Genomic DNA, 57,671 nt, shown 5'->3' with positions numbered 1-57,671 from the left:
AATTCTGCCTTCGGCAATCATGTTATCCATAATCAGGTTAGTCTTGCCCTGAATAGCCCATGAAGTTTCATTTTCGCCCCAACCATGTTGCAGGTATAATACCGGGTATTTGGTATTGCCTTTTTCGTACCCCGGCGGCGTATATACATTAGCCACCCTTGATGTGTTGGTGCTTTTGGAAGGGAAAAGCACTTGTTGCACATGACCATGCGGCACATTCTTTAACGCATAAAAATCCTGGTCCTTGGCCGGTATTTCAATTCCGCTTTCCCAACGTTGTGAGCCATAGAAATTGCCGGTTCCTGGGTCATTAAAAACGCCGCCGTCTACTATCAGGTGGTAGTAGTGAAAACCTTCATCTAATGGTCCGGCGGTGGTACCGGTAAAAGCTCCATCCGCTCCTTTTGTCAATCTGGTTCCGCCTCGGCCACCTAAGCCCAAGGTTACGCGCACGCTGTCGGCCTGCGGCGCTACTATCCTGAAGCGGGCATAACCCTGGGAGTTTACCTGCGGATAATCCTGAAAGGGTTGGTTAAAACTAGACGGCTTAAAATCTTCCTTTACAGCGGGTTGATTCGTTTGGGCTAACGCCATACTACTGGTTAAGGCAGCGGCAAATAGAAGAGCTAAAGATTTAACTTGCATAGGTTAGGGTTTATAGGTGGATAATTACGCGTATGATTGAAGGGTATTTATTATTTAAAAAGCATTCCGGCGAATAAGCTTAAAAACCTTCGCCGGAATTGCTATTTGCAGGCAGTTCACCAGGAAGCTACCGCTACCTTTTTATGGTTGAATATCATTAGCAGAAGTAGCATAAAGCCCGATTAAAGCACCGGTAAAACCACCTGCCACATTCGTAGACAAGATATCGCCGGAAACCGTACCACCAATATTTTTGAAGTTTTGCTTATCCGTAGCATAGTTAAATTTATATTCATCGCCCTGCGCCACCACCTGTAACTGAACCGGTTTACGAACATCTATTTTTTCACTGGCTACAATGGTTGTTTTCCCTTTTTCGGTGCGGGCTAATACCAGGTAATTGTCCGCTCCTTTTTTAGTGATGCCCAAAACATAATTAAATTTTTCGCTCTGGTAACATGCCAAACCGGCTAAGTCTTTTTCTGATTTTGGCGAATATTTTAAGGTTACCGTTGTTTCAAAACTGTTATGTTGCTGCCGGTGCCACAGCGCCGATATAGGCGCTACCTCTTTAATGTTTTTGGCAAAAGGTGTGATTTGCAAGCCAGCTTTGCCGGTAGTAATAAATTCTTCGCGCGGACCGCGCATGCCAATCCATCGGAAATCTAAATTTTTTGCGCTAAAGTTATCGGTAAAGGTAAAGTTGCCATTTGGGAAGAAGCCATTTTGCCCGGTTTGGTTTTTTATGCCGGCCGGCATTTTTAACTTTGGTTTTAAAGGCACCAAACCATTTTCAAATACCGGAAACTCGCCACTCCAGTCTACCGGCAATATAAAGGTTTCGCGTCCGGCATTTACCCGGTCTTTTTCGTTCGGGCGAATACCTAAAAATACGCCATAATATTTACCATCCGGTCCTTCGGTTAAGTCAGCGTGGCCCGCCCAATCCATTTTATTAGGCCGGTTTTTCGGGAAATACCGTTGGGTAAGAATTGGGTTGTTTTTAGCCGGTACATAAGGTCCCATTACATTGTCACTGGAAAATATTACTTCCGTGTGGTTGTCGCCGGTACCGCCTTCGGCGCACATTAAATAATACCGGTTGTTCTTTTTGTAAATATGCGGTGCTTCAATCCAGATTGGTTTTTGTGCAATATCGGTACCCCCATTCACAATAATTTTGTCGGTGCCCGGTACCACCTGGTCTTTTTGCACATCGTACTCCCAAATTTTAATTACCCGGTGCCCATTGTACTGTTCCGTACCTTTGGGCGGCGCATCGTTGTGTACCACGTAGGCTTTACCGTTATCATCAAAGTAAAGCGAAGGGTCAATGCCATTAAACTGCAGTTTTACCGGGTCGCTCCAACCTTTTGCGGGGTCTTTGGTTTTTACTACAATATTGCCCATGCCCCCAGAAAACTGGGTGGTTATCATGTAAAAGGTATCGTTACTTTTGTTGTACTTAATATCCGGGGCATATACGCCGGCCGAAATACCCGAAGTCTCAACTTTTAACTGGGAAGTCCGGTCCAGCACGTGCCCGAGCTGTTTCCAGTTTACCAGGTCATTGGAGTGAAAAATAGGTACGCCCGGAAACATGGCAAAGGAAGAATTCACGAGGTAGTAATCATTTCCTTTGCGCGTGATGCTGGGGTCCGGATAACAGCCTTGCAGAATGGGGGTATAAAACTCGCCGGGCTGGAGCGGGTTTTTCTTGTAAATATCATCATCGCCCTTGTAGGTAAACTGCGTGAAAACCGGGGCATCTTTTAACGACGGTTTCTTAGTTTCTTGGGCCGATGCGTTAGCTGATAATAACAGAGCAGCCAAGGATGCGAATACGTGCCCCTTTTGGAGCAAAGAAAAATTAAACTTGTACTTTTTCATTAATAGAATTTAGTTTTTACCCGAGGGCAATTTTTGTAATTGAACCACTATTTTAATATCGAATAGTCTTTATCAGGCGGCTAAACCAGCCCGCGTATAGTTGATTGTTTTTAATCAGCTCCTACAAATCTGTATCAGATAATTTTAAGTGCTACATGGCAGTAAGCGTATAGGTTTTTCCGGCTTGCGTAGGCACATCGTACAGCAAAGTTTCCTTTAAATTTACCGGCGTAATGGTTGCCTGCCCAGCTACCAAGGCAGCCGGGGTTTCCTCTACCTGGTAAAAAGGATTGGTATTATTGCCGCTTGCCTTCTTCAAGGAGCCACCCGCTAACCTTAAGGCATTAGGAGCGCGCAACCGCAGATTACCACCCAGCTTTGATTTAACAACTACCTTTACCAGCTTGCCATTTTTCCATTGCAGGCTTTCTATTTCAAAGCCGCCAATGGCCCGCAAACCACTGATACTGCCACTGGCCTGCCAAACATCGGGCAGCGCCGGTAATAAATGCACGGCTCCGTCGGCGCTTTGCATCAACATTTCCGTAATGCCCGAGGTACAGCCAAAATTGCCGTCAATCTGAAACGGCGGGTGGGCATCAAACAGATTATTATAAGAACCGCCGCCTTCTCCGCGCCCTAGTTTTACCGGTGAAAGCTGGGCTTGAATTAATTTATAAGCGTGATTGCCATCGAGCATGCGGGCCCACCAGTTTACTTTCCAGCCCATGCTCCAGCCCGTAGAAATATCGCCGCGGTGCGTTAAAGTAGTTTTAGCCGCGCTGTATAATTGCGGGGTACGGTACGGCGAAATTTGATTAGAGGGGAATAATCCGTATAAATGCGAAATATGCCGGTGGTTATCTTTCGGGTTGTCAATGTCATCGAGCCACTCCTGTAACTGCCCGTGTTGCCCCACTTGCATCGGGGGCAAACGTTTGCGCATTTGTTTTAGGGTATCAGCAAAAGCAAAATCTTTTTTCAGAATTTCCGCTGCTTTTATGGTCGTGCTGAATATATCAAAAACAATTTGGTTGGTCATGGTGGTACCGGCATCCAGCGAAGAATTCTGGTGGGCGGCAGGAGCATTTTCCGGCGACATATCCGGGTTGATTACCAGCCATTTTTTAGTGGGATGTTCAATTAAAAAATCAACGTAAAAAGTAGCCGCTTCCTTTAAAACCGGGTAAACCGAAGACAGGAAAGCTTTGTCGCCGTTATATAAATAATGTTCCCACAAATGCTGACTGGTCCAGCCGCCGGCCCCATTCCAGATGCCCCAGGTAGCGCCGTCAACCGCGCCGGTAGCTCGCCAAATATCGGTATTATGGTGGGCCGCCCAGCCCCGGGCACCGTACATCTCTTTAGCCGTTTGCCGACCGGTAACGGCCATATCTTTTACCAGTTGCAGGAAAGGTTCGTGCAGTTCCGATAAGTTGGTTTTTTCGGCCGGCCAATAATTCATCTGGGCATTAATGTTAATGGTATATTTACTATCCCAGGGCGGCCGCACTTTATTATTCCAGATGCCTTGCAGGTTAGCGGCCTGCCCACCTGGCTGCGACGAAGAAATTAGTAAATACCGCCCGTATTGGTAGTAAAGCGTTACCAGGTGCGGGTCGTTTCCGGAGGCAAATTGTTTAAGCCGATCGTCGGTGGGCAGGTTTGCCGCTGCGGTGCTACCCAAATCCAGTTTAACCCGGTTAAAATATTTTTGATAGGCGGCAATATGGGCTGGTAAAATGATAGCGTAAGATTTCGGATAGGCTTTATTTAAATATTCAGCCGCTCTTTTATCTGCATCGCCAGTTACATCGTGGTAATTATTAAAGTTGGTGGCAATGGAAATATAAATGGTAGCACTATTGGCATTTTTAATAATAAGCGAAGTATCATTAGTGGTAAGCGCCCCCCCATCTAACTTAACTTTGGCAATGCCTTTAAAGTTTACCATGCCTTTAACAGATTCGTGGTCCATGGTAGTGCCGGCAATGGTTAGCTCCTTGGCCGCCGTGGTTTGTACTGTAGTTTTAGGCAGAGGCTTGGTGAAAGAAGCCTGAAACGAAATATTACCCGGTTTGCTGGCTGTTAAACGCATCACTATTACCTGGTCCGGGAAAGAGGCTAAGGCTTCGCGGGTATAAGTTACGCCATTTACGGTATAAGAAGTTTTGGTAATTGCCTTTTCAATATCCAGCTCCCGGTAATAATTAGAGTAAGAGTCGTGGCCATCGAAAAACAAATGGAGATTTCCAACCGGCTGAAACATTTGCCCGTGCGACTTTTTGGTGATAATGGCCTGGTTAGCAATTTTTTCGGCTTCCTTCTGCTTGCCTGCAAAAATAAGTTGACGTATTCTGGCTAAAGAATCCAGCGCCATCGGATTATCGTTCCGGTTTGGGCTGCCGCTCCAAACGGTATGTTCATTTAGCTGAATAATTTCTTTTTCTACATTCCCGTAAACCATTGCTCCCAACCGGCCATTGCCAATGGGTAAGGCATTTTCCCAGGTGGTACCCGATGGGTTTTTATACCATAACTTTAATCCGGGTTTATTTTGGGAAAAGCCCGGAATGGTTATTAATAGCAAAAAGACAAAAAGTATTTTTTTCATTTTGTTACACGTAAAATATTCAAGCGTTAGCCTGGTTAAAATTCAACTGCCTTAGCGTATTTCCATTATGGCCTTTCTGTTACCGGCGGCAGGATTAAACCAGCTTTCCTTTTTTTAATATTTGGTAAGGATTATTCCTTATTTTATACTAGAAATCTGATCCGTAATATGGAAATAATCAAAATCGGCATAGCCCCCCGGCGTTTTAGTGGCATAGTTAAATAAGCCAAAGCGGTAACCCATAAAATGCGGCAGGGTATAAGCCATTTTCAATTGTGTTCCTACAGGCATCCAGGTTTTACCATCGAGGCTGTAAAAGAAATTGGCTACGTCTTTCCTATCCGTGAAATTGCATTCGGCTTTAAAGTAAACTGTTTTTTGAGTAAGCGGAATACTTAGTGCTTCTATTGGTTTGCCGGTACTGGCATTAATCATGACGATGTTCTTGCTGGTGCCATTAACTTTAACGCCTACCAAACCATAATTTTTTTGCAAAAGCGCCAAACCGGCAAAATCACCATCTTTTAGGTTCGAAACATCAAGGGCCGTACTACCCGAAGAAACCGGACCTATTGTGCGTTGAGTTAAGGTATTTCGGGCTTGTAGGAAAGTGGTATCAATTCTGCCGGTTTTCAGGCGCAAATACCCTTTCCGTTCGGTAACCGACCAAAGTTTGTTATCCGGGTTATGGTTCCACTGCCAAACCAAAGGCAAAGCAGCCGCCCCTTTTTTACGGGTAAAATCATCGGAAGCCACAATGTTTGGCATTAAGCCTTTGCTCGCCGGCAGATTAAGTGTTTCGGGTACTTTGCCGTTAACGCCCAGTACCGGCCAACCATCTTCCCATTTTACCGGAACGAGGTACGGGATACGACCTACGGCGCCATAATCGCGGAATAAATAAGCATACCATTCTCCTCCTGGTGTATCAATCAAACCACCTTGCGCTACCCCTTTATCTTGTAAGGCCACTCTCCCTTCGTAAGGTCCGGTTATTTTATCAGCCCGGTGAATAATAACGGTGCGCATGCCGCCTCGGGGCCAGGCAATATTAAACAGGTAATATTTGCCATTCACTTTAAAAAGCTGCGAGCCTTCGGCCGGCAAGCCTACATTGGACCCGGTTGGGGCGGTGGCATTTTCTATCAGCACCCGTTCCGTACCGGGCTTTACGCCGGACAAATCGCTCTTAAGTTCTACTAGCTGGAGTTTACCTGCTCCCCAGATTAAATAAATACGGCCATCGTCATCGAAAAATAAGGTATGGTCGTGGTAAGACGGCGAGAAAGAGGTGGCTTTCCAGGGGCCTTTTTCAATATCTTTGGTGGTATATATGTGCGTCTTGCCCGTTGTTTGGGCAAAGGTGGTAACATAGTAAGTTCCGTTATGAAACCGAATGCTGCTCGCCCACGAACCTTTTCCGTAAGTGCTTTTACCGTTATTAAGATTTAGTTCATCAATATCAGCCAAGGTATCGTAGGCATAACTTACCATTTGCCAATTCACCAGGTCTTTTGACTTCATAATCGGTACCCCCGGACTCATGTGCATGGTGGTACTGCTCATGTAGTAAGTATCGCCCACCCGTATAATGGCAATATCGGGCACATCCGCGTGAATAATAGGATTCTGAGCGCCCTGACCATAGGAAGGAAAAAGGATGCAGAGATAAACAAGGGTAAAAAAGACTAGTTGTAAAGGGCTGTTTTTCATTAAGAATATTTATAATATAAAGCTACCGCGGAAAGCTAATTATCCTTTAAATTTCTGAATCAGGGCATATATTTACCTCAAAATTATTCCTTATTCCATTGGTCCAATTAGCTCTATAAAAGTACCATCAGGGTCTTGCACCAACACAAAGTGCGATTTCTGGTTTAAAGGAATAGGCGAACTGCCCAGGAAAGTAACATTCTTTGCCTTCAGCCTTTCAATAACCGGTTTCAGGGCTTTTACATTAATGGTAATATATTGCACCCCGGTATCATCCTGAATAAATTTTGATTTAGATTTCGTGGCTTTTTTGCCAAAGCTCATCAGTTTCCATTCATTTGCTTCCGGGCTGTTCTCTAGTTTTAAAACGGTTACATCCGTAGCAACTCCATTCGAAAGGCCGGAACGTTTCCCAAAATCTTCATTAATTTTAAAGCTGTAGGCTTTAGTCATGCCGATGCCGTTTACATAAAAATCTAAGGAGCGTTCCAAATCCGATACCACCACCCCCATGCCAATTAACTTACTACTAAAGTTAGATTGTGCATAAGAAACACAACTCAGCAAACAGGCCGCAACCAGAAAAGAAAATTTTACAACTGCTTTTTTCATGTTTATAATTATCAATTTTAATTTGTTCTATAATTTTTTAGAAATTGATTACTGGTAATTGTTTTAAATTAGATACTTTTCTTACTGAATATATTAGAGCTACTTAGAGGAAGATTTTTGGATTTTTAATAAGGCCAACATCTTCTCTCCGTAGCGTTTACCTAATTTCCGGTAACCTTCGGCCGTAAAATGCAAGTGGTCCGGTACAGCCGTACAACCTTCCGAAGGAATAACGTGGGCAGTCGGAATTGTTTTGGGCAGTTTGGCGATGATGGCATTCATGCTGGCGCAGGCTCCACCTTCTTCTTTACTTACTAGTTCGCCGGCTAATAACGGAACAGCTTTGGCGTTTAGCCCTAAATCCTGGAGCAGATTATCGTATACCCCTTTTACTTTTACTGGCCACTGAGCATCACCGGTGTTCGATTCGCCTTGGTGCATCAAAATCCCCTTAATTACCCCGTCTTTTTGAGCCAGTTTTGCCATTTCTACCAAACGCGCATAGGGGTTTCCATCGTAAGATTTTATAAAATTAATCATCCAGTTAGGAGCGGTTGACACATACGATTGATAATTATTTTTATCAAATAACTCTATTTTGCAACCACCCACGGATACATTAATTACGCCTACCGTAATATTTTCCGGTAAGTCAGCCACTAAAGTCCGGCCAAAATAATCAGCCGGGGTCAGGCCGGTATTACATCTGGCTAATGGCGGCACCGCCGGGTACCATTCTCCTTTTTTTCGGCCCAAGTCAGGACAATCAACGGCTTCTAATACTTTAAACCGGCTAACCGCAGTAGTGTCTTGGGGTTCAAATTTGGCGTTGCCCTCCATGTTCGATTGCCCAAAACACAGAAAAATATAGAAGTTGGGATTCTGCGCAAAAGCGTTTATTTGGAGAGTAAGCAAAAAGACTAATAGTCCAAATATTCTTTTATACCTCATGTTCTAAAATTTACTTAGGGTGTAATTTATAGCCGACACTTCACAAATTGATTATTGCACTAGCACTACGCCGCCTTTCGGCTGCATCGTAATATTAAGGCTGCCATTTTTATTCACCTTTACACTTTTTGTGTAGCTGGTGCCATCGGTATTATCGCCGTAAAATTTAACCTCTTTTCCCGCTAACATGGGCAAATTAAGTTTTAACGTAAGCGGCTCCGCAAGGGCATTTACACCGGTAACATACCATTTATCGGCGTGCTGGCGCGCTAATACACAATATTTTCCGGGGTATCCATCAATGAACTTTGTTTCCTGCCAAGTGGTTGGCACTTGTTTCATAAAATCGATAGCGAAGGCCGGGGCGTCCTCTAAATTATTAGGGGCCAAGGCAAAAAACTGTACCGGATTCTGGAACAGAACGGCCGTTGCTAATTGAAATACATCCGTTGTTCTTCTGTAATTGCCGCCATTGTTATTCCGGTTATAGCGTTTATTTAAAACCACGCCGCCAAACTCCATGGCGCCCACGGCATTTCTGATAAAGGGATGCAAAGTAGCATTAAAGGCTTCCTGGTCATTGAACCCTTGGCTGAACATCAGGTTTTCCGAGGCCAGAATAGCTTCGCTGCCTACATAATTTGGGAACATCCGCTCCCACCCTCTTGGTAATGTTGTTCCGTGAAAAACGGCCATTAAACCATAGTCGTTGGCATCGGATAACAGGTCTTCGTAGAGACGCATGACTTCCTGTTTATCACCGCCGAAGAAATCTACTTTAATGCCTTTTACGCCGTTCTGCTTCATCCACTGCATTTCCTTTTTCCGGACAATAGACGACTGCATTTTGTTTTTTGGTCCTTGGGGTGCATCATTCGCCACCCCGTTGGAGTTGTACCACAGAAATACCCCAACTCCTTTAGAACCGGCATATTTAATTAATTCTTCCATGCGCGGATAGCCAACTTGTTTATCCCACCAGGCATCCATCAGAATAAATTTATAACCTAATTGGGCGGCCAAATCAATATATTTTACCTGGTCCTCGTAGTTCATGCTCCGGTCCTGCCACATAATCCAGCTCCAGGTTCCTTTACCAAATTCGTAGGTTTTAGATGGCTCATACAACGGCTCGACCACATCGTACGGAATAGTGGTTTCCACAATAGATTTCAATCCTTTTCCGACCGTAATGGTTCGCCAAGGAGTAGTGGCGGGCAATCCGATGGCCGCGCCGGAGCTGCCAAAACCGTTATTTTCGGTTTTATCCGGAAAAGCAATCGAATATATTCCATCGTTGGTTGGGTCGCTTAAATGAGAAGCACAATACGAGCCACTTACTCCAGTTTCCGAAATAAGCACCCAGTGGTCATCTAATTTAAATAAACCCGGAAAAGTATAGCCTAAACCACTGGCCGAACGACTAGAAATATCTTGGTCTATCTTAAAGCCTTCTTCATAACTGGGCTTAGTTCGGGCAAAACCCACCATAGACTTAGACTGAGAAGTTAGAAAGCTTTTTGCCTCCTGCGGGAAATTAAAACCGGTATTCTCTTTTTCTACTACTAACGCTAAAGGCACCCCGGCTTCCGGTATTTCGTACCGAAAAGCGATATTATCATTGCTCACCCGGAACACCACATTCAACAGCTTTTTGTTTTTATTGATATAAGAGCAAACCAACTCATTGGCTACGTAGTGAATATCAGTCCGCTTAATTTTACTTTGCTGGTAACGCTGGTCAATGGTGTTCCGCTTGGTACCAACCAAAGATAAATCGGCGGAAAGGTTAACCAGGTTGGTTTCTAATCCTAAAGGAGAATTTTCTAAAACCAGCTTTTTCCCGTGCGTAACCCGGTAAAAAGGCTGACCATTTTGTAGCAATACTTCTACCTGCAGTTGCCCATCGGGGCTTTTAACCGTGTTATCCTGGGCCTGCGCCATACCGGGTAAAAAAATAAATAAAATAATAAAACGCTGAAAGACAATTGTTAACTTATTAAAACTCATCTAATATTTATGGTTTAGCAATTTGAATAATTGATTTGACTACCGGCTTGGGCTGATTATTCCGGTCGAAAAGTAAGGGATAATTGGTTCGGCCCCGAACTGGCCAGCCATTAAGCCAGGATTGCTTGTTCTTTTCATGTTAAATAAAAATAATAAGCAATTCTCCTTAGTCAACTCATATTTATGGCATTTATCAAGTGACTGCTGATCACTTACCGGTCTTGGCCGTGAGAAATTTGTTCACATTTAACCAATGGATGAAGGCATCGAACCAGCGATTACTGGTTCGGTCAGGATTGCCGAGACCGAAACCGTGGCCGCTATTTTGGTAAAGGTGGAACTCGACCGGTATACCTGCTTTATACCAGGATTCAACCACCCCGAATTGGCCGCGGAAAAGAAAATCATCGGAGGCGATAGCATTAAACATGGGCGGAGCGTTCTTCGGCACCTCCACCGGGCCCATACCACCATAGATGGGACCAATGAAGGCCAATTTCATGGTTTTGGAGTTGAGGGTTGAATGCATCGTAAGGCCGGCACCGGCCGAGAAGCCGATCATGCCTATTCTGTCCGTATCGACACCCCACTCCTTGGCCCTTTTGAGTATTAAGGCATAAGCAGCCTCAGCGTCCTCAAGTTGGTCAGACAGGTCCAGCTGCGGCTGACTTGGTGGCGTTGCACCTGGCGAAGTGTTGGCAGATGCGGCTGGTGCAGGCCGAGGTCGATTCATCCCTGCCTTAAATTCGTCGAGCGATTCCGGGGTTGGGTGGAGCCGGTACTTTAGTACAAAAGCGGCGATTCCTTGATCCGCCAGGGCCTGGGCGACTTCCCAGCCCTCGTTTCCCATAGAAAGCCATCTGTAACCACCACCGGGTGCCACGATCACAGCCGTGCCATTCGCCTTACCTGGTTTTGGCAGGAAGGGCGTTAGAGTTGCAGTGGAGATGTTGCGCGCCATAGGGTCGCCCCACTGACGGAACCAGGTCTCGGGGGCTTTCTGGCCATCCACACCGCCCGTGCCGAGCGGAATGGCTTTCGGTTCGGCAGGAGCTTTAAGTGGATAGATGGTACCGTCCTGCGCCATTGCTGAACCAGCAAAAACTAGTAAGACGACCAAAATGAACGTTTTAGCCAATTTCATACAATTGTAAGTCATGATTAGGTAATTATTGGGTGAACTCCTAGGAATTATTATTGTTGTCGGGCAATTTGAATGATAGATTTGACTACCGGCTTAGGTTGATTATTTCGGTCGAAAAGCAAAGGGTAGTTGGTCCGGCCCCGAACTGGCCAGCCATTAAGCCAGGATTGCTTGTCGTTTACCCCCCAAACGGTTACCCGCTCAATTTTATCCTGGTGCTTTGTAAAGAGCTTGAATAAACTTAAATAACGCTCATTAAAGGCCGTAGCTACTGAATCGGGTAAGCCGTTGGTATATGGGTTAATTTTTTGCTGATATTCGAAACTGGCAGATACTTCGGCGCCAACATTCCCCCAGGTAGTGGGCAGTACGTTAACATCCATCTCGGTTATAGAAACTTTTACCTTTAGGTCGGAATAAGCCAGAATGCTTTTTTCAAACTCTTCTATGGTAGGATGTTTTAAACTAACGTGGCCCTGCATGCCAATTCCATCTACTTGTACACCCTGTTTCTGCAGATTTTTCACCATAGCTACCACACCTTCTCTTTTCTTAGGCGTTTCCATGTTGTAATCGTTGTAATACAATACGGCTTTGGGGTCGGCTTCACGGGCAAACTGAAAAGCCAGTTTTACAAAATCTTCTCCCAAAATTTCGTAGAACTTACTTTTTCGCCACGAACCATCGTCCTGAATAGCTTCGTTTACTACATCCCAGGAATGTACGCGTCCTTTATACCGGCCAACTACTGTAGAAATATGATCTTTCATGCGTTGTGTTAATACCTCGGGCGATACATTTTTTCCTTGCTCGTCGGTAAAAAACCATCGAGGGGCTTGGGAGTGCCAGATTAATGTGTGGCCATGAATATGCATCTTATTTTGCTCGCCAAAAGCAACAAACTGGTCGGCCAAGTCGAAACGGAAATTGCCTTGCTGCGGCTGAATTAAACCGCTTTTCATAATATTTTCGGCCACAATGGAGTTAAAGTGAGCTTTAATTACCCTAATGGTAGCCGTGTCGCTCCCGGTAATCTGCCCTGTGTTAAGCGCGGTACCTATAAAAAATTTATCTTTAAAAGCCTCTTTAAGCGTTAATTCACGACTATCATTTTTTGCTACTTTACAGCCCAAACTGAAAACAACCAGACAAAAAATGAATGATTTATAAATTAATCCTTTCTCTTTATTCATATATAATTTTAGTAGCAGTGGGTTTGCGGCAAATTCTATTTCTGTTTATTCCAATATTCTTATACCAGGCAATTAATATTCCGGCTTGCTGATGTAAGAGAGCTTTTCACTTAAAAATCAACTATACACTTCTTTTGCGGCGTAAAGGCAAAGTTAATTATCTGTAGAATTAAGGAAATAGGCTTACCGTTATAGGTAGGTAGTTTTATGTTACAAACATTTGGGCTGATGTAACATAATAGCAAAAAATTACCACAAGGCAGCTTTATACCAGAAAAGTTGCGTTAAATATTAATATTCCTGAAGCGGAAAAACAGGCTGCAAGAAATTTGGCTTTTTAATTATTTAAGAGGATGTTGCGTGAATCTCAATTCCGGAACCAACCCATTGCCGCCTGGCACAAAAGGTTAATGTAAAAATAAACCAACAGGTACTGGCCCTAAATGAATATTTTATTGTTTACACTTATTGGGGTACATCAATATTTATGTGGTGTACGTCAATATTTCAAATTACCTGTAACCAATTTTTCTACCCTATTCAGCAAAAAGTGTTAGTCCAACACGGTTCGTTTTTGTAAGGCAACCACATGAGACTCCATATACGCAGTTGGAGATACGCCATAAAGCTCCTTAAAGGCCGTTGAAAAGGCTGCCAGGTTGGTGAATCCAACAGCAAAAGCTACCTCCGAAATATTTATATGCTTGCTGGCCAGCAGGTCTGCCGCTTGCTTCAGGCGTATGTTGCGAATAAAATCGCGGGGAGATTGGTTTGTTAGTTCTTTTAATTTACGATGTAAGTGTACCCGGCTAATACCAATTTCACTGGCAATCATGTCCACGTTTAAGGCAGGATTATTAATATTTTGGTTAATCAGGTCCAGGAGTTTATGCAACAACTTTTCATCCGCCGACTTTAGCGCAATTTTCTGCACTTTAGCATCCTGGTGTTGGTGGCCACTAAAATTGTTCCGGAGCATCTCCCGGTTTCTAATAAGGTTCTGTACCGTTCTTTTCAGAATTTCCAGGTTAAATGGTTTTACCAAATAAGCATCGGCTCCAATACCCAAACCTTCAATATTATCTTCTTCCTGCGATTTGGCCGTTAATAAAATAATTGGAATGTGGTTAATATTTACATTCTGTTTTATTTTACGGCAAAGCGTAATTCCGTCCATTTCGGGCATCATTACATCACTAATAATTAAATCTGGTGTTTTATCCAGCAAAATAGATAAGGCTTCTTTCCCGTTGGCACTCTCCATCAGGTGGTACTCGGTCGCAAATTCCTGGCAGATGTATTTGCGAATTTCATCATCATCATCTACTACCAGCAAACGTTTTTTGGTTTTTGATTTTATTTTAATTGCCTCCGTTGTAGCTGCTGGAGTGGTTAAAGCCGGAATGACTGGCTCCAATTTCGGCGCGAGAGGAAGTACTTCCAACAGCTCGCCTGGTTGCAGGTGTTCCTTCCCTAAGGGCAAACGCATGATAAATCGGCAACCCTGGCCTTCCGGATTGTTTTCTGCCCGTATGTGGCCATGATGCAGTTCTACGATGGACCGGGTAAGGTTTAGGCCAATGCCCGTACCTTGCACAAAATAGTTCTGAGCCGATTTGGCCTGGTAAAAACACTCAAATATTTTTTCGTGCTCACTCTCCTCAATGCCAATGCCGCTATCCGAAACTATAATTTCAAAATATTGCCGTAGTTCCTTTACTGCTTTTTCATCCTTACCGGTTTGGAGATAAACGTCGATTGTACCGTTTTCGGGGGTAAATTTAAAAGCATTGGCCAAAACATTCAGGATAGCTTTATCGAAATGATTGGGATCTATCCACACGGGTAGTTGCTCGGGCTGGTGGTGAAAGCGTAAAGAAATATTTTTAGCCTGAGCTTGTTCGTTGAATATAGCACAAAGCTCTTGTATAAAACTTACAACTTCAGTTTGCTGAAATCTTAATTGCAATTGCCCCTGGTCAATCTTACGCAAGTCCATTAACTGATTTATGAGGCGCAGAATACGTTCAGAATTTCGCTGCATAAGGGCGTAAGATTTCTGACGATCCAGGTCTTTATCAATTGCTATCAGCTTTTTTAACGGACTGATAATTAAAGACATGGGTGTGCGAATTTCATGCGAAATATTAATAAAGAACTGCAACTTGGCATCGTTAACTTGTTTGGCTTGCAAGTGTTCCTGCATCTTCCGGCGCGTGCGCTGCCGCAGGCGAATTTGCTGTACTATTAAAAAGAACACGGCAATTAAGAGGAACGCGTATACAATCTTAGCGTAGGTCGAAAAATACCAAGCGGGCGAAATAACGATTAAAATTTCTTTTTCATCAGAATAATGGCTGTAATCTTTTGCCCTGTACCGGAAGCGGTACGTTCCGGGTGTTAAGTCGGTAAAATTTACGGTGTTTGTTCCTGCCCGGAGGTTAACCCAATTACCAGATTCCCAAGCGTATTGGTAGGTAATCCGCTCCGGATTGGCAAAGTCCATGGCCGATAATTCTATGCTAAAGGCGTTATCCTGGTGCGAGAATTGAAATTTATCGGCATCCATTACAGCGGCATCTACAATATTATAGTTGCCGGATTTCATGCCCTGCTTCACCGCCTGATTATGCAGATAAAAACCGGTTATACGCACTGCCAGCTTTTTGCCGGGGTTGGCCGTTACCGCCGGAATTTGCTCCGGATGAAAATAGGTGATGCCATTAATTCCGCCAAAAATAATTTGTTTGCTTTGGTTTACGAAGGCGGCTCCTTTGCTAAATTCATTGCCCTGCAAGCCGTCGTTCGCAAAATAATTAATAAAGCTACGGTTGTTAGGATTCAGCCGGGAAATACCAAAATTAGTACTAATCCAAATATTGCCTGCTTCGTCTCCCTTAACGGCACAAACCACATTACTGGGCAGCCCATCGTCCATGGTATAAGCCTTTAGCTGCTTCGTTTCGGCCTCTAAAAACATCAGGCCCTGGGAGGTGCCAATCCAAATATTGCCTTTTGGGTCTTCGTGCAAAGAGTATACAATATGCCCGGGTAGCAAACGATTAGTGCCGTGTGTAGAAGCAAAATTTTTGGTTTTTAAATCCAGGCAACCAATTCCATCATAAGTACCAATATACAGTTTATTTAGGCTGGTTAAGAGCAGGCAATTAATCCAACTGTTATGCAGCGCATTATTGCTTCCCGTCTTATTTGCCCCGGCAGCAACATTGTAGTGGGTAATATTTTGCGAGCCTAAATCCATGGCGTACAGCCCGGTTCCCATACTGCCAATCCACAGTGTCTTTTGCCTATCTTCTACCAGGCTAAAAATACCCTTTACTGGTTCAGAATTTTCATCCCGAAGAATCGTTACGTATTCACACTTACCGGTTTTGGGGTTTAATTTTGCCAGGCCGTGCAGGTCAGAGCCCAACCAAAAATTATGGTTTGAGTCTTCGAAAATACTCCGGATGGAAGAAGAAACCGAAGCGGGATCATTCGTCCGGTTAAAGTGAGCCTGCTGTTTGCCATCCGGGCGTATTCCGTAAAGCCCATCGCTGTCGGTACCTACCCAGAGCGTACCCTGGTGGTCTTCCAGAACCGAGAGAACAGCGTTGGAACCAATAATATTGTTTTGTATAGATTTATACCCAATATATTTAAAATTGCTGGCGCTGGCCGGCAGCAGCATTACGCCTTTCTGGTAAATACCTAGCCAGAGATTGCCCGCCTGATCTTCCAGAATAGAGCTCACTTTCGACTTTTTAAAATCAAAGGTTGCAACGTTGAAGTTTCCATCCGTAATAATTTTTTTCTTCAGGTCATAGACTTTTATGCCTTCGCCGTCGGTTCCGAGGTAAAGCTTGTCTTTTTGCCCCAGGTGTAAAGTGCTGATAGATAAATTTGGCGAAGAAGCGTAGGGAATCTGTTCAAATTCATCGGTTGCTTTATTATGAATAAAAAGCCCCTGGGTTACACTGCTCACATACACATTACCTTCTTTATCCTGACAAATACTGGAAATGGTGCTTTGGGGCGATTTTTTTGAACCCAGGAATTGCTTTCTTTTATTTTTCTGACTAATCCGGAAAAGCCCTTGGTCGGGGGTAGCTACCCAAATATTCTGGTCTTTGTCTTCGAAAAGGTAGCTGGCCACTTCTGCCGGAACTAGTTGTTTAAGCTGATGGGCTTGCGGTTCCTTTCCTTCCAATTTTAATGAAAATACGCCAAAACCACCGGTTCCAATCAGAATCTCACCATTTTGCCGTTCCGTTATGCTTAGCACATGGGCATTAAATTGCCTGCCGTTTTCCAGTATAAGGGGAATTTGCCGGAATGAATCGGTAGCATGATCGTATAACTGCAAGCCGTTGAAATAGCCCACCAGCAAACGACCTTTCCGGTCCTCGAACAAAAGGCGTACATAATTATTTAATACAGACTGTGGGTTCTGCGGATCATGCTTATAGATAGTGAACTTAGAACCATCGTACCGGTTCAACCCATCTTCGGTAGCCACCCAAATTATACCCTTGCTATCCTGAAAAACCTGGTAGATAAGACTATTGGAGAGCTCTAAGTCCACGGTAAACATCTTACCAGACTGGGAGTATCCAATATTTATTAGCCAAAAGAACAGAAAGAAAAGCCTGTATTGTAACTTCACTAAAAAATTTTTATTAAATATAGCAGAATTAAGCATCTGCAAAATTTATTAATGCTTAAAAATAACAGCCCATTTCGGTCTAAACTAACTGTAGGTAAATTAAAACTTTATCAGTTTCAGTTTTTATGATTTTTAATTTTTTACAAGGCACTTATTAATATTCCACTATGCCCTTACTGTATGTAATACAAGCTGGGTACAAGTTAAAGCTTATAAAGAAATTTAATACTGTAACTAATTAATATTCAGATTAAAATACACGTAACAAACTATTGAACGCTAAACCGATTTATTAAGCAGTAATTTCAACTTCATAAAATATTAAGTATTTGGGCCAAAAATATTCTTTATAAAATAGAAGAAAAACGCGACGCAGAAATTATGTTCTTCTTTTAGTTTTCTGGTTAGTTTAAACTGAAAAACTTAGTTCGGCTTACCTTTTTACTATTGTCAATAATCCGCACATCAATGGCAGAAATTCCTCTGGATTTAAAAGTGCCTACATAATATTTGAGTTGCCGGTCTTGCTCTTTAAAACTGAAATCAACCTTGTTTAACAACCTTTTACTGTTAGCGTCATAAATATATAAGCTAATGGGAGTTCCAATCTTATAATCAAGGTTCAAGGTAATGTAATCAGTAGGGTTTGTCTTGAGGTGGTTCAGGGTAGAATAATTGACCGAAGTTTCAGATAATAATAGATTAACACCATCCGGTTCAGCCGCAATAATTTTGTAGAAATAAATACCACTAGCCTGTACGGTGTCGGTTAAGGAATAAGATAATTTACTACCCCCAAAAGTATTTTTTTCGTGTGGCATCGTTTTAATTTCTGAAAACCTGCTTTCGGTATCTTTGCGCCGGAATATTTGGAAACCTTGAATCTGCTCACTAAGGTCCTCAGTTATCGTCCAGGCTAATTGCACCACATCTTCTACTATTTTACTGGTAGTTAATGCCTTATCTTTCATGGGTTGTACCGGAAGGCCACGCGGCTGGGTGCTTACCTGAATCTGAAAGGAACAAAAGTCTTTTAAATAGCCGTCAATATTAATTAAGTAGGAATGGTTCGCCGGTAAAGCTTCTAACTCCACAAAAATATCGTCTTGGGTAGCTAAGGAAGTGCAGGATAATATTTTATAAGTTTTGGGCTGGCAGGGTACCCCATCAATTACTACCAATTGCACGCCACGGGTATCCCGGCATTGCTGGCCATTAATATTTATATAATATTTGCCGGCCTGGTTGGTCTTAAACCAGAACCATTGGTCGTTGTGATATTCAATACATTTTCCGGTTAAAGATTCATCTACACAGGCCCAGTCTACGGTGCAATCAGTAGTATTGGAAAGAAAAGCTGGGGAATTTACCTTTAATTCTAGGCGCTTATCAATATCGTTATTGGGGACCTGCGCAGCGGAAAAATGGCAAACCATAATAAATACGAAAATAGCGGCAATGGTACATTTATTCGCAAATATCATTTGGCTCTCTTCTAATTATGGCTAAATTGAATAGCTTCTTTCCTATTAAATATCTTTAATAATCATGAAATATCTGGTAAGTATTTTATTAATATTTTACATGCTTGGTTTAGCAGCGCAGGCAACCGATTTCTTAATTGGAAAATGGCAGGTAGTGCAATCTTTATCGCCTAAGGGAGCGCCTCCTAAAATGGAAAAAGAGTTAAATAAATTAAAGGAAATTTACGAAGGAGCCAACTTTGAATTTTTGCCGGATAATAAATTTAATTTAATAGCAAAAGACCCTCAAAATAATATTCAGGAGGCATATTGGGTTTATAATAGTGCCACCAAAAGCATTAAAGTGTGTAAATGGGAAAACAGAGGCCAGCTGAAGCCGCTGCTCTTAGAATTATCTGCCAGAACAGAAAAAGATGGCAACACTTACTTCTGGTTCGATGTGGTACCAGTAGCATTAAAGGTTAAGAAATTATAAAGAGGGCTAAGTTAAAAAGTGTAATTTAAATGTGTAACTGCTCATACGTAGGTATTTTGTAAGTATCTCCGCTCCGGAGCAAATGCACGTGTAAACCCCTTACAGTAAATGGTTCGCCGTTACCAATTTCATAAATATTGGTGTGGCTAATATCCATGCCATCTACCACGGTTATTAAACCACTACCAATTACTTCAAAAGTGCCGCCATCCGAAACCAGAATGGCCGTATCTTCTTCTAAACCAATACCAATGCAACCCGGATTGGTGGCAATGGCCTGAGCCATCCGAACAATGCGGCCCCTGGCAATAAAATGGGTATCGATGGCAACATCTTTTAAAAACTCCAGCCCGGTAGTTACCTTAACATCGCCTTTAATCATGCCCCCCTGCACCTCGCCTTCGTAAATCATGGGCGTGGACATGGCGGCCGCGCCGGCGCTGGTGCCCGCCACCACAATTGGTTCAAAGGTATACCGCTCTTTTATGCGTTGCAGCAGTGGCGTTCCTCCTAAAAGGGCAGTTAATTTTAATTGATCGCCACCGGTAATAAAAATGCCGGCGGCCCGGTCTATTATATCATAGTAAGCTGGGTCTTTGGCATCCTGGCGGTTCCGGATATCTACTACCTCAATATTGTTAACCTTTAATTTCCGAAATACTTCTTTATAATCCTGCACCATTTCATCCGGCACACTAGATGCCGTAGGAATAAGGGCAATCATTGGGTTTTCGCCTTTTAACTCGGCTACAAAACGCTTTAATATTTCCAGGTTATGAAAATCTACCGATTGCCTTTCTTTAGGGGTGAGGCCTTTGTCTTCTTTTCCCCCGATAGACAATAATTTTCCTTTTGGAACAGGCAGTCGCTGGCCATTCTCCTTTTGTTTGGTTTCCGCTTTTGGCATAAGCTATAATTAGTTACCGTAAAACTTTTTACCTCTAACAGATTAGTTGTTTATTTTGCTTACTGCTCATAACATACTCTATAGCAGCAGCAAGGTTTTATACCCAAATAAGAAAATTCCTAAACCATAAAAATTTTATTGCGACTTAACTAATAGATAAATAATTGCCCGTCCACGAAACCTTGTATACTCAATTGTTGTATATACAGATATTAGTATTACCTTTGAGCATATTTAGAATATGAAACTGGAAGCAGAAATAAAGCAGCAGGAATTTAAAACGCCTTATCACCGGATGATGGTAAATATTATGTTTACCGCCAACTGGATACATAAGGATTTATCGTGCCAGTTGCGCCCTTTTGATATTTCGCTGCAGCAACATAATGTACTCAGTATTTTAAAAGGCCAGTACCCTGTCCCCTGCACGTTGGGCTTAATTCAGGAACGCATGCTGGACCGGGAAAGCAACGCCACCCGGCTGGTAGATAAATTATTGCTGAAAGGCTTAGTAGATCGTTGTCAGTGCCCCTATAACCGGCGCAAAGTAGATATTGTGATTACCCCAACTGGCTTAGAACTACTCGAAAAAACCAAACCAATATTAGGAACAATAGAAAACCGGTATAAAACCTTAACAGCCGAAGAAGCTACCCTGCTGGGCAACCTTTTAGATAAATTACGCGATTAAATATTTTTTTACCTAAATACTTGTATACACAATTAATGTTAAAACATTAAATATTAAACATGAAAAATCAACCTTTGTTAACGCCTTATAACTCTGGCAATATAATATTAAAAAACCGGGTAGTAATGGCCCCTATGACCCGCAGTCGGGCCGATAATCCGGAAAATGCCGCCGGTGCGCTACAAGCCGAATATTATGCCCAGCGGGCCGGCGCCGGTCTAATAATTTCGGAAGGCACCCAGATTAGCCCGCAAGCTGTAGGCTACATAAATACGCCCGGTATTTATTCCGAAGCGCAAGTAGCCGGTTGGCAAGCGGTTACCGCCGCAGTACACGCCCGAGATGGTAAAATATTTGCCCAGTTATGGCACGTTGGCCGGATTTCGCATCCCGATTTCCACGGTGGCAACTTACCCGTAGCCCCTTCGGCCATTAATCCGCACGAAAAAGTATTTACGCCCGAAGGTTTTAAAGAAACTGTTACCCCACGGGCTTTAACCACCGAAGAAGTTCAAGCCATTGTGCAGGACTTTAAAAAAGCATCTGCTAACGCGGTAAAAGCTGGTTTCGACGGCGTAGAACTGCACGCTTCTAATGGTTATTTATTTCATCAGTTCTTTAACAAGTGCGCCAACCAACGCACCGATGCTTACGGCGGCTCCATAGAAAACCGCGCCCGAATCTTATTTGAGGTGCTGGATGCTGTAAAAGAAGAAATTGACCTAAGCAAAGTTGGCGTACGTTTAAATCCTTCGCTGCACGGTTTGTTTGGCATAACCGTAGATGAAGAAACCATCCCGACTTTTGAATATATTATAAACCGGCTGAACAGTTATAATTTGGCTTACCTGCATTTATCGGAGCCATTTGCACCGGTTGATACCGTACCTTACGCCGTAAAAGAAATTGCCAAGCACTTCCGGCCATTGTACCAAGGCACTTTAATCATTAACAAAGGCTTTAACCAGGAATTGGGTAATCAGGTAATTGCCAATGGTTTAGCGGATTTGGTGGCTTTTGGCGTACCATTTATTTCAAACCCCGACTTGCCGCAACGCTTTGCCAAAGGCGCCAGCTTAAACAAACCGGATGCTGCTACTTTTTATACCGGCGGCGAAAAAGGCTTTATTGATTATCCGGTTTTAACCGAAGATTCTGTAAACCAATAATATTTGCTGTTTTCTTTTTTTCAGGGCGGATTAATATTAATCCGTCCTGTTTTTTTAGCTGCTGTTTACCGGTAACATAATAAAAACAATTATTAAAAAGCTTTAACTAAATATTTTTTGTACTGTCTTTAACCAGATGGCGTAAAAAGCTAAATCTGTAAAATTCAGGATCAAAAGAATATTTTAAAAAAATAATTATAGAACATACTAATGGAATTAAGAAAAGTAGGAAAATCAGATGTAATGGTAACACCCATGGCTTTTGGCGCCTGGGCAATTGGAGGCTGGATGTGGGGCGGTGCCGAAGAGCAAGCTGCTATACGGGCCATTAAAGCGGCCTTTGCGGCGGGTATTACCACCATCGATACGGCTCCGGTTTATGGTTTTGGCAAGAGCGAAGAACTGGTAGGCCGGGCTATGGCGGGCGTGCCACGCGATCAATACCAAATATTAACCAAATTCGGCATGAACTGGGAAACCGAACAAGGCGAATATTTCTTCGATTCGGTAGATAATGACGGTAAACCTTTCCGGATGTTTAAATGGGCTTCGCGCGAAAAAATAATGCAGGAATGCGAAAACAGTCTGCGGCTACTCAAAACCGACTACATTGATTTGTACCAGATTCACTGGCCCGATGCTACCACGCCCATTAGCGAAACCTTTGAGGCCGTGCAACGCCTGATAGAACAAGGCAAAGTAAGAGCCGCCGGGGTTTGTAATTACAATACAGGGCAAATTTCCGAAGCGCTGAATACCATTCAATTGGCTTCCAATCAGGTGCCGTATTCCATGATTAACCGGGGCATTGAAAAAGATGTAATTCCCCAGGCGCTGGAAAATGGCTTAAGCATTATTCCGTACAGCCCTTTGCAAAGAGGTTTGCTCACCGGCAAAATTAAACCCGGCCACCACTTTAACGAAGGCGATTCCCGCGAAGGCAACTTGTTTTATACCGACGAAAATATTAACCGGGCCTTAAACTTATTGGCAGAAATTAAACCCATTGCGGATAAACATGAGGTAACCTTAGCGCAGTTGGTAATAAACTGGACGATGAATCGCCCTGGGGTAGCTTGCGTTTTGGTTGGCGCCCGCGATGAACACCAGGTAGCTGATAATGCCAAAGCATTAGATTTTACGCTAAGCACTGAAGAATTAAATACGATAACTGAAGTAGCCGACCGCTTTAGTTTGGCTCCGGTAAGCCAAGGGTAATATTTTTTTGCTGGCGCAGGTAAATAAACCGCAAGCGCCAATATTTGCTTTTATGTAAATCTAACTCAATCTATATGAGTTTAAAATTAAGTATTCTGGATCAGTCGTTGGTGAACAAAGGCGTAAGCGCCGGCGAAGCGTTGCAGCAGACCGTAGAAATGGCCAAACTGGCCGACCACTTGGGTTATACCCGGTTTTGGGTTTCGGAGCACCACAACATGACGGCCATTGCGGGTTCGGCACCCGAAATATTAATGGTTAAGTTAGCCGATGCCACGCAACACATCCGGGTTGGCTCCGGCGGTATTATGTTGCCCAACCACAGCGCTTTAAAAGTAGCCGAAAATTTCCGGATGCTGGAGGCTTTGTTTCCGGGCCGGATAGACTTGGGTATAGGTCGGGCACCCGGCGGCGATCGCGTTACGGCTTATTTGCTTAACCCATCTAATAATTTTAGTGAAGAAAGCTACCGCCAGCAATTAGATTATTTGCAATTATTCTTTTCGGATACCGCCAGCACCGAAAACGGCCGCATTCTGGCCATTCCGCAAGCAGCTACTACCCCCGAACAATGGATGCTGAGTTCCAGCGGCGGCAGCAGCAAAATTGCCGCGGAGTATGGCATGGGACTGGCCGTAGCTAAATTTATTAACGGCGATGTTCAGCCCGAGGTAGTACAGGAATACCAGCAGCATTTTAAACCTTCGGCCCAGTTTCCGGAACCGCACGCCATCTTATCTATTATTGTGCTGTGCGCCGAGACGCCGCAAAAGGCATTGGAAATGCGCAAAGTACTCGATTACCGGTTTATTCAGATGGAGCGGGGTAATTTTACTTCTTTGAGTACTTACGACGAAATCCGGAATTACGAATTTTCGGATATGGAATTAATACGCATTAGAGCCAACGCCAGCCGCGTTATATCCGGCACGCCCGAAACCGTAAAGCCGCAACTGGAAAAATTAGCTAGCGACTTTGGCGTAAACGAAATTGTGGTAACTACTATGGCCGATTACCCAGAAAGAAAACGGTCTTTTGAGTTATTAGCCGAAGCTTTTGCATTAAATAAACGGTTAGTTGCTGCGCCTCACTAGCAATTTATACAGGTATAAAATTATTACGAAAGCACTTCTGCCTAAACGCGGAAGTGCTTTTTATTTTACGCTCATTTTAATTATGTCGTGAACTGCTTTTTTGTTTAAACAGCCCAAACAATTTGCTTTGCTGCTGGTATTGCTTTGTAAATAACCACCAAACAATAATTACCTGCTGCGCTGCGGCAAAACCAACCCCATGATTCATAAACCGGTACCCGTTGATGCCACCCTGGCAAATTCACTTTTAATTGGCAGCGGCATTTTTTGGACAATTACTTATTTGCTTATTTTGCGCCGGGGTGCCAAAGATAAAATGTATGGTATGCCCTTAGCCGCTTTATGCGCCAACCTAGCTTGGGAGTTTATTTTTGCCTTTGTGTTCCCGCACCCTTACCCCCAAAGAATAATTAACTACATCTGGCTTACTTTCGATTTAGGAATTATGGCGCAATATTTAAGTTATGGCCTAAGAGAATTTCCAGAGAACTTACCCAAGCCTTTTTTCTATGTAAAGTTTCTAATTGGCTTGCTTTTTTCAGCTTTACTCATTACCTATATATCCATTGAATTTGAGGAATTTATAGGGTACTACGCGGCATTTGGCCAAAACCTGCTCATGTCGGTGCTTTTTATTTCAATGTTATTCCGGCGCAACAGCCTGGGCGGACAATCGGCGTATATTGCTTTGTTTAAAATGCTGGGCACTATCCTGGCTTCTATAATATTTTACCTGTATTTCCCTAAATCGTATCTGCTCCTGCTGCTTTTCTTAGCCATCTTTATTTACGACTTAATCTATTTATTCCTGCTCACATTCAGACTCAAAAAAGAAGGTATCCGGCCTTGGCAACATTGGTAAACCTATATTTTAACCGCGTGATAGGATGCTTTATTATTTTTTAGAACAATGGTCCCATTCCTTCACTTAATTTTAAATTGCAGGTATATTATCACCTCAAAAAAGCTTTCATTTAACATAAACTTACTTAAAAGGCTAGTCTTATTTATATTCATATTGAAGTAGAAAATCACAAAACAGCCTAAATGACGGACACTTACTTTTCATTTCTTCAATTCTAACTTTTTCCGATAAAATTAAATTGTGCTTTGTATTTAAATAACGTTTAGACTTATTCGAGCCCAAGTATATAATCTCTGCGAGTTTTTCCTTAGGAGATTTAATTAACTCTGGGTTTCCACTTAATCTTGGTTCATTCAATAAATTGAAAGCTTCTTTTATAGTTAAAGTATCACTCAAAAACCATCCTTCTATTTCTTCAATGGGTATACAAACAAAATTGTATGGCGCAGGACTATCTTCCATTAATTTTTTTAACTCAGTTTCAAGGGAAGCTAAGTTATTCCTATCTAAGTCATGAACAAGTATAACCATCTCACAACCTCTTTGTGACAAAGTCGAAGCATAACTTGAAGCTTTTCTTTTTAACTTACCGCATCCATTTCCAATAGCCTTCTTAAAACTGAGATTATCTTTATTTAAAATCCTCCTAATAATTGTCTTAAATGAATCAAAATCACTATTATCTTCTACAATCAAACCAATAGAAGTTACCTTTTTCTTACTCACTTTCAAACCCCCCTTCTTTCCAGTATTCTCCCAGGTTACCTCTTGTTTGCAAATAATTTTTTAGAGCTTCGTAATCGTTTTTTGACAAGGCTTTTGTTAATGATTGCGCCTTTGTACCAGATACACCTTTTTTTCTTACTAAAAGTATATTTTCTGGACTAAGCATATCTAGCACATAATCAGAATGTGTGCTAACAATAATTTGTTTGAATTTTGATTGTTGTTTAATTAATTCAATAATACTATTTAATAATCCATGATGTACACTAACCTCTGGTTCCTCGATTAATAATATTTCATTCTTATCATTGAGTATATAAAATACTAAAGCTAATGTTTTAAAAGTTCCTTCAGATAATTGATTAGGTGATAACTTTAAACCATCAATTTCTATAGATGGAACAATTATTTTTTTAGTACTTTCAATTTTTTGAATTTTTCCACCTGTTCTTACTTTATATGAGCTACTTGGTATTTCATGAACATGGAAATCAATGCTTTCTATTAATTCTAAACCATTAGCGCCAACCGTATTTAAAAATAATTCAAATGTTGATTCTTTAGAATTTTGAGCTCTGTATAAATCATAAATGAACATTTGATGATTTTTACTAGCTCTTAACTTAGGATTTATTCTATAATCTTCTAATTCTATAGAAATTGGACATTTGCTAGGGTCAGAAAACTGAGTAGCACTATAATAACTTATGCTAGAGAGTGTCTTAACTAAGTTTATTGAAAATTTTGATGTTTCTGATTGAAATTGCTTTGGCAAAATTATTAATGGTTTTCTTTTAATATATTCTACAACTTCAAATATTTCAGAGTCAATAAGTTGCCATTTCTTGCTCTTTTCTCCTAAAAACCGATATTTGACTTCAGTATAGAATACTTCATCTAAATTCCGTTCATCAGTTTCATAAAAAAAACTTGAACGAACTAATACAACTCTTTCATCAATAGTTATTTGAAGGTTTATTTGTGTATTTAAAAGTTCTTCCTTGCCTTCGTTTACAAAAAATCTTCTGTTCCTATCAGATTTACTAAATAATTGAAGACTATATAAAATACTGCTTTTACCCACTCCGTTAATACCTATAAGCGCTGTCAAATTTGTTGCTAATTCAAATTTTGTATCTATGCAGGAACGATAATTACTTATTTCAATTTGATTTATTTTCATTTTATAATTTTCTGATGATGATTAATAAAATAAAATCTTATTCTTTTAAAAACATAAGTATTTAACCTCTGTTTAAAACTATATTAGTTCATTTTAATTACATTATTACTTACTAAGAGGTTCGCGGGAGGCCAAGCTTATCCAAATGTTCGAGTCTCTACAATTGCCAGTCTTTCATCCTCTCCTTTATAAAATAGAAAAAAAGCCAGAAACTTACTCTTAATTAATATATTATAAGATATAATCAAAAGCCTCTTTTCAGCAATATGAATAAAACTAATTTTTAAAAATTTTCTAGTACTTTTGTAAGTAAATCAAAAAACTCTTTTCACCCGCTGATTATCGTATATTATTTCCTATAAAATTCCAAAGCAGCGCTATTATCAAATTAATTGGGCTTTTGAAGGTATTGGCCAGCAAAAGACAATTACTAGCAAGGTGGCAATTGCATTAAACGCAGTACATTATTGTTGCTATTCGTGTAGAACTCTATTCAACAGCAGCAGGTACGCGAAACCACAGAACAAGGAATGCTCTTATTTTTAAAGCTATAAGACAAACTTTTTATAGAAAGCAGGTTTGCTAGTCTCAGATGCTAAGCATTAGGGATTAATAAACTCATTATTGCGAACACTTGTAAGTAAGACTTTCTACTTCACCATGCTCCGGGCATCTATTAATTTGTTTTCCTGCCCGTTGTGTACCGCGTAATTAAAGCCGGACTGCACACTGTAGGCACCTACTTCACCGGCTTTATTCATGGCCAGGAAGCCAACTTGCAACTCTTTATAATTTTTCTGTTTTTTAACGATTCTTTCTACAGCAGCCCGACAAGCTTCCTGCGGTGATAGCCCTTGCCGCATTAATTCTACTACCAAATGGCTGCCCACCATTTTAATTACGGCTTCGCCTAAGCCGGTAGCACAAGCGCCGCCCACTTCGTTATCTACGTATAAAGCTGCCCCAATTATAGGCGAATCGCCAATCCGGCCGTGCATTTTCCAAGCGGCACCGCTGGTGGTACAAGCGCCGGACATATTGCCCTGGGCATCAATAGCCAACATACTAATGGTATCGTGGTTTTCGGCATTAATTACCGGTTTGTATTTAGATGTTTTCAGCCATTCTTTCCAGGCTTTGGCCGCTTGCGGCGTAAGCAGATTTTCTTTTTTAAACCCGTGCGCCAGCGCCAATCTTTGGGCCCCCTCACCTACCATAAACACGTGCGGCGTTTTCTCCATTACCAGCCGGGCTACCGAAATAGGGTGTTTAATATTTTGCAGAAAAGCGACCGAACCGCAGTTGCCTTCTTCGTCCATAATGCAGGCATCCAGGGTAACTTTACCTTCGCGATCCGGGTAACCGCCATAACCAACCGTCGTTACTTTCGGGTCGGCTTCCGTTACTTTTACGCCGGTTTCTACCGCATCCAAAGCCCGGCCTTTAGCATTTAAAACCTGCCAGGCGGCATCATTAGCTGCCAACCCGTGGTTCCAGGTAGATACTACCATTGGTTTGGTGGCGGTAGCAAGTGGTTTCGATTGGGCAGAAAAAGGTTTCCAGGAGGTTAAGCTGCTAAGGCCAACCGTTCCCAGGAAAGAATGAAAAATAAATTTACGGCGACTGTTCATGAAGCAATATATTAACTATTTAATATTTACGGCATTAAGTGCACTGGTAATTTTTTCAGTATCGGCTACCGCCAGTTCAAACTCGGGCAGGCGTAGTTCTCCCCCCATAGATACGCGTTCGTTGCGGTACTGCATATTACCAGGCATTTTTTTACGAGCCGATAAATGGAATTCGGGGGCGTTGGTTTCCCGGCGAATGCGGGCAATATTGCGTTCGGTTATACCGCCGCCCGGCATAATAATTATTTGGTTATTTGCTGCCTGTACCAATTGCGCAATTAATTCGGAACCTTCCAATACGGTTCTTTCCTGGCCCGAGGTCAATACGCGCGCGACCCCCATTTGAATCAGCTCGTTTAAAGCAACAAATGGTTCTGGGGTCATGTCGAAAGCCCGGTGAAAGGTAACCGACATGGGTTGGGCCGCTGCTATTAAAGCATTTGTGCGGGCAACATCAATGGTACCATCCAGATTTAAAATACCAATTACTACCCCGTCGCAACCCATTTCTTTGGCCAGCGCAATATCGCGCAGCATTATTTCGAACTCCTCCTCAGAATAACAAAAATCGCCACCCCGGGGCCTGATGAGCACGTGCAAACCTATTGTAATTTGCTGGCGCGTTAAACTAATTAAGCCGGCGCTGGGCGTTAAACCGCCTTCAAACAAGCCGGCACATAATTCTACCCGGGTAGCGCCGGCTTCCTGGGCCGTTACACTCGAAATAACTGAATCGGTACAAATTTCGAGTTTTACAACAGACTTTTCTGCGTTTATAAGCAAGAGCTAATTATTAAAAGTAATATAATTTGATTTAGTAAGAGCGGGAAATGGTTTACTCCGCGGTTGAAGTAAACAAGGGGTAATTTACTAAGAATAACCGGAAGGATATTATTTTTCCGGCAGCATTAAACACAAAAAAGGGAAGCTTTTGCCTCCCTTTTTTTGTGTAGATATAAATACTAATTATTTCTTAACTGTATCTGCTTTTTTGTTCATGGCTTCGGCATCTTTGGTGCGACCTAAAGCCAGGTAAACTTTGGCTAACGTATCCATGGTATTGGCATCGTTGGGGTTAGCTTTTAAAGCTGTTTCAAAAAATGGCAAAGAATTAGTAAAATGCTTTTTCATTTCGGGTTCTAACTTAGGCGCATTTTTCGCGTAAGTAGCCGAATTCATGGCCCGTAACTTTTTGTTGATTTCGAAACCCCGGTTAAAATGAACCACTCCCAGGTTAAAGTTAGCATTGGCATTGGTTGGCTCTATTTCTAAAGCTTTCTTATAGTTAACTTCAGCCTTATCAAAGTTTTTGGTTTGCTCATAAACCTGACCCAGAACCAAGTATAAGTTTACGTTTTTAGGATCTACCTTAATGGCGTTTTCCAGCTTAGAGATGGCTTCGGTGCCTTTACCCGAACTAATGTACATGTTCAGTTCCTCCAACATTAATTCTTTGTTGTTGGGGTTAGCTTTTAAGCCTTCTTCCAGCACTTTCATGGCTTCAGACTCATTTTTATCAACCTCTTTGGCAATGTAATACAAGCGGTTGTAAACGGTAGGCTTGGTGTAATTAATGCCAATTAGCTTGCGGTAGTTTTCTTTGGCACCGGCAAAATTATTAGATTGTTCCGCTGATGTAGCTGCGTATAAATAAGCGGTAGTATCCTGCGGGCGGGCGGCCTGGGCTTTGGTGAAAGCGGTGTAAGCTTCGGCGTATTTCTGCTCCTGGTAATTTTTTACACCTTCGTTCAGGGCAGTTACAAAAACTACTTCGCCTAAGGCATCTTTCTTTTCTTTGGCTTGTTTCGCAAATTCGCCGTCTGGTTTATCCAGAGCAATAGCTTTGTCGTAAGCAGCTAAAGCTTCGGTTAATGGGTCGGTAGATAAGTTACCGAATATTGGGTTATTCAGCATACCCGCATAAACCTCGCCTTTGGTAAACCAGGCTTTGGGATCGTTAGCGGTTTTGGCGTTTACAACGGCCTTGTCAATTTCGGTTTTGGCTTTATCTAATGTCCCGTTTTTTAAATATAAAGATGCATTAGTAACAGCTGATTTTTGGGCAAAAGCCAGTTGCATGCTAAAAACGGCAACTGCTGTTAATAAGAGCTTTTTCATAAATTAATTTTTGTGTGTTTGTATAAAATTTAAAAATTAGTTTTCATTAATTAAATCCGGATCGGTTAAATCCGGGTTCAGCGATTCGTCGGCTGGCAATTCTGATTGGTTTAACACAATTTCTTCCGCCAGTTCATCGGCTTTCTCTTCGTTCTCAATTTTAGCTACCGAAGATATTTCATCGCCTTCATTAATTTTAATTAACCTTACCCCCTGCGTAGCGCGGCCAATTACGCGTAAATCCGAAACCCGTAACCGAATAGTAATACCGGATTTATTAATAATCATTAAATCATCGGTATCTATTACCCCGTGAATAGCCACTAAATGGCCGGTTTTATCGGTAATATTTAAGGTTTTAACGCCTTTGCCGCCCCGGTTGGTTATACGGTATTCATCAATAGCCGATTTTTTACCGTAACCTTTTTCCGAAACTACCAGCAAATTCATTTGCTCATCTTTAACACAAACCATACCAACAACTTTATCTTCGTCGTTGGCTAAGGTTACGCCCCGAACACCGGCCGCGTTACGGCCCATCGAACGTACTTTGTCTTCGTTAAACCGCACCGCCCGGCCCGATTTTAAGGCCAGTACAATATCATTGGTACCGTTGGTTAACTGCACATCCAGCAAACAATCGCCATCGTTAATGGTAATGGCATTAATACCATTTAAGCGCGGCCGTGAGTAAGCTTCCAGCGGGGTTTTCTTAATAATACCTTTTTCGGTACAAAATATAAGGTAATTATTTAAAACGTAATCCGGATCTTTTAAATCGTGCACGTTAATAACGGCGCGCACTTTATCATCTTTTTCAATTTGAATCAGGTTCTGGATAGCCCGCCCTTTGGTAGTTTTACCACCCTCCGGAATTTCGTAAACTTTTAACCAGAATACCCGGCCGTGTTCGGTGAAGAACAGCATGTAATTATGCGTGCTGGCAATAAATAAATGCTCGGTAAAGTCATCTTGCTTGCCGGCCGAAGCACCCCGCGAACCAACGCCGCCGCGGCCCTGGCTCCGGTATTCGGTTAAGGCCGTTCTTTTAATATAACCTTCGTGCGAAATGGTAATTACCATGCTCTCATCCGGAATCATATCTTCCATAGAGAAATCGCTCGATGACATTTCAATAGTCGTGCGGCGGTCATCGCCGTACCGGTCTTTAATTTCCAGCAGCTCATCTTTGATAATCTGCATCCGGATGGCTTCGCTAGCTAATATTTCCTGCAAACGGGCAATTAAAGCTTTTATCTCTTCGTATTCTTTTACAATCTTATCGCGCTCCAGACCGGTTAAACGCTGCAAACGCATATCCAGAATGGCCCGCGCCTGAATATCGCTCAGGCTAAAGCGCTCAATTAAACCGGCCCGGGCAATTTCCGGATCGCGCGAAGAGCGAATCAGGTTAATTACTTCGTCGAGGTTATCGAGGGCAATGAGTAAACCTTCTAAAATATGCGCCCGTTTCTGCGCTTCGGCTAACTCGTACTCGGTACGCCGGATAACTACTTCGTGGCGGTGATCCACAAAGTGTTTAATCTGGTCTTTCAGGTTTAAGGTCATGGGCCGGCCTGCTACCAGCGCCACGTTGTTTACCCCAAACGAAGATTGTAATTGGGTATATTTATAAAGGTTATTCAGTACCACGTTCGGCATGGCATCGCGTTTCAGGTCATACACAATGCGTAAGCCATCGCGGTCCGATTCGTCGCGTAAATCCGAAATACCTTCTATTTTTTTCTCGTTAATTAAAGCTGCCGTTTTTTCAATCATAGCCGCTTTGTTTACCATGTACGGAATTTCGGTAACAATAATTTGTTCCTTACCCGATGGCAATGTTTCAAAAGCAGCTTTGGCCCGCACAATTACCCGGCCCCGGCCTGTTTCAAAAGCCGAACGCACGCCTTCGTAGCCGTAAATAATACCACCGGTTGGGAAATCCGGCGCGGTAATGTGCTCCATTAACTCGGCAATGGTAATCTCGTTATTATCTATGTAAGCCACAATGCCGCCGACCACTTCCGTAAGGTTGTGGGGTGCCATGTTGGTGGCCATACCCACCGCAATACCCGAAGTACCGTTTATTAATAAATTTGGAATTTTAGCCGGCAGTACGCTGGGTTCATTCAGCGAGTCGTCGAAGTTGGGAACAAAATCAACGGTATTTTTTTCAAGATCCGCCAATAATTCGTCGGCAATCCGTTTCAGGCGGGCTTCGGTGTAACGCATAGCCGCCGGCGAGTCGCCGTCTATGGAGCCAAAGTTTCCCTGGCCATCTACCAGCGGGTAACGCAACGACCAATCCTGGGCCATCCGCACCATGGTGTCGTAAACTGAAGCATCGCCGTGCGGGTGATATTTACCCAGTACTTCGCCCACAATACGGGCCGATTTTTTGTAAGCTTTGTTATAAGATACACCCAGTTCCGACATTCCGTACAGCACCCGGCGGTGTACCGGTTTTAATCCGTCGCGCACATCGGGCAAGGCCCGCGATATAATAACCGACATCGAATAATCGATGTACGCGCCACGCATTTCATCTTCAATATTTATAGGAATTATTTTTTCACCTTCGGCCATAGAGATAGCTCAAAAATTTATTTATTTATGAATAATAGAAGCTGCAAGTTACGATTTTTTCAACGTTTTGCCTAGTTTTATTTCTGCTTCTTCCGTGCCTTATCTTGCGATCGCTGGTTGTCTTGCGGTGCTCTTTTAGGCATTTTTTCGCCAATGCGCGGGTTTTGTTTTTTCCAGATGGGCTGCCCCCGGTAAGCCTTTTTACCGTGTAAATGTTGTTTACGAATGTGGCAGGAATAAATTTTGCAAGCCGGCTTACAGGCCGAGAAACTTAATAAAAAAGTAAAAAATATTAAAATATATTTATTCATACATTATTCTGAAAATGATCCGGCTTTTCCGGGCAGCCAAAGAAAATAAACAACCGGCTCAAAATCTTTGTAAAAACGAAAATATTAAAGAATTATTCTAAATACTAAGCTAAATATTTTGGCCTGATATATTATTAATTAATGACTTACCCGTACCAGGCTTCAGGTGGTATATGCAAGACTTAATCTTCAATATTTTTATAAAACCGCAAGCAACCTTTCCTAAATTCTTTCCGTGCTGGCAGCGCAATCAGATAGTTAGTTCTAATTAAAAAAAATAGCAACTATGGAAAGGAAAGAATTTTTATCGCTGCTGGGTTCCAGTGCGGCAGCATTATTTGCGGTTGGTTGTTTGGGCGGCTGCTCCGGTTCCGACTCCGACGATCCTCAACCTAGTGGGCCAGGTACCGGCAGCGGCGGTTCCGGGGGCAAGAAAGACTTTACGCTTAACCTGGCTACACCAGCTAATGCCAGTCTCAAAACACCCGGTAATGCTTTAATCAGCAATGGGGTTATAGTGGCATTTACTACGGCCTCCAGCTACGTAGCTGTTTCCTCTACCTGTACCCATGAAGGCAATACGATTGGTTACGACGCCGGCAATAAAAAATTTAGCTGCCCGGCACACGGCTCGGCTTTTAATGAAAACGGCACCGTGCTGAATGGCCCGGCTTCTACTGCTCTGAAGCAATACAAAACTACTTTAACCGGCGATAACCTGCGGGTGTACGAAGACTGATTTTAATAAATTATTTGGGATCAATACCGCTTAATATCCGGCGGATTTCATTTGTCTTTTTCATGAGTTCGTAACTGGCTGCTTCGTCCTGATTATCAATCATATTTTTAAATTCCTGCAATTTTCGGATGTAACTATCCAGGGCGGCGGAAATATTGCGGCTGTTCTGGGTAAATATGGGCGCCCACATGTCAGGCGAACTTTTGGCTAAACGAACGGTAGAAGAAAAACCGCTACCGGCCATATTAAATATATTTTCTTCGTCTTTTTCTTTTTCCAATACGGTTGCTCCCAAGGCAAAAGAACTAATGTGGCTTAAATGCGATACGTAAGCCAGGTGCAAATCGTGCGAATCGGCGGGCATGTAGCTCAGGCGCATATCCAGTTGTCGGAAAATACTTTCTACCAGCTTAACCGATTCGGGTCGGCTTTTTTCCTGGTCGCAAATAATCATAATTTTTTGCGGCAGCAACCCGGCAAATGCCGCATCTGGTCCCGAGTTTTCGGTACCCGCAATGGGATGCACCGCCACAAATTGGGCACGTTTAGGATGTTTTTCTACTACCCGGCAAATTAATTCTTTGGTAGAGCCAAAATCAATTAAAGTAGCTTGCTCCGGCAACAAATCCAACACCGGGTTCAGCATGGCTATTAAAGCATTTACTGGCACGGCCAACACGGTTAAATCTGCTTTAACAACGGCTTGTTCTAAAGGTAATATTTCGTTTACAATTTCTAATTCCAATGCCCGGTTGGCATGATTCGGGTTGCTATCTACCCCAATAAAATTATAAGATTGGTCTTGTTGTTTTAAGCCTAAGGCAAAAGATCCGCCCAGTAAACCCAGGCCCACAATACAAATATTCATACCGCGAAAAGAAAGACTTCTTTTTACATTTCCAAATTAAGAGTTGCCAGCATATAAGAAAAATCAGGTTTAAATAATTTAGGCCCGGTTTTTGAACTATAACCCGTAGATTTTTTTTATAAACCTGAAAGCCTTTATCTGGCTTTAGAGCTGAACAACAGCGTGGTAACCTTTAATAAATTATTAATTCTTAAATTTTTTAAAACAAAGATTTTCTAATTGAGTAAATTTATTACATTTGCCGCAAATTTAATGGAGAAATATACCACATATCGCAACTTCTTTGCCGCTGCACCTTGCCCCAAGGTTGTGTCGTCTCCATTTATCAATCCTGCGTATAGACAGGTCTACCCCTTGCGGGCGTAGTCTGTTCCGGGCGACCTACGTAGTTGCCCTCTTTCCAACTTCTTTATTGTTTATTTAATTTTCCTGAAGCAGGATTTTATTCATTTTTAATTTTTTTTAGATCAGATGATCCAAAATAATAAATCTGTTAATGCCGAACAATTTTTGCCACCACAGGTTGATGCAGATTTTATCATACAAGTTGCCACCGCCGACCACACCCATTATGCCCAGATTATTGTGGATGAAATGGAGTCCTCGGCAAAGCTGCGCGGTACCGGTATTGCCAAGCGTTCGCCGGAATATATTAAAGAAAAAATGCTCGAAGGCAAAGCCGTAATAGCTTTAAGCCACGATAATGTGTGGGCAGGTTTCTGTTATATCGAAACCTGGGGACACGGCGAGTACGTGGCTAATTCGGGTTTAATTGTATCGCCTAATTTCCGGCAAAGCGGTTTAGCCAAGCGGATTAAAGAAAAAATATTTGAGTTATCGCGGAAGAAATATCCGCACGCTAAAATATTTGGTTTAACCACTGGTTTGGCGGTTATGAAGATTAACTCCGACCTGGGCTATAAACCGGTAACCTACTCGGAACTTACCAACGACGAAGAGTTCTGGAAAGGCTGCCGCAGTTGTGTTAACTTCGATATTTTAACGGCCAAAGAGCGGAAAAACTGCTTGTGTACGGCCATGTTATACGACCCGGCGGAAGAAGAAAAAAATAAGGCTAAAAACAGCATTAAGAATTCGGAGCCGGGTAAGAAAGAAGATAAAGGCCTTTTGGATTTTGTAAAGAATTCAAAGCTTTATGAGCGGTGGATGCAGATTAAGCAGCACGTATTGTTGCGCGAACGTAAAAACAAAGGCATGATGCACTCGTTGCGTACTGTTTTGAACAGTTTGTTTTAGTGGTTTATATTTGCGTTTAGTTAAAATAATATATTAGGTACAGGTAATGCGCAACAAGCCGTTATTACCTGTACTAAAACCCTATCAACCTTTCTACATGAAAAAAGTGGTATTAGCCTTTAGTGGCGGCCTCGACACCTCGTATTGCGTTAAATATCTTTCCGAAGAGTTAAATCTGGAAGTTTATTCGGCTATTGTAAACACCGGCGGTTTTTCTTCCGACGAACTAGCCGAAATTGAGCGGCGGGCTTATGCCTTAGGCGTAAAGCAACACCTTACCCTGGACGAAACCGGAGATTATTATAATAGCTGTATTAAGTACCTGATTTTTGGTAACGTTTTAAAAAACAATACTTATCCGCTTTCGGTTAGTGCCGAGCGCGTGTACCAGGCTTTGGCCATTGCCCGCTACGCCAAAGAAATAGATGCCGATTACGTAGCCCACGGTAGCACCGGCGCTGGCAACGACCAGGTACGTTTCGACATGATATTTAATATCATGATTCCGGATATTCAGATATTAACGCCAATAAGAGATTTGAAATTATCGCGCCAGGAAGAAATTGATTTCCTGAAACAACACGGCGTGGAAATGAATTTCGAGAAAGCGGCTTATTCAATTAATAAAGGTTTGTGGGGCACGTCGGTAGGCGGTAAAGAAACGCTTACTTCTTATGGTTACTTACCCGAAGAAGCCTGGCCAACCCAGGTTACCAAACAAAACCCCGAAGAAGTAAAACTGCTTTTCCAGAACGGCGAACTAAAAGGTATTAACGATCAGCAATTCGAAAATTCGGTAGAAGCCATTCAAAAACTGAACGAAATTGCCGCTCCTTTCGGTGTGGGCCGGGATATTCACGTCGGCGATACGATTATTGGTATTAAAGGCCGGGTTGGTTTTGAAGCCGCAGCCCCCATGGTTATTATTAAGGCGCACCATGCCCTGGAAAAACACGTGCTTACCAAATGGCAGCTTTACTGGAAAGACCAATTAGCGGTGTGGTACGGTAACTTGTTGCACGAAGGTCAGTTCTTAGATCCGGTAATGCGCAACATTGAGAAATTTTTAGAAGATACCCAAGCTACTGTTAGCGGCACGGTAACCGTAGGGCTGGCGCCTTACCGCTTCTACGTCGTAGGCATTGAGTCGGCTCACGATTTAATGTCCTCTAAATTTGGTTCTTACGGCGAAATGAATAACGCCTGGACCGGCGAAGACGTGAAAGGCTTCTCTAAAATATTCGGTAACCAAACCATGATTTACCAGAAAGTAAATGAACGCTAACCAAACCTCCGGCCAGAAAGTACGGGTGGGCATTGTTGGGGGTGCTGGATATACCGGGGGCGAATTATTACGCATTTTGTTGCAGCATCCCAACGCCGACATCAGCTTTGTGCATAGCTCCAGCAACGGTGGTCGTCCGGTTTACTATGTCCATACTGATTTGCTCGGCGAAACCGAACTAACTTTCAGCACCGAATATTCCGATGCAGTAGATGTAGTATTTCTGTGCGTGGGCCACGGGGCAGCTAAAAAGTTTCTGGAAGGGCAAAAATTTCCGGCAGCGGTTAAAATTATTGATTTAAGCCAGGACTTCCGCTTAGCGCCTACGGCTAATTTTGATGGCCGTACGTTTGTGTACGGTTTACCGGAGTTACAAAAAGAGGCAGTTATTAACGCCGAAAATATTGCCAACCCTGGTTGCTTTGCTACCTGTATTCAGTTGGCTTTATTGCCATTGGCCAGCCAGAACAAACTAAATGCGCCGGTGCACATCAGCGGTATCACCGGTTCTACGGGAGCCGGGCAAAGTTTATCCGAAACCAGCCATTTCAGTTGGCGCGAAGGCAATATTTCGACTTATAAATTATTTAACCACCAGCACCTGCACGAAATCAGGCAAAGCTTAGGTCAGTTGCAAACTGCCGAAATTCCGGCCATTAATTTTGTGCCGTACCGGGGCAATTTTACCCGGGGAATATTGATCACGGCTTATTTGCAGAGCAACTTAACTTTGGAAGAAGCCAGAGCGCTTTACAACAGTTACTATCAGGCGCATCCGTTTGTGCATATTTCGGCCGTTAACCCGCACTTAAAGCAGGTGGTTAACACCAATAAATGTATTCTGCACGTGGATAAGGTTGGTGATCAACTCGTTATTATAAGCATGATTGATAATCTGGTTAAAGGCGCTTCCGGCCAGGCGGTACAAAACATGAATTTGCTTTTTGGCTTGGAAGAAACGGCTGGTTTGCATCTTAAGCCATCAGGATTTTGATTTAGGTTTTACGTATTACGTTGTACGTCGTACGTTTTCTTAATCAAAGTCTATGCAGAATTATAAGAGTTTAAAAGTTTGGCAGGATGCGTACCAACTGACTTTACATGTTTATCAAAAGTCAAAAAGCTTTCCTAAAGAAGAAATTTACGGTTTAACCAGCCAGATTAGGCGAGCCTGCATTTCAATACCAAACAATATTGCGGAAGGCTGCGGCAGAAATACCAACCTGGATTTTGCGCACTTCTTACAAATATCTTTAGGCTCAACCAATGAAGTTGATTATTTGAATTTACTTGCTAAAGATTTAGGTTATCTGTCTTTCGAAGAATATTTAGAATTAGACGAACAACTAAATAAAATTAGAGCCAAGCTAATAAACCTGATACAGCAAGTGCGAAAAAATAAAAACGTAGAACGTTAAACGTACCACGTACAACCTAAAAAACATGAAATTATTTGACGTTTATCCCCTTTTCGATATTACCCCGGTAAAAGCCGAAGGCTCTTACGTGTGGGATGAGAAAGGCACTAAATATTTGGATTTATACGGCGGGCATGCGGTAATTTCCATTGGCCACAGCCACCCCCACTATGTGCAAAAACTAACGGAACAGCTAAATCAGATTGGGTTTTACTCCAACTCCGTTAAAATTCCGCAGCAGCAGGAATTAGCCGATAAATTAGGAGAACAATGCGGTTACCCCGATTACAATTTATTCCTGATAAATTCTGGGGCCGAAGCGAACGAAAATGCGCTGAAAGCGGCTTCGTTTTATAACGGCCGCAAAAAAGTAATTTCGTTTAGTAAATCTTTCCACGGCCGTACTTCGGCCGGCGTAGCTGCCACCGACGATAAATCGATCCAAGCGCCTATTAATAAAGGACACGAGGTACTGTTTTTACCGTTGAACGATGCTGCTGCCCTGCAACAGGTGCAAAATCCGGAAGAATATTGTGCGGTTATTATTGAAGGAATTCAGGGGATTGGCGGCGTTTATACGCCTACCGCTGAATTCCTGACACAAATTCGCGCGTTCTGTGACCAGCACAATATTATTTTAATTCTCGATGAAATTCAATCGGGTTATGGCCGTTCTGGTAAATTCTTTGCCCACCAATATTCAGAAGTAAAAGCCGATATCATTACCATGGCCAAAGGTATGGGCAACGGATTCCCGGTGGGCGGTATTTTACTGAGTCCTAAATTTGAGGCGAAATACGGCATGCTGGGCACTACTTTTGGCGGCAACTATTTGGCCTGTGCGGCTTCTATTGCGGTGTTAGATGTGCTGAAAGACGAGAACCTGGTAGAGAATGCGGCAGAAGTTGGTAATTATTTAATTGAGAAGTTACGCCAGGTAGAAGGTGTTTTAGAAGTGCGCGGCCAGGGTTTGATGATTGGGGTAGAAATGCCTTATCCGGTAGCTGATTTGCGGAAAGAACTCTTAAATGAATATAAAATATTCACGGGTTCGGCCTCGAACAAAAATACGTTGCGTATTTTGCCAGCCCTGAACCTGAAAAAAGAAGAAGCCGATATTTTCCTCGAAGCTTTTTCAAATGTACTGACGAAATCTCTAGTTTAGCATGAAATTATTCACGTCTGTTAATGATGTTACCGATTTATCCGGGTTGGTGAAGGAAGCTTTACACTTTAAGCAAAATCCTTTCGCGCATAAAGAACTGGGCAAAAATAAAACGTTGGGTTTAATATTTCTGAACCCGAGTTTGCGTACCCGCCTGAGCACCCAAAAAGCCGCTTTGAACCTGGGCATGGAGGTAATTGTAATGAATATTGATAAGGAAGGCTGGGCGCTGGAAACCCGCGATGGCGTAATCATGAATGGCACCACCGTAGAGCACATCCGGGAAGCAGCCGGCGTAATGGGTGAATATTTCGATATTCTGGGTATCCGCTCCTTCCCTGGCCTGCAAAACCGCGAAGAAGATTACAGCGAAGATATTCTGAATAAATTTATCAAGTTCTCCGGCTTACCTTTGGTTAGTTTGGAATCAGGTACCCGCCACCCGCTGCAAAGTTTAACCGATTTAATTACGATTACGGAACATGCCCCGCAGGGCCGCCGGCCAAAAGTGGTATTAACCTGGGCACCGCACGTAAAAGCCTTGCCGCAGGCCGTACCTAATTCTTTTGCCGAGTGGATGTGTAAAGCCGATGTAGATTTTACCATTACGCACCCCGCAGGCTACGAACTGGATACCCAATTTACCCAAGGTGCTACCATTACTTATAACCAGGAAGAAGCCCTACAAGACGCAGATTTTATTTACGTGAAAAACTGGTCATCGTACCAGGATTACGGTAAAGTAATTACCACTGACCCCAATTGGATGCTGACCCGTGACCAGTTGGGCGTTACAAATCAGGCCAAAGTAATGCATTGTTTACCGGTGCGCCGCGATTTAGAATTAGGCGCCGATATTCTGGATAGTACCGATTCGTTGGTAATAAAAGAAGCCGGTAACCGGGTGTGGGCTGCGCAGGTGGTTTTAAAAAGAATGCTGGAAGCCAATATAAAACAAGCCGATGAAAGACGCTTTACAGGTAGTTAAAATTGGTGGTAACATCATCGACGACGAAGCCAAACTAAATTCTTTTTTAAAAGACTTTGCCCAACTAACCGGCCCAAAAATATTGGTGCACGGCGGCGGTAAAATAGCTACCGAAGTAAGTAAAGGCTTGGGCATTGAAGCCCGCCTGGTAGATGGCCGTCGCATTACCGATGCCGAAACGTTACGGGTAGTTACCATGGTGTACGGTGGCTTGGTAAATAAAAATATTGTGGCCAAACTACAGGCTAATAATTGCAATGCCCTGGGTTTAACCGGAGCCGATGCAGATATTATTCCGGCTACCAAACGCCCGGTGAAGGATATTGATTATGGTTTTGTGGGTGATATTACCGAAGGCACTATTCCTGCCAAAACTTTAAAGCTTTTACTCGAAAATAATTTAACACCCGTAATAGCCCCGCTTACCCACGATGGGCAAGGCAATTTATTAAATACCAACGCCGATACCATTGCTTCAGCTTTGGCTGTAGCTTTATCCGGGCACTTCGAAACCCGGCTCACGTATTGTTTCGAGAAGAAAGGCGTTTTAACCGATATTAATGACGATAATTCGGTTATTCATCAGATTACGAATAACCAATATACCTCATTAAAAAACGATGGCACCATTGCGCAGGGCATGATTCCGAAACTCGACAATGCTTTCCGGGCCATAGCGGCCGGTGTAACCTCCGTTTTTATTTGCCACGCCGATGATGTATTGCCTATTCTGGAAAAGAAAGCAACCGCCGGTACCGAATTAGTAAATAGCTAAAGGTAAAATTATAAACTTGGTCTAACGAAATTGCCCGCTTAATTTTAGCCGGATTTAAACCTATTATTTAATAGTAATGAATACTAAAAACGAATCAATCGCCATATTGGGCGGTGGCAATATTGGTCTATCGTTGGCCAAAGGATTAGTTAAATCCGGGAAATACGAACCAGGCCAAATAATTATTACCCGCCGCAACCTGCGGGCGCTAGCCGATTTAGCCGAAGCTGGTTACCAGGTAACCGAGGATAATGTGAAAGCAGTTCAGTTTGCGAATATTGTGGTATTAGCCGTGCTGCCGCAGCAACTAAATATTCTGCTGGATAATATTAAAGAGGCGGTAGCGCCGGAGAAGCATTTACTTATCTCGGTAGCTTCGGGCGTAAATGTAAGCGATATTACTAACCGTTTAGGCAAAACAGTAGAAGTAGTGCGGGCCATGCCCAATACTGCTATTGCCATTCAGGAGTCTATGACTTGTATTGCCTCCCAGAATGCTTCTTCCGATAATATAACTAAAGTAAAAGAGCTGTTCGATACAGTGGGCGAAACCATCGAAATTCACGAAGAACTCATGACTTCGGCAACGGCGCTATGTGCTTGCGGCATTGCGTTTTTCTTGCGGGCTATCCGGGCAGCTTCCCAGGGCGGCATCGAAATTGGTTTTCACGCGGCCGAAGCCTTGCACATGGCGGCGCAAACAGCCAAAGGGGCAGCCGCGCTTTTACTCATTAACAACAGCCACCCCGAAAACGAAATCGATAAAGTTACTTCGCCAAAAGGCTGTACCATTGCCGGCTTAAACGAAATGGAGCATTCCGGATTTAGCTCCGCGCTGATTAAAGGTATTCGCCAATCTTCGGTTAAAGCGGGCAACCTTTACGTAAACGATTAAATTCCGGGATATTTAGGAAAAATGGTTGAAAACAAATATTCAAACCAAATTAATACATTGGCAGAAAACCAGCAATTAGCTTTTCTTTACCAGGAAGCCTTAGGTTTGTTGAAAGATTTGATTGCGGTTCCCTCTTTTAGTCGGGAAGAAAACCAAACGGCCGACCTGATAAATAATTTTCTGGTTCGCCACGGCATACCTGCTCAGCGGCAACTAAACAATATTTGGGCCTTCAACCAGCATTATAATCCGGCGTTGCCCACCATACTCCTGAACTCGCACCACGATACCGTGAAGCCCAATAAAGGCTGGACCAAGGACCCTTTTTTTCCTTTAGAAGAAGATGGCAAATTATTTGGCTTGGGCAGCAACGATGCCGGAGGTTGTCTGGTTTCGCTCATAGCTACTTTCCTGTATTTTTATCCGCAAAAAGACTTACGATATAACCTGGTTTTAGCCGCTACTGCCGAGGAAGAAATTTCGGGGCGTAATGGCATTGAGCGTATCTGGCCCGATTTAGGGAATATTCAGTTTGCCCTGGTGGGCGAACCTACCGAAATGCACCTGGCGGTCGCCGAAAAAGGTTTGTTGGTTTTGGATTGTATCGCCACCGGCAAATCCGGCCATGCGGCCCGGGAAGAAGGCGAAAATGCCATTTACAAAGCCTTGCCGGATATTAACTGGTTTCAAACCTACCAATTCCCCAAAGTATCGGAATATTTAGGGCCGGTAAAAATGAGTGTAACGGTAATTCAGGCGGGTACGCAGCACAACGTAGTGCCCGACCGCTGTAGCTTTACGGTAGATGTGCGGGTAACCGATAGCTACACCAACGAAGAAGTACTACAAATAATACAGGAACAAGTTGCCGCAGAAGTTACGCCCCGCTCCACGCGGTTGCGATCATCCAGCATCGATAATAACAGCAAAATTGTGCAAGCTGGTTTAGCGCTCGGGCGTAGAACCTACGGCTCCCCTACCACTTCCGACCAGGCTTTAATACCAGTTGCTTCCTTAAAAATGGGTCCCGGCGATTCGGCCCGCTCCCATACTGCCGATGAATATATTTACTTACGAGAACTGGAAGAAGGAATTGACTTATACATTAGGCTTTTAAGTCAGGTGGTATTTTAGGTGGTATGTTGAGCGTTTTACGTGATACGTTACCATAACTGTATAATCAGAAAGAACCATTATTTAACTAAATTGCCCGCTCAATTAATATATAACTATTTTTTAAACCGATTACTTACAACGTAAAACGTACCACGTAATACGTTCAACCTCACAACATGAAACTCTGGCAAAAAGCAACGGCAGTAAAGCAGGAAGTAGAAGAATTTACCGTGGGCAAAGACCGCGAACTAGATTTATTATTAGCGCCTTTTGATGTGCTTGGCTCTCTGGCGCATACCCGTATGTTGCATTCTATAAACCTGATGACGGCCGAAGATTTAGATCTGGTACACCAGGAATTAAAAAATATTTACCGGGAAATTCAGAGTGGAAAGTTTACCATTGAAGAGGGCGTAGAAGATGTGCATTCGCAAGTAGAACTGCTGCTGACCCGCCGCATTGGCGAAGCCGGCAAAAAAATTCATAGCGGCCGCTCCCGCAACGATCAAGTTTTATTAGATCTTAAATTATTTATCCGGAGCGAAATTCAAAATACAGTTGAAGAAATAAAAGAACTTTTCTACCAGCTAATATCGCTCAGCGAAGAACACAAAGATAAATTGCTGCCCGGCTATACGCACCTGCAAATTGCCATGCCCTCGTCGTTTGGTTTGTGGTTTGGGGCTTACGCCGAAAGTTTGGTTGATGATTTACTCTTGCTGCTAGCGGCCTATAAAATCAGCAATAAAAATCCGTTGGGTTCGGCGGCCGGTTATGGTTCTTCGTTCCCGCTTAATCGCCAAATGACTACCGATTTATTGGGGTTTGATGCGTTGAACTACAATGTGGTGTATGCCCAAATGGGTCGCGGCAAAACCGAACGAAATGTAAGCAGCGCTTTGGCTTCGGTGGCTGGCACATTGGCCAAGCTGGCCATGGATGCCTGTTTGTACATGAACCAGAACTTTGGCTTTATATCTTTGCCCGAAGAACTGACCACCGGCTCCAGCATAATGCCTCACAAAAAGAACCCCGATGTATTTGAAATTATCCGGGGTAAATGCAACAAACTGCAAGCCCTGCCCAACGAAATTGCCCTAATTACGGCTAACCTGCCCTCCGGTTACCACCGCGATTTACAGGTGGTAAAAGAAAGCTTTTTGCCGGCCTTCCGGGAATTGCAAAGCTGCCTCAGCATGATGACGTTTATGCTCAAGAATATTATTGTAAAAGATAATATTCTGAAAGATGAGAAATACAGCTATTTATTTAGCGTGGAAGTAGTAAATAACGAAGTATTGCAGGGCGTACCTTTCCGGGAAGCTTACAAGAATGTAGGCAGTGCCATCGCCAATGGCACCTTTGTTGCTCCCGAAGCCGTAAACCATACCCACGAAGGCAGCATCGGTAACCTGAACAACAATAATATTATTGGGTTAATGAATGAGGTAATGCAAGGATTTAATTTCTTGCAAGTTACCAAAGCCCAGGAAGAACTGGTAGCAGATTAACTGCTGCCAGTTCAAACAATATTTTCAGCGCTAAATTTTTTCTTCTTTTTCTAATTCCACATTAATATTCCATTCCTGGTAAAACTGCTCCAGAAAATTAAGCATATACTGGTGGCGGTCTTCGGCTAATTGCCGGCCGGTAGCCGTATTCATCCGGTCTTTTAACAAGAGCAATTTTTCGTAAAAGTGGTTTATGGTTGGTCCGGTATTTTTTTTGTAGGCCGCAAAAGAAGTATGGTTTTCGGGCAAAATATTAGGGTTGTGCATTTCGCGGTGCTTAAAACCACCGTAAGCGAAAGCCCGGGCAATGCCTATGGCTCCAATGGCATCTAAACGGTCCGCGTCCTGCACAATGGCTCCTTCCAGCGTGCTCATAGGAGTATTTACCCCGGCACCTTTAAAAGAAATTTCGTTAATAATCTGGCATACCGGCGCTATTACCAATTCGGGAACTTGCAATTTTTCTAAATATTCCCGCGCCATCTTTTCACCAACGGTTTCGTCGCCACCGTAAAACTTCCAGTCGGCTACATCGTGCAATAAGGCACCTAGCTGCACCACCAACAAATCTGCTTGCTCGTTTTTTGCCAAATACAAAGCATTTTGCCAAACCCGGTATATATGCCACCAGTCGTGGCCAGAGCCTTCGCCGGCGAATTTTTCTTTTATATAATCGGCGGTAGTAAGTATTATTTCTTCTGGCTGCATCTATTACTGAATAATATTTGCCCGTTTAAATTCTTTTGTCTCGTCGAATAATTTGCGGTAAGTAATGTGGGTCTTATATTTTTTAGCGCCAATCTGCTCTACTACCCGTATCATTTTGGGGTTAAAATCCCCGATCCAGTTCATAATATAATCTGTGTAAGGTATTTTACCTTTATGAAAATAACCTCTTGCGGATGCCATTACCATAGCCGCCTCTACCCCTTTTCGTTGGTGATCCGGGGCAATGCCAAATACAATTCCAACAGCCCGGGTTACCCCGCCGCGCCATTTATAATAGAGAAACTTTAATTTACCAATTAAATCCAGCTTTCCGTTTACGTGTTTAAACAACTGGTTTAACTCCGGAATAGAAATAAAGAAACCAACGGGTTCAGTTTTATAATAAGCAAACCACATAATTTTCTCGTCCATAATGGGCTTCAGCTTGTTCATGATAACCTGGGCCTGCGCCACCGACATTTCCTTTACGCCCTGGTGTTTAGCCCAGGCTTGGTTATAAACCACCCGGAAGTCTTCGGTAAATTTCTCCATATTTTTCTTTTCCATGTGCCGGAAAGAATAATCCGGGTTGGCTAAAATTGCGTCTGCCCTGTCGGTAAATTTTGCCGCAACATCGCCTTTAACCGCCCGCTGATAAGTATACTGGTTAAAATAAACCTGAAAGCCGTAGTTCTCGAAAAGCTGCCGGTAATAAGGAAAATTATAGTTAGTGGCATAAGACGGGGCCGAAAATTCTTCTACCAATAAGCCCCACCAACGGTCGCGGTCGCCGAAATTAATAGGGCCATCCATGGCTTCCATGCCGCGCGCCTGCAGCCAGTTTTTACAGGCATCAAATAATATATTGGCTGCTTGCTGGTTGTTAATGCAATCGAAAAAACCCATGCCACCGGTAGGTTGCTCGTTTTTGCTAGCCGTTTGTTCGTTTACAAAAGCTGCTACCCGGCCTATGGTTTGGTCTTGACTATCTTTTAATAACCACCGGATGCAGGCTCCTTTGCGCAACAGCTTGTTTTTTTTAGGATCAAAAACAGCCTCAATATCGTTGTCTAAAGGCCTGACATAATTAGGATCATTTCTGTAAAGCCTGACTGGAAACAAGATAAATTCCCGGGCGGTGGCAGCGTCGTTTACTTCTATTAATTGCATGAAAAAGCTTAAGAAATCCGGTTTGAGCCTGAAAATTAATTAAAATAAGTTTATACCGGTATCCCAAATTACATTTAAGTAGAATTAAATATTTCAACTTAATCAAATACAGGTTTAAACGTTTTGCTCTTTGCCTTATATAATGGCATAGTTACTCCTATTAATCCGGCAAAAAATTACTGCTCTTCCTTTACCAGAATAAAATTTACTATCTTTTTAAATTATAATTTGAAGTACAAAAAATATATAAATCAATATTTTTAATTTGAAAAATATAAATTATATTGCTTTTGAGTGCTTTTGGAACTGCGGATAAATAGTAACTCTTTAATAGCATGATAAAATGTAGAATAATTGCCCTTACGCTGCTGGGCTTATTAACTGCTGCTATGGCAAAGGCGCAACAGCAGCGGCCACTTTCAATAGCGGTGCTGGCTAATGCAACAGCCTTGCCCACCCGTACCGGCGAAATTTTCCGGTCAGTTCATCCTGGCTTGGCAGTGGGCACTGCTTTTCGGTACAACCAGAATCCGGTAAATCAGTTATCCCAAACCTTAAAGGTAGGTTATGTTTACCACCAGTTTGTGCAGCATTCGGTGCAGGTCTATTCTGAGCTTGAATATAAAAGATTAATACGCCAGCGGGTAAGCTTGGCCGGGGCTTTAGGGGCAGGTTATGTTCATATATTTTCGGCTACTCAGGTTTTCCGGCGCAACGAAAATGGCGGGTACGAAGAAAAACCAAACTGGGGCCGTCCGCAAGTTATGGGCACCCTGGCCTTGGGGCTCGGGTATTTATTAAACCCAACCAGTGACAAGCCTTTGGAAATATTTGCCCGTTATCAGTTCTGGGTTGAAGCACCTTTCGTACGCCAGTACGTTCCGGTTTTGCCAAATACAGCCTTGCACCTGGGCCTGAACTACCCGCTTTTTAAGAGAAATAATTAATTAACGCCTGTTCTTATGCTTAAGTCTGTTTCAAAGTTATTGGCTTTACTCCCGTTGTTTTGCTTACTAAACTGCCACGAACCCGTAATTAAACCTACCGATATTTGTACGAATGCTCCCGGCACAGCCAATCACCCCAAAGCGGCTGTTTACCAAAGCGTAATAGATAAATATATTAAAGCGGGTTTGCCAGGCATTGCCGTACTGGTACGCGATAAAAGTGGTACCTGGGCCGGGAGCGGCGGCCAAGCCGATATTAAGGAAAATACCCCGATGCTGCCCTGCCACATTTCTAAAACGGCCAGCCTTACCAAAATATTTATTGCAACGCTAGCCCTTAAACTGGCAGAAGAAGGTAAAATAAACTTAGACGAGAAAATAGCGGAAAAGCTGCCCGCCAATATTATTTCAAAAATTAAAAATGCCGAAACGGCTACTTTGCGTAATTTGCTCAACCACACCAGCGGCATTTATGATTTCAGTAATAACAATAATTTTTACCTGGCTTTATTAAACTACCCTACCAAAAAATGGAAACCGGAAGAACTGCTGCAATTTGCTTATAACCAGGAAGCTAAATTCCCGACAGGTACTTCATCGGGCTATTCTAATACCAATACCGTTTTGGCTACCATGGTAATAGAGGCTGTTACTGGCCAAAGCCACGCCGCTTTACTCCGCGAAAAAATTCTGGCACCACTGGGGCTATCCTCTTCTTATTATTACTGGCAGGAAGAACTCCCGGCCCACGGCGTGGCCTAGGGTATTTTGATTTATATAACAACAATACCTTAATAAATGTGAGCAGTTATAATACGGGCACCTGTAACGGGCTAAATGGCTTATACTGCAATGTTTTTGATTTACAGAAATTTATAGATGCTTTACTCCGGCACAAAACCTTACTCAGCCAAAGTTCTATTAATACCATGCTTACTTTCGATGATTTAATAGAAAATCGCAAGTACCTGGGTTTGGGCTTGTTTAAAGATTACATTGATGGCAATTTTAAAGAAAACGAATTTGGCTACGGGCACCGGGGCCGCGATTTAGGTTACAGTGCCGATATGTTTTATTTCCCGAACCAGGATGTTACGATTACCTTACTCGTAAATTATGGCACCAACGCCGAAAGTAATTTACAGGATACTTTTCTGGATTTCCGTTACGAAATAGCCGATAAAGCAGTTCATTAAATATTAAAACAAGAAAGTTGAATTTACAGCAGGATAAAGCTAATGCTGGTACCTTTTTTGTTTATAGCATTACGCATGCAACTTTAAATGAAAGTTTAATAGCAGGTAAAATGGCTTTTTCTGTTAAAAGCAGTTTTGTTTTCCTTTAAACTGAAGTGGCTATTCAGGATTAATATTCATTACTTTATATATAATTGTTTACTTTATTCGTTATATTCTTAATAAAGTAATTAGCTTCTATTTAAGAATGTTAGAACTACTACGTTAAAAATATTGCAATAATTACTATATATTAAATTTCTAATAATTATCTTTACGCATTAAATTAATATTCATGCAAAAATTGTTATTTTTATTACTTCTACTTCCGTTTAGTTTGCTGGCACAACCCGCAACCACCTTACCCACCGATGCTGCAACCGGCAGATTTGTAGTTACCGACCTGGTAACAGTACCGGGCTTATCGCAGCAAGATTTGCACGACAAAGCACAGCAATACCTGACAAAATCTTTTAAGGCACCATCCTCTGTTATACAAGAAGATAATGCAGATAAAATTGTTTTTAAGGGGTTCCGGAAGTTAAACGTAAAAACCGATGATATAAACACTAACTACCCGCTTCATTATATACTTACCATTACTTTTGAAGAAGGTGCTTACCGGTTTATAGCTACTGATTTTTCGCCTGATGCCATTAATTATTACACCCCCCAATCTTTAAAACACCCGGATCAGTTAAAATTTAAAAATAAAAAAGAAAAGCAAGCCTACCTGACAGTATACAACACTTATATAAATGGTATGCAAAATGTTGGCAAAGACTTGCAAACGGCCATTAAAAGAAGTTTAGTAGCCAAAGCACCCGTAAAAAGAAGATAGAAGATAAAATATACCTATACCCTATACCCACAAAAAACCCGGACCTTAAAATCCGGGTTTTTTATTGCACTGTTTATCGCTTAAAATACAACTGCTGACTTTGAATCAGGTTTTATGTTCCTGAAAAGGCTCCGGAAATGGTTGCCAGGCCCTAACCATCGAAAAGCTGTAGGTTGGTGCATTGGGTGCATCGTTCAATAAAATACGGTTATTTTCTATGTACCAGCACGGCACCACCGATGTCTTGCCATTCAACTCAACGGTAGCCAAAATTCTTTGGTGTTCTTCCGGAGTTTTATCTTCATTTTTTATCCAGTTAATCATCTCTAAAATCTTTAATTGCCTACTATTATAATACTGCCTATTAATATAAATCGCAGCTACTTATACATCAGCTAGATACTAATTTTTAACTGAAAATGTTACGGCAAATACTTATACAAAAAAATTAAATACGTATAACATTTTACAAAAAATACTTAAGGGTAGGGCAAAGTTTCAGATACTTAAACTTTAGCTGGCATAAAGGTTCATACCAACGCAAATTAAATAAGGATCTACAATTACGTAATAGCTTATAAATAGTAGTAAGCTTAATTCTCCTCTAGTATTTAAGAGCAAGGTTTAAATATTAATCAAAAATATTTGAGTGAATTATGCCCAACACCATTTAGCTGGTATTTACAAAGTAGAAATCTTTTTGCCTGTTGCTTAAAGTAGGATGCAACTTTACAAAATATTAAATACTGCTTAAATATTAATTTCAAATTTAAAATTCCTCCTTTAAACCCTTCCCTATTTAATAAACTCCGGATAATGTACTAAAACCTACATCTTTCTGTTTTTCAACAGCTTCTGCAATAATATTACCTGCAAGCTAAGATGATAAAGAATAAATAAATTTAATATTGTTTTAGTACAATTAATTAAATATCGAATATTTTAGATTTAAAATAGGTTTTAATTGGATTTATTTAATTTTTTTTGAATTTTTATGGTATCTACAATAAATACTTTTATCTTCGAGCTCGTAAGTAATTTAGTGCATAATCTAAGTAAAAGTGATATGATAGAGGTTAATACTTTAAGCTTTAGACTAAGATTGGAAAAAAAAGCAGCCAATCCGGAGAATTGTTTAGGCAATTACTTTTATGTGTTATTTTGTGAAAGTCCTTTTGATGTAAGTAAAACCTTTTCAGAAGAATTCTTGTCAGATTTTAATTCTGTACCTTTTTATAATTTTAATGATGCGGCCCGGTTTGCCGAGGACATGGCTAATTATTGGGAAAAACAAATATTGGAAAATCCCAAACTAGATATTACTCGTCTGGAAGAACTGACCGATGTGTGGCGCTATTTGTCGCTGAAGATTAAACCACAGGTAAAAGAATTAGAAGCTGTAACAGCATAATCATTTGGGTTTAATAACTTAAGTGGCCGTATTGTAGTTTTTAGAAAACAATATTAAGCTATACTTAATTGGTGAAAGGCCACAGTAATTTAGTTTACTGCGGCCTTTTTTTTGTGCCCCGGGTAGGCGGCGCCGAAAGCGGATCTTCGGGCCAATGGTGTTTGGGGTACCTGCCCCTTAAATCTTTTCTTACTTCAAAATAGCCATTGCGCCAGAAACTACGCAAATCGCGGGTAACCTGTACTGGCCTGGAAGCCGGCGATAGCAAATGAATCAGCAAGGGCACGCGTCCGCCTGCTATTTGTGGCGTATCTATCATCCCAAATACTTCTTGTAACCGCACCGCCAATACCGGGGATTCTTTAACTGTGTAATCTAAAGCTATAAGCGAACCGCTGGGTACTTCCAGGTGCGTAGGTGCCAACTTATCCATTTCCTGTTGTTTTTCCCAGGATAAATTAGCTAGTAAGAGTTGGGTTAAATTTAGCCGGGCTACTTGCTCCCACGATTTTAAGCCTTGCAGGTGCGGCCTTAACCATTCGTTTAAATTAATAGTTAAAGCTTCATCCGAAACATCCGGCCATTTTTCCGGCTCCAGGTAATGCAAAAAAGCTAAGCGCTGCCGGGTATTCTGGGCCTCACCGGACCACGGCAGGCGGTTAATACCTTTATCCCGTATTACTTGTAAAAGGGTTTCAACTAGAATTTCCGGGTCAGGGTTTTGCAGCGGACTTTCTTCCAGCATTAAAGCACCCAGGGTTTTAACTTGCCGGGCCACAATTCTTTCGGTCTGTGCATCCCACCGCACCTCTTGTTGCTGATTTATTTGGCCCGCAAAATATTTCAAAATTTCGGCTTTGGTTAAGGATGCCACCAAGGCAACCCGCGGCTGACTGCTATTATCGAGGTGCGCTACTGCGTAAAATTCCGATTCATTAAATAATTCTGTATGTAAAGCGGCTCGTTGGCCGGTAACTAATTTTATGCGGCCGGAAGTTTCTTTCTGGGCCAGGCGATCAGGATAAGCCAAACCGGTGAGCAAACCAATTGCATCTAAATCTATAGGGCTTTCGGGTTCGCGGAGGCGCTGGCGCAAACTCCGGGCTTGTTCGCGTACCCGCCGCAAGGTATTGGCATCAACAACAAACCCTGGTGTTTGCAAAGACTTACCAGCCAAAATTTCTAACCGGAGTTGCAAATCAGGCAATATTTGGTCGCGGACGAGCCCGATAGCTTTTAATATATCCCGCTCGGCTAATAAAGCGGCTAGGCTACAAGCTGTATTCCCCAATCCCAGTTTGTGGCCACGCCGTACCAAGTGCCCTAAACGGGGCGGCAGGCCCAGCGCAGCCAACTCTTTACCGTGTTTGGTGGGTTTGCTATTTTGGTCCAGCGCTTCGAGCCGTTGCAATAAATCGCGGGCTAAACTTACTGCCGCAGCGGGTGGCGCATCCAGCCACTTTAAAGCCATTGGCTCTTTAATTCCCCAGATTGCCAGTTCCAGCATTAAGCTGCTTAAATCTGCCTCACAAATTTCCGGCGACTGGCGGGCCGGTAACAGTAATTGCTCAGCCGAGGTCCATAAACGGTAACAAATACCCGGACCTAAACGACCCGCCCGGCCCCGGCGCTGATCGGCTGCAGCTTGCGATACCAGTAACGTAATTAAAGTAGTAAGGCCGGAACGCGGAATAAATTTAGCTACGCGGGCGTATCCGCCATCAATTACAATTTTTACGCCTTCTATGGTTAAGCTGGTTTCGGCAATGCTGGTGGCCAATACTATTTTGCGCCGGCCCAGTATTGCCGGCTGAATGGCGGCTTGTTGTTGCGCCAGCGAAAGTTCGCCGTGCAGCAAATGTACATCTGCTTCCGGGGGCAACTTGCCTTCTAATTGCTGGTTTACCGTTCGCATTTCGCCTAAACCCGGTAAAAATACGAGCAAATCACCTACGGGATGTTTTTGTAAAGCTTGCTGGATATATTTGGGAACAAGTTGCTTTAACTTTTCGCCCGGACGATTGCCAGCCGCGGCCACTTCGGCCGGTGTGGCATAATAAGTTTCTACCGGAAACATCCGCCCTTCGCTCCGAATAACCGGCGCTTCCAACCAATTACCAACTGCGGTGGCATCCAGGGTAGCACTCATAACCAGCAGCCGTAAGTCGGGCCGTAGTACCGCCTGCGCATCCAGTGCCAACGCCAATCCTAAATCGGCTTGCAAACTGCGTTCGTGAAACTCATCAAAAATAATAGCTGCAATTCCTTCCAGGGCAGGATCATCTTGTAGTAAACGGGTTAATATTCCTTCGGTAACTACTTCTATCTGGGTTTGTGCTGAAATAGCCCGTTCCAGGCGCACCCGGTACCCCACCGTTTGGCCAACTGGTTCGTTTATTAAATCGGATAGCCGCTGGGCCGCCGCTCTGGCCGCTAAACGCCGCGGTTCCAGCATAATTATTTTGCCGCCCTGCCGCCAGGCGGTATTTAAAAGCGCCAAGGGCACCAAGGTGGTTTTACCGGCTCCGGGCGGCGCTTCTAACACCACGCGGTTTTTATTTTCCAAAGCTTCTACAAGCCGCGGGAGCGCTTCTTTTACGGGTAAATCTGGTAAACTTAAATTAAATTCCGAAGTAGACATTGCCCCGCAAAGTTCCGAAACAAATCTTAACTTCAGCAAAAATATATAACCTGCCGGCCAGATAATTTTAGCGCAGCCTTATCCAGAATAAAATAATTTAAGTTGCTATTTAATATTCTAAAATGCAACAAAGATTTTACGGAGTTGCTGATGAAGCTGTTTAGTATTTCGGTTTTAAATAGAATAAGCTGCCATTGGTGGTGTTATCACCGCCGATTCTAAAGCTTCCGGCAGACTACTTGCTGGTACCTCCACAGTAAGGGCAGCGGTTTTCTCCAATTATCCAAATGCTAAACAGCTTCGATATAATAAATGTTACCTAATAAATTTTACGTAGCTTAAATATTTAAATTATTGGCAAATTCCTATTAAATCTTTCCAGTATCTAGTAAACCAATATTTTTGCTGTAATTTTAGATGAATTTGAAATTCCCGATCCCGCTAGATGTTAATTATAATAGAAGCTGCCGTAATTATATTGTTGGGCCTTATTTATGTGGTCCGGGAACGGAAACGAAGAATAAAAAAATATCGGTCTGGAGATATTATTTGGGTACGCCAAAATTTATTTAATCCCCAACGAGGCGTTCTGTGTAATTGGGATGAAGCTTCTTTCAGCTACATCCCCGATGAAAGCGATGAATTAATTGTAAAGAAATGGATTTTTTTAGCCCGGAATGAGTCTTATAAACAACGCCAAAACAATTAGAAAAATCAAAACCAAGTCGCATTAATTAATTGCCATAGGTTAAAACCTCACAGGTCTCAAAGACCTGTGAGTTTTATTCAAAAGCTGGAATAAAAACATTTTTATTACCCTTAATGGCTCTGGTATATTTATTAGCTAGCGGTCACCTTTGTCGTCGTTGGTAATTTTTTTGCTTTGTTTGCCACCAGCCGTCATTTGGCCAAAGCGCCATTCAAAAGTTAACCGTACCGAACGGTTAAAGAATAGCGAACGATTATCGGCGTAAAAAGTGGGCGCCGCTTGTTCCCGGGTTTGCCGCACGCCCCGCACAAACGGATTATTCAGTCCGAGATTCAAGCTGGCTTTCTTATCCCAGAATTCTTTTTTAAGCGCCAGGCTGTGCCAGTAAAATCCGGAATTGCGGCCTTGCAAACCAATCCAGCCGGAGCTGAAAAAACCATTGGCTTGCACCGCGTAATTTTTAGGCAGCTTATAAGAGGTATTCGTATTTAAATTCCAGACCCACCCACTGTTTTGCTGATTCAGGCCGGTACTCGTTAGGGCTACGTGGCGCAAATTAATTCCGCCACTCAGGTTCCAGTTTTTATTTGGTTGGCCCGAAGCGTTTAAGTTTAACCCGTAAATATTGCGCTGGGCAATATTTTGGGGTTGGTTAACCGATACACCTTCTGTATTGACGGTAGCCAAGTATTCAATCGCGTTATCGGTATAATTCCAGTAAAGAGCACTGTTAACTGATAAACCTTTTTTGGTGTTCAGGTTATAAGCCAACTCCGAGGCATGGTTTAGTTCGGGATTGAGGTATGGGTTACCGGTAATCAGGTTCAGGGTATCGGTGCGGTTTACCCAGGGGTTCAGGAACCAAACCAGCGGCCGTTGAATACGCTGCGTATAACTTATTTTAACCGTGTGGTTCTTAATACCTTTCGATAAAGTAATACTCGGAATCAGGTTTTGGTAGTGGTCTTTGATATTTGATTCTATATCCACATCGTTTAAAAACCTACCTTCAATATTGGTTTGTTCTAAGCGGGCGCCGGCGTTTAAACTCCACTTTTTCCGGCTTTCGAGCCGCAACGAGGCATAACCCGAATATACCCGCTGAAAATAATCAAACTCGTTCGAAAGGTTGGGGTTAAATAATAATTCACCATCGCCGCCGGCAGCCTCTTTTACCTCGTATTCGCTGCCAATATCGCGCCGGATGGTTTTTAAGCCAATTTCGAGTTTAAGGTTGGTAGTATCGCGCCGGCCATATATTTTAAATGGGTGGGTGTAGTCGGTTTGCATGGTATATTCTTTGTTGCGGCTATAATTAGAACTGTGCTGCCGGAAGGTAATTTCATTGGTGCTGGAGTACGTATCGGTTTCGTAAAAATAATTATCGGGCATGCGGCTAAACTGGCCCAGCAAAGAGAATTCTCTATCTTTTTGTTTGAAATTTTTGGTATAACCTAAATCCAGTTGGCCATTGCCATAAGGATTGTAAAAACGGCTATTGTTGCGGAAAGCCGCCAATTGGTTACCTGCCGGGTTAAATAATGTACTTTGCATGGTATTATCGCTCGGGAAATTGCCGCCCCAAACATTAGCCGCAAAATTCAGCCTACTTAACGAATCCAGGTCGTAATCCAAACTCATTTCGCCGTAACCGCCTGTAGCAATATTATCGGCTTGGTTGCGCTGGTATAAAATATTTAAGGGCGAACCGTTTTGCAGGGTTGTGCGGGTAAGGGTATGTTCCCGGCGGTTGCGGTTCTGGTAGCCGGTGGCTTTTAAGGCAAAACTTATTTTCTTTTTGTTGTAGTTCAGGCTGGTACCCAAACTGCGGTTATAATTGCCGGCGGTTACGGTGGTGGTGCCGCTAAAGCCCTGCATACCTTTTTTGGTAATAATATTTATAACCCCCGCCGATCCTTCGGCATCAAACTTAGCCCCCGGATTGGTAATTATTTCTACGGATTTAATAACATTGGCCGGCATTTGCCGCAGGGCATCGGCCAGGTTACGTGCCATCATAGCCGATGGTTTGCCATTGACTAACACCTTAATATTGCTGTTGCCCCGCATTTGCACATTGCCGTCCAGGTCTA

48 protein-coding genes and 1 pseudogene (2 of these 49 cut by a window edge) are annotated in these 57,671 nt (G+C 42.7%); 23 read left to right on the top strand and 26 right to left on the bottom strand.

Annotated elements, in window-relative coordinates; genetic code table 11:
* From F0145_RS26530 to F0145_RS07605, 12 genes and pseudogenes are all read right to left on the bottom strand, one after another.
* Positions 1 to 645, bottom strand: the 5' portion of a protein-coding gene (locus tag F0145_RS26530; protein ID WP_223815885.1) for an alpha/beta hydrolase. It extends 609 nt beyond the left edge of the window; the window shows 645 of its 1,254 coding nt (coding positions 1–645); the start codon lies at positions 643 to 645; the stop codon falls past the left edge of the window.
* Between the two features lie 141 nt (positions 646 to 786).
* Entirely contained in the window at positions 787 to 2,535 is a 1,749-nt protein-coding gene (locus F0145_RS07655) for a glycoside hydrolase family 43 protein (RefSeq protein ID WP_150087727.1), read from the bottom strand.
* Between the two features lie 151 nt (positions 2,536 to 2,686).
* The gene (locus tag F0145_RS07650) at positions 2,687 to 5,149 is read right to left on the bottom strand and encodes a glycoside hydrolase family 95 protein (RefSeq protein WP_150087726.1); all 2,463 of its coding nucleotides are present in this window, start codon (positions 5,147 to 5,149) and stop codon (positions 2,687 to 2,689) included.
* Positions 5,150 to 5,287: 138 nt separating this feature from the next.
* Positions 5,288 to 6,862, bottom strand: a complete 1,575-nt coding sequence (locus F0145_RS07645) for a glycoside hydrolase family 43 protein (RefSeq protein ID WP_150087725.1) — start codon at positions 6,860 to 6,862, stop codon at positions 5,288 to 5,290.
* Positions 6,863 to 6,952: 90 nt separating this feature from the next.
* A complete protein-coding gene (locus F0145_RS07640; RefSeq protein ID WP_150087724.1) occupies positions 6,953 to 7,474 on the bottom strand; it encodes a VOC family protein in 522 nt (173 codons plus the stop codon).
* A gap of 99 nt (positions 7,475 to 7,573) precedes the next feature.
* Positions 7,574 to 8,425 (bottom strand): sialate O-acetylesterase, encoded by an 852-nt coding sequence (locus F0145_RS07635; RefSeq protein WP_190277490.1) that lies wholly within the window; start codon positions 8,423 to 8,425, stop codon positions 7,574 to 7,576.
* A gap of 51 nt (positions 8,426 to 8,476) precedes the next feature.
* On the bottom strand, positions 8,477 to 10,435 hold the full coding sequence (locus F0145_RS07630) for a glycoside hydrolase family 97 protein (RefSeq protein WP_223815884.1): 1,959 nt from the start codon (positions 10,433 to 10,435) through the stop codon (positions 8,477 to 8,479).
* A gap of 7 nt (positions 10,436 to 10,442) precedes the next feature.
* A pseudogene (locus F0145_RS26815) lies at positions 10,443 to 10,556 on the bottom strand (endo-1,4-beta-xylanase); the annotation flags it as partial.
* A gap of 87 nt (positions 10,557 to 10,643) precedes the next feature.
* The gene (locus F0145_RS07620; RefSeq protein WP_150087723.1) at positions 10,644 to 11,594 is read right to left on the bottom strand and encodes an alpha/beta hydrolase; all 951 of its coding nucleotides are present in this window, start codon (positions 11,592 to 11,594) and stop codon (positions 10,644 to 10,646) included.
* A gap of 35 nt (positions 11,595 to 11,629) precedes the next feature.
* A complete protein-coding gene (locus F0145_RS07615) occupies positions 11,630 to 12,772 on the bottom strand; it encodes an endo-1,4-beta-xylanase (protein ID WP_150087722.1) in 1,143 nt (380 codons plus the stop codon).
* Between the two features lie 553 nt (positions 12,773 to 13,325).
* Positions 13,326 to 17,366, bottom strand: coding sequence for a hybrid sensor histidine kinase/response regulator transcription factor (locus tag F0145_RS07610; RefSeq protein WP_223815882.1), 4,041 nt, complete (start codon positions 17,364 to 17,366; stop codon positions 13,326 to 13,328).
* Between the two features lie 476 nt (positions 17,367 to 17,842).
* Positions 17,843 to 18,922 carry a hypothetical protein gene (locus F0145_RS07605; RefSeq protein ID WP_150087720.1) on the bottom strand — a complete coding sequence of 360 codons (1,080 nt, stop codon included), beginning with the start codon at positions 18,920 to 18,922 and terminating at the stop codon, positions 17,843 to 17,845.
* 64 nt (positions 18,923 to 18,986) lie between these two features.
* Between F0145_RS07605 and F0145_RS07600 the strand changes: the two genes are divergently transcribed.
* Complete coding sequence (locus F0145_RS07600) at positions 18,987 to 19,397, top strand: hypothetical protein (protein ID WP_150087719.1); 411 nt, start codon at positions 18,987 to 18,989, stop codon at positions 19,395 to 19,397.
* 25 nt (positions 19,398 to 19,422) lie between these two features.
* On the opposite strand, the gene F0145_RS07595 is transcribed toward F0145_RS07600, so the two are convergent.
* Positions 19,423 to 20,304 carry a cyanophycinase gene (locus F0145_RS07595; protein WP_150087718.1) on the bottom strand — a complete coding sequence of 294 codons (882 nt, stop codon included), beginning with the start codon at positions 20,302 to 20,304 and terminating at the stop codon, positions 19,423 to 19,425.
* Positions 20,305 to 20,545: 241 nt separating this feature from the next.
* On the opposite strand from F0145_RS07595, the gene F0145_RS07590 reads away from it, so the two are divergent.
* The 5 genes from F0145_RS07590 (at position 20,546) to F0145_RS07570 (ending at position 25,338) form a co-directional block, all read left to right on the top strand.
* Complete coding sequence (locus F0145_RS07590; protein ID WP_150087717.1) at positions 20,546 to 20,995, top strand: MarR family winged helix-turn-helix transcriptional regulator; 450 nt, start codon at positions 20,546 to 20,548, stop codon at positions 20,993 to 20,995.
* Between the two features lie 59 nt (positions 20,996 to 21,054).
* The gene (locus tag F0145_RS07585; RefSeq protein ID WP_150087716.1) at positions 21,055 to 22,164 is read left to right on the top strand and encodes an alkene reductase; all 1,110 of its coding nucleotides are present in this window, start codon (positions 21,055 to 21,057) and stop codon (positions 22,162 to 22,164) included.
* Between the two features lie 210 nt (positions 22,165 to 22,374).
* Entirely contained in the window at positions 22,375 to 23,382 is a 1,008-nt protein-coding gene (locus F0145_RS07580) for an aldo/keto reductase (RefSeq protein ID WP_150087715.1), read from the top strand.
* A gap of 74 nt (positions 23,383 to 23,456) precedes the next feature.
* A complete protein-coding gene (locus F0145_RS07575) occupies positions 23,457 to 24,476 on the top strand; it encodes an LLM class flavin-dependent oxidoreductase (RefSeq protein WP_150087714.1) in 1,020 nt (339 codons plus the stop codon).
* A gap of 199 nt (positions 24,477 to 24,675) precedes the next feature.
* Positions 24,676 to 25,338: a transmembrane-type terpene cyclase gene (locus F0145_RS07570; protein ID WP_223815880.1), complete on the top strand. Its 663-nt coding sequence runs from the start codon at positions 24,676 to 24,678 to the stop codon at positions 25,336 to 25,338.
* Between the two features lie 141 nt (positions 25,339 to 25,479).
* On the opposite strand, the gene F0145_RS07565 is transcribed toward F0145_RS07570, so the two are convergent.
* The 7 genes from F0145_RS07565 to F0145_RS07535 form a co-directional block, all read right to left on the bottom strand.
* Complete coding sequence (locus F0145_RS07565) at positions 25,480 to 26,067, bottom strand: DUF4276 family protein (protein WP_223815898.1); 588 nt, start codon at positions 26,065 to 26,067, stop codon at positions 25,480 to 25,482.
* Positions 26,060 to 27,250, bottom strand: coding sequence for an AAA family ATPase (locus tag F0145_RS07560; RefSeq protein ID WP_150087712.1), 1,191 nt, complete (start codon positions 27,248 to 27,250; stop codon positions 26,060 to 26,062). The genes F0145_RS07565 and F0145_RS07560 overlap by 8 nt, the downstream gene beginning before the upstream one ends.
* A gap of 650 nt (positions 27,251 to 27,900) precedes the next feature.
* On the bottom strand, positions 27,901 to 28,881 hold the full coding sequence (locus F0145_RS07555) for an isoaspartyl peptidase/L-asparaginase family protein (RefSeq protein ID WP_150087711.1): 981 nt from the start codon (positions 28,879 to 28,881) through the stop codon (positions 27,901 to 27,903).
* A gap of 15 nt (positions 28,882 to 28,896) precedes the next feature.
* A complete protein-coding gene (locus F0145_RS07550) occupies positions 28,897 to 29,664 on the bottom strand; it encodes a copper homeostasis protein CutC (RefSeq protein ID WP_223815877.1) in 768 nt (255 codons plus the stop codon).
* Between the two features lie 183 nt (positions 29,665 to 29,847).
* Positions 29,848 to 30,999, bottom strand: a complete 1,152-nt coding sequence (locus F0145_RS07545; RefSeq protein WP_150087710.1) for a tetratricopeptide repeat protein — start codon at positions 30,997 to 30,999, stop codon at positions 29,848 to 29,850.
* A 36-nt stretch (positions 31,000 to 31,035) separates the two neighbouring features.
* A complete protein-coding gene (gene gyrA / locus F0145_RS07540; RefSeq protein ID WP_150087709.1) occupies positions 31,036 to 33,588 on the bottom strand; it encodes a DNA gyrase subunit A in 2,553 nt (850 codons plus the stop codon).
* A gap of 77 nt (positions 33,589 to 33,665) precedes the next feature.
* On the bottom strand, positions 33,666 to 33,899 hold the full coding sequence (locus tag F0145_RS07535; protein WP_150087708.1) for a hypothetical protein: 234 nt from the start codon (positions 33,897 to 33,899) through the stop codon (positions 33,666 to 33,668).
* 286 nt (positions 33,900 to 34,185) lie between these two features.
* Here F0145_RS07535 and F0145_RS07530 point away from each other — a divergent pair, with 286 nt between their 5' ends.
* A complete protein-coding gene (locus tag F0145_RS07530) occupies positions 34,186 to 34,638 on the top strand; it encodes a QcrA and Rieske domain-containing protein (RefSeq protein WP_150087707.1) in 453 nt (150 codons plus the stop codon).
* 10 nt (positions 34,639 to 34,648) lie between these two features.
* Here F0145_RS07530 and F0145_RS07525 read toward each other — a convergent pair whose 3' ends face one another.
* Entirely contained in the window at positions 34,649 to 35,506 is an 858-nt protein-coding gene (locus F0145_RS07525) for a prephenate dehydrogenase (RefSeq protein ID WP_150087706.1), read from the bottom strand.
* Between the two features lie 471 nt (positions 35,507 to 35,977).
* On the opposite strand from F0145_RS07525, the gene F0145_RS07520 reads away from it, so the two are divergent.
* The 10 genes from F0145_RS07520 (at position 35,978) to argH (ending at position 45,916) form a co-directional block, all read left to right on the top strand.
* Positions 35,978 to 36,763: a GNAT family N-acetyltransferase gene (locus tag F0145_RS07520; RefSeq protein ID WP_150087705.1), complete on the top strand. Its 786-nt coding sequence runs from the start codon at positions 35,978 to 35,980 to the stop codon at positions 36,761 to 36,763.
* A gap of 97 nt (positions 36,764 to 36,860) precedes the next feature.
* Entirely contained in the window at positions 36,861 to 38,048 is a 1,188-nt protein-coding gene (argG, locus tag F0145_RS07515; RefSeq protein WP_150087704.1) for an argininosuccinate synthase, read from the top strand.
* On the top strand, positions 38,038 to 39,042 hold the full coding sequence (gene argC, locus F0145_RS07510) for an N-acetyl-gamma-glutamyl-phosphate reductase (RefSeq protein WP_150087703.1): 1,005 nt from the start codon (positions 38,038 to 38,040) through the stop codon (positions 39,040 to 39,042). Before argG ends, argC begins: the two co-directional genes overlap by 11 nt.
* A 52-nt stretch (positions 39,043 to 39,094) precedes the next feature.
* Positions 39,095 to 39,466, top strand: a complete 372-nt coding sequence (locus F0145_RS07505) for a four helix bundle protein (RefSeq protein ID WP_150087702.1) — start codon at positions 39,095 to 39,097, stop codon at positions 39,464 to 39,466.
* Between the two features lie 25 nt (positions 39,467 to 39,491).
* Complete coding sequence (locus tag F0145_RS07500; RefSeq protein WP_150087701.1) at positions 39,492 to 40,631, top strand: aspartate aminotransferase family protein; 1,140 nt, start codon at positions 39,492 to 39,494, stop codon at positions 40,629 to 40,631.
* A 1-nt stretch (position 40,632) separates the two neighbouring features.
* On the top strand, positions 40,633 to 41,619 hold the full coding sequence (locus tag F0145_RS07495; protein ID WP_150087700.1) for a Rossmann-fold NAD(P)-binding domain-containing protein: 987 nt from the start codon (positions 40,633 to 40,635) through the stop codon (positions 41,617 to 41,619).
* Positions 41,594 to 42,394 carry an acetylglutamate kinase gene (gene argB, locus F0145_RS07490; protein ID WP_150087699.1) on the top strand — a complete coding sequence of 267 codons (801 nt, stop codon included), beginning with the start codon at positions 41,594 to 41,596 and terminating at the stop codon, positions 42,392 to 42,394. Before F0145_RS07495 ends, argB begins: the two co-directional genes overlap by 26 nt.
* A gap of 76 nt (positions 42,395 to 42,470) precedes the next feature.
* Complete coding sequence (gene proC / locus F0145_RS07485) at positions 42,471 to 43,289, top strand: pyrroline-5-carboxylate reductase (protein ID WP_150087698.1); 819 nt, start codon at positions 42,471 to 42,473, stop codon at positions 43,287 to 43,289.
* Between the two features lie 57 nt (positions 43,290 to 43,346).
* Positions 43,347 to 44,423, top strand: coding sequence for a M20 family metallo-hydrolase (locus F0145_RS07480; RefSeq protein WP_223815875.1), 1,077 nt, complete (start codon positions 43,347 to 43,349; stop codon positions 44,421 to 44,423).
* Positions 44,424 to 44,581: 158 nt separating this feature from the next.
* Positions 44,582 to 45,916, top strand: coding sequence for an argininosuccinate lyase (gene argH / locus F0145_RS07475; RefSeq protein ID WP_150087696.1), 1,335 nt, complete (start codon positions 44,582 to 44,584; stop codon positions 45,914 to 45,916).
* Between the two features lie 30 nt (positions 45,917 to 45,946).
* On the opposite strand, the gene F0145_RS07470 is transcribed toward argH, so the two are convergent.
* Positions 45,947 to 46,624 carry an HD domain-containing protein gene (locus tag F0145_RS07470; RefSeq protein WP_150087695.1) on the bottom strand — a complete coding sequence of 226 codons (678 nt, stop codon included), beginning with the start codon at positions 46,622 to 46,624 and terminating at the stop codon, positions 45,947 to 45,949.
* Positions 46,625 to 46,627: 3 nt separating this feature from the next.
* Positions 46,628 to 47,794 carry a hypothetical protein gene (locus tag F0145_RS07465; RefSeq protein WP_150087694.1) on the bottom strand — a complete coding sequence of 389 codons (1,167 nt, stop codon included), beginning with the start codon at positions 47,792 to 47,794 and terminating at the stop codon, positions 46,628 to 46,630.
* A gap of 335 nt (positions 47,795 to 48,129) precedes the next feature.
* Between F0145_RS07465 and F0145_RS07460 the strand changes: the two genes are divergently transcribed.
* The 4 genes from F0145_RS07460 (at position 48,130) to F0145_RS07445 (ending at position 50,817) form a co-directional block, all read left to right on the top strand.
* Complete coding sequence (locus F0145_RS07460) at positions 48,130 to 48,741, top strand: hypothetical protein (protein ID WP_150087693.1); 612 nt, start codon at positions 48,130 to 48,132, stop codon at positions 48,739 to 48,741.
* A 15-nt stretch (positions 48,742 to 48,756) separates the two neighbouring features.
* The gene (locus tag F0145_RS26810) at positions 48,757 to 49,503 is read left to right on the top strand and encodes a serine hydrolase domain-containing protein (RefSeq protein ID WP_150087692.1); all 747 of its coding nucleotides are present in this window, start codon (positions 48,757 to 48,759) and stop codon (positions 49,501 to 49,503) included.
* A gap of 38 nt (positions 49,504 to 49,541) precedes the next feature.
* Positions 49,542 to 49,937, top strand: a complete 396-nt coding sequence (locus tag F0145_RS26805) for a serine hydrolase (protein WP_262719628.1) — start codon at positions 49,542 to 49,544, stop codon at positions 49,935 to 49,937.
* Positions 49,938 to 50,271: 334 nt separating this feature from the next.
* Positions 50,272 to 50,817 carry a DUF4468 domain-containing protein gene (locus F0145_RS07445; RefSeq protein ID WP_150087690.1) on the top strand — a complete coding sequence of 182 codons (546 nt, stop codon included), beginning with the start codon at positions 50,272 to 50,274 and terminating at the stop codon, positions 50,815 to 50,817.
* A 105-nt stretch (positions 50,818 to 50,922) separates the two neighbouring features.
* Here F0145_RS07445 and F0145_RS07440 read toward each other — a convergent pair whose 3' ends face one another.
* The gene (locus F0145_RS07440) at positions 50,923 to 51,141 is read right to left on the bottom strand and encodes a hypothetical protein (protein ID WP_150087689.1); all 219 of its coding nucleotides are present in this window, start codon (positions 51,139 to 51,141) and stop codon (positions 50,923 to 50,925) included.
* A gap of 778 nt (positions 51,142 to 51,919) precedes the next feature.
* On the opposite strand from F0145_RS07440, the gene F0145_RS07435 reads away from it, so the two are divergent.
* Positions 51,920 to 52,228: a hypothetical protein gene (locus F0145_RS07435; RefSeq protein ID WP_150087688.1), complete on the top strand. Its 309-nt coding sequence runs from the start codon at positions 51,920 to 51,922 to the stop codon at positions 52,226 to 52,228.
* 94 nt (positions 52,229 to 52,322) lie between these two features.
* Here the strand turns inward: F0145_RS07435 and hrpB are convergent, their stop codons facing one another.
* Complete coding sequence (hrpB, locus tag F0145_RS07430; RefSeq protein ID WP_150087687.1) at positions 52,323 to 54,869, bottom strand: ATP-dependent helicase HrpB; 2,547 nt, start codon at positions 54,867 to 54,869, stop codon at positions 52,323 to 52,325.
* Positions 54,870 to 55,314: 445 nt separating this feature from the next.
* Here hrpB and F0145_RS07425 point away from each other — a divergent pair, with 445 nt between their 5' ends.
* The gene (locus F0145_RS07425) at positions 55,315 to 55,578 is read left to right on the top strand and encodes a hypothetical protein (protein ID WP_150087686.1); all 264 of its coding nucleotides are present in this window, start codon (positions 55,315 to 55,317) and stop codon (positions 55,576 to 55,578) included.
* A gap of 135 nt (positions 55,579 to 55,713) precedes the next feature.
* On the opposite strand, the gene F0145_RS07420 is transcribed toward F0145_RS07425, so the two are convergent.
* On the bottom strand, positions 55,714 to 57,671 hold the 3' portion of the coding sequence (locus F0145_RS07420; RefSeq protein WP_150087685.1) for a TonB-dependent receptor domain-containing protein. Its footprint extends 478 nt past the window's final position; the window shows 1,958 of its 2,436 coding nt (coding positions 479–2,436); its start codon lies off the right edge, out of view — the gene reads right to left on this strand; the stop codon is at positions 55,714 to 55,716.

The sequence above is a fragment of the Adhaeribacter rhizoryzae genome, from assembly GCF_008629685.1.
GTDB lineage: Bacteria > Bacteroidota > Bacteroidia > Cytophagales > Hymenobacteraceae > Adhaeribacter > Adhaeribacter rhizoryzae.
This window is presented reverse-complemented; position numbering and strand designations above follow the sequence as displayed.

Bases quoted from the DNA above. Each gene is read 5' to 3' on its own strand.
- F0145_RS07655 (WP_150087727.1), bottom strand. From the start codon at position 2,535: ATGAAAAAGTACAAGTTTAATTTTTCTTTGCTCCAAAAGGGGCACGTA.
- F0145_RS07650 (WP_150087726.1), bottom strand. From the start codon at position 5,149: ATGAAAAAAATACTTTTTGTCTTTTTGCTATTAATAACCATTCCGGGC.
- F0145_RS07645 (WP_150087725.1), bottom strand. From the start codon at position 6,862: ATGAAAAACAGCCCTTTACAACTAGTCTTTTTTACCCTTGTTTATCTC.
- F0145_RS07640 (WP_150087724.1), bottom strand. From the start codon at position 7,474: ATGAAAAAAGCAGTTGTAAAATTTTCTTTTCTGGTTGCGGCCTGTTTG.
- F0145_RS07635 (WP_190277490.1), bottom strand. From the start codon at position 8,425: ATGAGGTATAAAAGAATATTTGGACTATTAGTCTTTTTGCTTACTCTC.
- F0145_RS07630 (WP_223815884.1), bottom strand. From the start codon at position 10,435: ATGAGTTTTAATAAGTTAACAATTGTCTTTCAGCGTTTTATTATTTTA.
- F0145_RS07620 (WP_150087723.1), bottom strand. From the start codon at position 11,594: ATGACTTACAATTGTATGAAATTGGCTAAAACGTTCATTTTGGTCGTC.
- F0145_RS07615 (WP_150087722.1), bottom strand. From the start codon at position 12,772: ATGAATAAAGAGAAAGGATTAATTTATAAATCATTCATTTTTTGTCTG.
- F0145_RS07610 (WP_223815882.1), bottom strand. From the start codon at position 17,366: ATGTTTACCGTGGACTTAGAGCTCTCCAATAGTCTTATCTACCAGGTT.
- F0145_RS07605 (WP_150087720.1), bottom strand. From the start codon at position 18,922: ATGATATTTGCGAATAAATGTACCATTGCCGCTATTTTCGTATTTATT.
- F0145_RS07600 (WP_150087719.1), top strand. From the start codon at position 18,987: ATGAAATATCTGGTAAGTATTTTATTAATATTTTACATGCTTGGTTTA.
- F0145_RS07595 (WP_150087718.1), bottom strand. From the start codon at position 20,304: ATGCCAAAAGCGGAAACCAAACAAAAGGAGAATGGCCAGCGACTGCCT.
- F0145_RS07590 (WP_150087717.1), top strand. From the start codon at position 20,546: ATGAAACTGGAAGCAGAAATAAAGCAGCAGGAATTTAAAACGCCTTAT.
- F0145_RS07585 (WP_150087716.1), top strand. From the start codon at position 21,055: ATGAAAAATCAACCTTTGTTAACGCCTTATAACTCTGGCAATATAATA.
- F0145_RS07580 (WP_150087715.1), top strand. From the start codon at position 22,375: ATGGAATTAAGAAAAGTAGGAAAATCAGATGTAATGGTAACACCCATG.
- F0145_RS07575 (WP_150087714.1), top strand. From the start codon at position 23,457: ATGAGTTTAAAATTAAGTATTCTGGATCAGTCGTTGGTGAACAAAGGC.
- F0145_RS07570 (WP_223815880.1), top strand. From the start codon at position 24,676: ATGATTCATAAACCGGTACCCGTTGATGCCACCCTGGCAAATTCACTT.
- F0145_RS07560 (WP_150087712.1), bottom strand. From the start codon at position 27,250: ATGAAAATAAATCAAATTGAAATAAGTAATTATCGTTCCTGCATAGAT.
- F0145_RS07555 (WP_150087711.1), bottom strand. From the start codon at position 28,881: ATGAACAGTCGCCGTAAATTTATTTTTCATTCTTTCCTGGGAACGGTT.
- F0145_RS07545 (WP_150087710.1), bottom strand. From the start codon at position 30,999: ATGAAAAAGCTCTTATTAACAGCAGTTGCCGTTTTTAGCATGCAACTG.
- gyrA (WP_150087709.1), bottom strand. From the start codon at position 33,588: ATGGCCGAAGGTGAAAAAATAATTCCTATAAATATTGAAGATGAAATG.
- F0145_RS07535 (WP_150087708.1), bottom strand. From the start codon at position 33,899: ATGAATAAATATATTTTAATATTTTTTACTTTTTTATTAAGTTTCTCG.
- F0145_RS07530 (WP_150087707.1), top strand. From the start codon at position 34,186: ATGGAAAGGAAAGAATTTTTATCGCTGCTGGGTTCCAGTGCGGCAGCA.
- F0145_RS07525 (WP_150087706.1), bottom strand. From the start codon at position 35,506: ATGAATATTTGTATTGTGGGCCTGGGTTTACTGGGCGGATCTTTTGCC.
- F0145_RS07520 (WP_150087705.1), top strand. From the start codon at position 35,978: ATGATCCAAAATAATAAATCTGTTAATGCCGAACAATTTTTGCCACCA.
- argG (WP_150087704.1), top strand. From the start codon at position 36,861: ATGAAAAAAGTGGTATTAGCCTTTAGTGGCGGCCTCGACACCTCGTAT.
- argC (WP_150087703.1), top strand. From the start codon at position 38,038: ATGAACGCTAACCAAACCTCCGGCCAGAAAGTACGGGTGGGCATTGTT.
- F0145_RS07505 (WP_150087702.1), top strand. From the start codon at position 39,095: ATGCAGAATTATAAGAGTTTAAAAGTTTGGCAGGATGCGTACCAACTG.
- F0145_RS07500 (WP_150087701.1), top strand. From the start codon at position 39,492: ATGAAATTATTTGACGTTTATCCCCTTTTCGATATTACCCCGGTAAAA.
- F0145_RS07495 (WP_150087700.1), top strand. From the start codon at position 40,633: ATGAAATTATTCACGTCTGTTAATGATGTTACCGATTTATCCGGGTTG.
- argB (WP_150087699.1), top strand. From the start codon at position 41,594: ATGAAAGACGCTTTACAGGTAGTTAAAATTGGTGGTAACATCATCGAC.
- proC (WP_150087698.1), top strand. From the start codon at position 42,471: ATGAATACTAAAAACGAATCAATCGCCATATTGGGCGGTGGCAATATT.
- argH (WP_150087696.1), top strand. From the start codon at position 44,582: ATGAAACTCTGGCAAAAAGCAACGGCAGTAAAGCAGGAAGTAGAAGAA.
- F0145_RS07470 (WP_150087695.1), bottom strand. From the start codon at position 46,624: ATGCAGCCAGAAGAAATAATACTTACTACCGCCGATTATATAAAAGAA.
- F0145_RS07465 (WP_150087694.1), bottom strand. From the start codon at position 47,794: ATGCAATTAATAGAAGTAAACGACGCTGCCACCGCCCGGGAATTTATC.
- F0145_RS07460 (WP_150087693.1), top strand. From the start codon at position 48,130: ATGATAAAATGTAGAATAATTGCCCTTACGCTGCTGGGCTTATTAACT.
- F0145_RS26810 (WP_150087692.1), top strand. From the start codon at position 48,757: ATGCTTAAGTCTGTTTCAAAGTTATTGGCTTTACTCCCGTTGTTTTGC.
- F0145_RS07445 (WP_150087690.1), top strand. From the start codon at position 50,272: ATGCAAAAATTGTTATTTTTATTACTTCTACTTCCGTTTAGTTTGCTG.
- F0145_RS07440 (WP_150087689.1), bottom strand. From the start codon at position 51,141: ATGATTAACTGGATAAAAAATGAAGATAAAACTCCGGAAGAACACCAA.
- hrpB (WP_150087687.1), bottom strand. From the start codon at position 54,869: ATGTCTACTTCGGAATTTAATTTAAGTTTACCAGATTTACCCGTAAAA.
- F0145_RS07425 (WP_150087686.1), top strand. From the start codon at position 55,315: ATGTTAATTATAATAGAAGCTGCCGTAATTATATTGTTGGGCCTTATT.